48 protein-coding genes, 2 tRNA genes and 1 other annotated feature (2 of these 51 cut by a window edge) are annotated in these 57671 nt (G+C 40.0%); of the genes, 24 read left to right on the forward strand and 26 right to left on the reverse strand.

Features of this window, described 5'->3' with window-relative positions; genetic code table 11:
- From BDD30_RS01145 to BDD30_RS01155, 3 genes are all read right to left on the reverse strand, one after another.
- A protein-coding gene (locus tag BDD30_RS01145) for a Tc toxin subunit A-related protein (protein ID WP_015834195.1) crosses the window boundary here: on the reverse strand, positions 1-2858 show its 5' portion. The gene continues 1234 nt to the left of window position 1, outside the view; only the first 2858 of its 4092 coding nucleotides appear in the window; the start codon lies at positions 2856-2858; the stop codon falls past the left edge of the window.
- Complete coding sequence (locus BDD30_RS01150; protein ID WP_015834194.1) at positions 2851-6402, reverse strand: Tc toxin subunit A; 3552 nt, start codon at positions 6400-6402, stop codon at positions 2851-2853. Before BDD30_RS01150 ends, BDD30_RS01145 begins: the two co-directional genes overlap by 8 nt.
- A gap of 82 nt (positions 6403-6484) precedes the next feature.
- Positions 6485-8119 carry a glycoside hydrolase family 18 protein gene (locus tag BDD30_RS01155; RefSeq protein WP_041381830.1) on the reverse strand — a complete coding sequence of 545 codons (1635 nt, stop codon included), beginning with the start codon at positions 8117-8119 and terminating at the stop codon, positions 6485-6487.
- 860 nt (positions 8120-8979) lie between these two features.
- Positions 8980-9079 (forward strand) — a sequence feature (Trp leader region).
- A 27-nt stretch (positions 9080-9106) separates the two neighbouring features.
- Between BDD30_RS01155 and BDD30_RS01165 the strand changes: the two genes are divergently transcribed.
- From BDD30_RS01165 to trpA, 6 genes are read left to right on the forward strand one after another with little or no spacing between them, the layout of a single operon-like run.
- Positions 9107-10675 (forward strand): anthranilate synthase component 1, encoded by a 1569-nt coding sequence (locus BDD30_RS01165; protein ID WP_015834192.1) that lies wholly within the window; start codon positions 9107-9109, stop codon positions 10673-10675.
- Entirely contained in the window at positions 10675-11253 is a 579-nt protein-coding gene (locus tag BDD30_RS01170) for a glutamine amidotransferase-related protein (protein ID WP_015834191.1), read from the forward strand. The genes BDD30_RS01165 and BDD30_RS01170 overlap by 1 nt, the downstream gene beginning before the upstream one ends.
- Before the next feature lie 13 nt (positions 11254-11266).
- Positions 11267-12265: an anthranilate phosphoribosyltransferase gene (trpD, locus tag BDD30_RS01175; protein ID WP_015834190.1), complete on the forward strand. Its 999-nt coding sequence runs from the start codon at positions 11267-11269 to the stop codon at positions 12263-12265.
- A 2-nt stretch (positions 12266-12267) separates the two neighbouring features.
- Positions 12268-13629, forward strand: a complete 1362-nt coding sequence (gene trpCF / locus BDD30_RS01180) for a bifunctional indole-3-glycerol-phosphate synthase TrpC/phosphoribosylanthranilate isomerase TrpF (RefSeq protein ID WP_015834189.1) — start codon at positions 12268-12270, stop codon at positions 13627-13629.
- A 42-nt stretch (positions 13630-13671) separates the two neighbouring features.
- Positions 13672-14862 (forward strand): tryptophan synthase subunit beta, encoded by a 1191-nt coding sequence (trpB, locus tag BDD30_RS01185; RefSeq protein ID WP_015834188.1) that lies wholly within the window; start codon positions 13672-13674, stop codon positions 14860-14862.
- Positions 14862-15668, forward strand: a complete 807-nt coding sequence (trpA, locus tag BDD30_RS01190) for a tryptophan synthase subunit alpha (RefSeq protein ID WP_015834187.1) — start codon at positions 14862-14864, stop codon at positions 15666-15668. Before trpB ends, trpA begins: the two co-directional genes overlap by 1 nt.
- A gap of 58 nt (positions 15669-15726) precedes the next feature.
- Here trpA and ompW read toward each other — a convergent pair whose 3' ends face one another.
- Entirely contained in the window at positions 15727-16368 is a 642-nt protein-coding gene (ompW, locus tag BDD30_RS01195; RefSeq protein ID WP_015834186.1) for an outer membrane protein OmpW, read from the reverse strand.
- Positions 16369-16805: 437 nt separating this feature from the next.
- Here ompW and BDD30_RS01200 point away from each other — a divergent pair, with 437 nt between their 5' ends.
- Positions 16806-17570 carry a YciC family protein gene (locus BDD30_RS01200; RefSeq protein ID WP_015834185.1) on the forward strand — a complete coding sequence of 255 codons (765 nt, stop codon included), beginning with the start codon at positions 16806-16808 and terminating at the stop codon, positions 17568-17570.
- Positions 17571-17648: 78 nt separating this feature from the next.
- On the opposite strand, the gene BDD30_RS01205 is transcribed toward BDD30_RS01200, so the two are convergent.
- The 4 genes from BDD30_RS01205 to BDD30_RS01220 all read right to left on the reverse strand — a co-directional run bounded on the left by BDD30_RS01205 (position 17649) and on the right by BDD30_RS01220 (position 21316).
- Positions 17649-18179 carry an Ail/Lom family outer membrane beta-barrel protein gene (locus BDD30_RS01205; protein WP_015834184.1) on the reverse strand — a complete coding sequence of 177 codons (531 nt, stop codon included), beginning with the start codon at positions 18177-18179 and terminating at the stop codon, positions 17649-17651.
- A gap of 569 nt (positions 18180-18748) precedes the next feature.
- A complete protein-coding gene (locus BDD30_RS01210; RefSeq protein WP_015834183.1) occupies positions 18749-19150 on the reverse strand; it encodes an HVO_A0114 family putative DNA-binding protein in 402 nt (133 codons plus the stop codon).
- Between the two features lie 4 nt (positions 19151-19154).
- Positions 19155-19520, reverse strand: a complete 366-nt coding sequence (locus tag BDD30_RS01215; RefSeq protein ID WP_015834182.1) for a toxin-antitoxin system TumE family protein — start codon at positions 19518-19520, stop codon at positions 19155-19157.
- Between the two features lie 83 nt (positions 19521-19603).
- Positions 19604-21316 carry a SulP family inorganic anion transporter gene (locus tag BDD30_RS01220; protein WP_015834181.1) on the reverse strand — a complete coding sequence of 571 codons (1713 nt, stop codon included), beginning with the start codon at positions 21314-21316 and terminating at the stop codon, positions 19604-19606.
- Between the two features lie 225 nt (positions 21317-21541).
- Here BDD30_RS01220 and BDD30_RS01225 point away from each other — a divergent pair, with 225 nt between their 5' ends.
- Both BDD30_RS01225 and yciA read left to right on the forward strand, forming a co-directional pair.
- A complete protein-coding gene (locus tag BDD30_RS01225; RefSeq protein WP_015834180.1) occupies positions 21542-22078 on the forward strand; it encodes a septation protein A in 537 nt (178 codons plus the stop codon).
- 77 nt (positions 22079-22155) lie between these two features.
- Positions 22156-22587, forward strand: a complete 432-nt coding sequence (yciA, locus tag BDD30_RS01230; protein ID WP_015834179.1) for an acyl-CoA thioester hydrolase YciA — start codon at positions 22156-22158, stop codon at positions 22585-22587.
- A gap of 193 nt (positions 22588-22780) precedes the next feature.
- Here yciA and tonB read toward each other — a convergent pair whose 3' ends face one another.
- A complete protein-coding gene (gene tonB, locus BDD30_RS01235; protein ID WP_015834178.1) occupies positions 22781-23470 on the reverse strand; it encodes a TonB system transport protein TonB in 690 nt (229 codons plus the stop codon).
- 110 nt (positions 23471-23580) lie between these two features.
- On the reverse strand, positions 23581-23754 hold the full coding sequence (locus BDD30_RS22980) for a YciY family protein (RefSeq protein WP_015834177.1): 174 nt from the start codon (positions 23752-23754) through the stop codon (positions 23581-23583).
- A 248-nt stretch (positions 23755-24002) separates the two neighbouring features.
- Here BDD30_RS22980 and cls point away from each other — a divergent pair, with 248 nt between their 5' ends.
- Both cls and BDD30_RS01245 read left to right on the forward strand, forming a co-directional pair.
- Entirely contained in the window at positions 24003-25463 is a 1461-nt protein-coding gene (gene cls / locus BDD30_RS01240) for a cardiolipin synthase (protein WP_041381827.1), read from the forward strand.
- 112 nt (positions 25464-25575) lie between these two features.
- Entirely contained in the window at positions 25576-25905 is a 330-nt protein-coding gene (locus BDD30_RS01245; RefSeq protein WP_015834175.1) for an HI1450 family dsDNA-mimic protein, read from the forward strand.
- A gap of 282 nt (positions 25906-26187) precedes the next feature.
- Here the strand turns inward: BDD30_RS01245 and oppF are convergent, their stop codons facing one another.
- The 7 genes from oppF to BDD30_RS01280 all read right to left on the reverse strand — a co-directional run bounded on the left by oppF (position 26188) and on the right by BDD30_RS01280 (position 34745).
- Positions 26188-27189: a murein tripeptide/oligopeptide ABC transporter ATP binding protein OppF gene (gene oppF, locus BDD30_RS01250; protein ID WP_015834174.1), complete on the reverse strand. Its 1002-nt coding sequence runs from the start codon at positions 27187-27189 to the stop codon at positions 26188-26190.
- Entirely contained in the window at positions 27186-28184 is a 999-nt protein-coding gene (gene oppD / locus BDD30_RS01255; RefSeq protein WP_015834173.1) for an ABC transporter ATP-binding protein, read from the reverse strand. The genes oppF and oppD overlap by 4 nt, the downstream gene beginning before the upstream one ends.
- 9 nt (positions 28185-28193) lie before the next feature.
- Positions 28194-29102 carry an oligopeptide ABC transporter permease OppC gene (oppC, locus tag BDD30_RS01260; protein WP_015834172.1) on the reverse strand — a complete coding sequence of 303 codons (909 nt, stop codon included), beginning with the start codon at positions 29100-29102 and terminating at the stop codon, positions 28194-28196.
- 16 nt (positions 29103-29118) lie between these two features.
- Entirely contained in the window at positions 29119-30039 is a 921-nt protein-coding gene (gene oppB, locus BDD30_RS01265) for an oligopeptide ABC transporter permease OppB (RefSeq protein ID WP_015834171.1), read from the reverse strand.
- Positions 30040-30123: 84 nt separating this feature from the next.
- Positions 30124-31764 carry an oligopeptide ABC transporter substrate-binding protein OppA gene (oppA, locus tag BDD30_RS01270; RefSeq protein ID WP_015834170.1) on the reverse strand — a complete coding sequence of 547 codons (1641 nt, stop codon included), beginning with the start codon at positions 31762-31764 and terminating at the stop codon, positions 30124-30126.
- A 132-nt stretch (positions 31765-31896) separates the two neighbouring features.
- Positions 31897-33534 (reverse strand): ABC transporter substrate-binding protein, encoded by a 1638-nt coding sequence (locus tag BDD30_RS01275; protein ID WP_015834169.1) that lies wholly within the window; start codon positions 33532-33534, stop codon positions 31897-31899.
- Positions 33535-34100: 566 nt separating this feature from the next.
- Entirely contained in the window at positions 34101-34745 is a 645-nt protein-coding gene (locus tag BDD30_RS01280) for a YchE family NAAT transporter (protein WP_015834168.1), read from the reverse strand.
- Positions 34746-35152: 407 nt separating this feature from the next.
- Here BDD30_RS01280 and adhE point away from each other — a divergent pair, with 407 nt between their 5' ends.
- Positions 35153-37813, forward strand: a complete 2661-nt coding sequence (gene adhE / locus BDD30_RS01285) for a bifunctional acetaldehyde-CoA/alcohol dehydrogenase (RefSeq protein WP_015834167.1) — start codon at positions 35153-35155, stop codon at positions 37811-37813.
- Between the two features lie 132 nt (positions 37814-37945).
- On the opposite strand, the gene BDD30_RS01290 is transcribed toward adhE, so the two are convergent.
- Positions 37946-38551 (reverse strand): thymidine kinase, encoded by a 606-nt coding sequence (locus BDD30_RS01290; RefSeq protein ID WP_015834166.1) that lies wholly within the window; start codon positions 38549-38551, stop codon positions 37946-37948.
- Between the two features lie 646 nt (positions 38552-39197).
- Here BDD30_RS01290 and hns point away from each other — a divergent pair.
- On the forward strand, positions 39198-39602 hold the full coding sequence (gene hns / locus BDD30_RS01295; RefSeq protein ID WP_015834165.1) for a histone-like nucleoid-structuring protein H-NS: 405 nt from the start codon (positions 39198-39200) through the stop codon (positions 39600-39602).
- A gap of 299 nt (positions 39603-39901) precedes the next feature.
- Here hns and BDD30_RS01300 read toward each other — a convergent pair whose 3' ends face one another.
- The 4 genes from BDD30_RS01300 to rssB form a co-directional block, all read right to left on the reverse strand.
- Complete coding sequence (locus tag BDD30_RS01300) at positions 39902-40915, reverse strand: NAD-dependent epimerase (protein WP_015834164.1); 1014 nt, start codon at positions 40913-40915, stop codon at positions 39902-39904.
- Between the two features lie 4 nt (positions 40916-40919).
- Positions 40920-42266, reverse strand: coding sequence for a UDP-glucose dehydrogenase family protein (locus BDD30_RS01305; RefSeq protein WP_015834163.1), 1347 nt, complete (start codon positions 42264-42266; stop codon positions 40920-40922).
- 23 nt (positions 42267-42289) lie between these two features.
- Positions 42290-43213 carry a UTP--glucose-1-phosphate uridylyltransferase GalU gene (galU, locus tag BDD30_RS01310; protein WP_041381825.1) on the reverse strand — a complete coding sequence of 308 codons (924 nt, stop codon included), beginning with the start codon at positions 43211-43213 and terminating at the stop codon, positions 42290-42292.
- A gap of 414 nt (positions 43214-43627) precedes the next feature.
- On the reverse strand, positions 43628-44653 hold the full coding sequence (rssB, locus tag BDD30_RS01315) for a two-component system response regulator RssB (RefSeq protein ID WP_015834161.1): 1026 nt from the start codon (positions 44651-44653) through the stop codon (positions 43628-43630).
- A 157-nt stretch (positions 44654-44810) separates the two neighbouring features.
- Between rssB and BDD30_RS01320 the strand changes: the two genes are divergently transcribed.
- The 11 genes from BDD30_RS01320 to BDD30_RS01370 all read left to right on the forward strand — a co-directional run bounded on the left by BDD30_RS01320 (position 44811) and on the right by BDD30_RS01370 (position 54035).
- Positions 44811-45272, forward strand: coding sequence for a YchJ family protein (locus tag BDD30_RS01320; RefSeq protein ID WP_015834160.1), 462 nt, complete (start codon positions 44811-44813; stop codon positions 45270-45272).
- A gap of 59 nt (positions 45273-45331) precedes the next feature.
- Complete coding sequence (purU, locus tag BDD30_RS01325) at positions 45332-46180, forward strand: formyltetrahydrofolate deformylase (protein ID WP_015834159.1); 849 nt, start codon at positions 45332-45334, stop codon at positions 46178-46180.
- A 146-nt stretch (positions 46181-46326) separates the two neighbouring features.
- Positions 46327-46486: transfer RNA gene (locus tag BDD30_RS01330), tRNA-Tyr, on the forward strand.
- A gap of 149 nt (positions 46487-46635) precedes the next feature.
- Positions 46636-46720, forward strand: a tRNA-Tyr gene (locus tag BDD30_RS01335).
- Positions 46721-47099: 379 nt separating this feature from the next.
- The gene (ltnD, locus tag BDD30_RS01340; protein WP_015834156.1) at positions 47100-48005 is read left to right on the forward strand and encodes an L-threonate dehydrogenase; all 906 of its coding nucleotides are present in this window, start codon (positions 47100-47102) and stop codon (positions 48003-48005) included.
- The gene (otnK, locus tag BDD30_RS01345; RefSeq protein ID WP_015834155.1) at positions 48005-49282 is read left to right on the forward strand and encodes a 3-oxo-tetronate kinase; all 1278 of its coding nucleotides are present in this window, start codon (positions 48005-48007) and stop codon (positions 49280-49282) included. The genes ltnD and otnK overlap by 1 nt, the downstream gene beginning before the upstream one ends.
- Positions 49275-49913, forward strand: a complete 639-nt coding sequence (otnC, locus tag BDD30_RS01350) for a 3-oxo-tetronate 4-phosphate decarboxylase (RefSeq protein WP_015834154.1) — start codon at positions 49275-49277, stop codon at positions 49911-49913. The genes otnK and otnC overlap by 8 nt, the downstream gene beginning before the upstream one ends.
- A 16-nt stretch (positions 49914-49929) precedes the next feature.
- Positions 49930-50709: a 2-oxo-tetronate isomerase gene (gene otnI / locus BDD30_RS01355; protein WP_015834153.1), complete on the forward strand. Its 780-nt coding sequence runs from the start codon at positions 49930-49932 to the stop codon at positions 50707-50709.
- Positions 50710-50720: 11 nt separating this feature from the next.
- A complete protein-coding gene (locus tag BDD30_RS01360; protein ID WP_015834152.1) occupies positions 50721-51548 on the forward strand; it encodes a DeoR/GlpR family DNA-binding transcription regulator in 828 nt (275 codons plus the stop codon).
- A 133-nt stretch (positions 51549-51681) separates the two neighbouring features.
- Positions 51682-52647, forward strand: a complete 966-nt coding sequence (denD, locus tag BDD30_RS01365; RefSeq protein ID WP_015834151.1) for a D-erythronate dehydrogenase — start codon at positions 51682-51684, stop codon at positions 52645-52647.
- 2 nt (positions 52648-52649) lie between these two features.
- Complete coding sequence (locus BDD30_RS01370) at positions 52650-54035, forward strand: GntP family permease (RefSeq protein ID WP_015834150.1); 1386 nt, start codon at positions 52650-52652, stop codon at positions 54033-54035.
- A gap of 597 nt (positions 54036-54632) precedes the next feature.
- Here the strand turns inward: BDD30_RS01370 and BDD30_RS01385 are convergent.
- The 4 genes from BDD30_RS01385 to BDD30_RS01400 form a co-directional block, all read right to left on the reverse strand.
- Entirely contained in the window at positions 54633-55070 is a 438-nt protein-coding gene (locus BDD30_RS01385) for a DUF1240 domain-containing protein (protein ID WP_121302533.1), read from the reverse strand.
- On the reverse strand, positions 55063-55959 hold the full coding sequence (locus tag BDD30_RS01390) for a hypothetical protein (RefSeq protein WP_015834148.1): 897 nt from the start codon (positions 55957-55959) through the stop codon (positions 55063-55065). The genes BDD30_RS01385 and BDD30_RS01390 overlap by 8 nt, the downstream gene beginning before the upstream one ends.
- A gap of 496 nt (positions 55960-56455) precedes the next feature.
- Positions 56456-57439, reverse strand: coding sequence for a hypothetical protein (locus tag BDD30_RS01395; RefSeq protein ID WP_015834147.1), 984 nt, complete (start codon positions 57437-57439; stop codon positions 56456-56458).
- A gap of 84 nt (positions 57440-57523) precedes the next feature.
- On the reverse strand, positions 57524-57671 hold the end of the coding sequence (locus tag BDD30_RS01400) for a cycle-inhibiting factor (protein WP_015834146.1). It continues 752 nt past the right edge of the window; the window shows 148 of its 900 coding nt (coding positions 753-900); the start codon falls outside the window, past its right edge; the stop codon is at positions 57524-57526.

Consider the following 57671-nt stretch of genomic DNA (forward strand, 5'->3'; position numbering starts at 1 on the left):
TGCTGTTCGGTTGACGAAATATTTTCATCATAAAGGCTTTTATAATGCTCATACCGTTCCTGGGCAGACTGTTTGCTAACTTGAAGAGCATCAAGGCTGGCTTGATTAATATTGATATCCTGCTGCTGAAGGTCAACAGCAAAACGGTAAAGATCATTGTTCTGAATCATCTGGAATGACTCAAAACTCAGATTGTCTTTACGCTCCAACAGGCTTAACAACGTGCTACCAAATTGAATCAAAGTCTCAACACCGGATTTTGCTCGCGCCAACATAGGTTCAAAACGATAATTTGGCACTCTGAAATTCATTCGGCTGGCATTTCTGGCCGTAACGACTCGTTGGTAACGCTGATTCATTAACCCACGAGGAGAAATTTTTGAATCATAAAGATCCATAGAAATTTCTTTACCGTCTAGCGTTAAATTATGTCGTAAATTATAAATCCGACTTTCTATTCTGTCCCACAGGGCCGTCAATTCTTCATTAATAGGTTTCATGAAGATGTCATTATCAAGCGCACTGATCGTTTTATCATGAGTCACTGGAACATAAGGCAAAGGCTCGCTTATCATCTCCAAGCCACGTATAACACTATTTTTCTTATATGACGCATCATCAAGCATTATTGGTTGCCAAAAACTTGCTAACTGAAGATCAGGACGCGCTCCCAACAGCGAATTTGCCGTTGCATAGCTTAAACGTGCCAATGTTCTTGCCGTAGGCTGTAGCTTCCGGTATTCCATATCGCCTTGGTCAATAATGTTTTTAACGTAAAAATTAAAAATAGCCTTGCGATAATGAATAGGTTCGCTGGCAGAAATTGCATCAGGATCAGCCGGTTTTATCAGACTACGTAATTCTTTTGGTGCATCAATTATCGGACGGCTATTCCAATAACGCGGTTTATCTTGTGTTAAAGCGGGTTCATCATGACTTTCAAAAGGATTAAAAATAAATTTAATCCAACGGCTGGCTTCCTCATAACGCTGCTCCACATTAAAGCGCCAGGCCACCATAAATGGCATATGAAAAAATAATTCCCAGAAATAAATACCATTTGCACCTTTAAGGTCGATTGGTTTTGAATCGCTACCTGTAATAGGTTCTTCATGAATATTTTGGGTTTCCCAGCTAAGAACTTTATCCAGTTTCTGATTCGCCTTACTAATTAGCTCCTTTGCAAAAAGGGTATTTAAACGAATCGCCTTATCAGAATACCAACTTCCTGATTGTTCCTTTTTTTGTTTTTCTTTAGGAAATTGCAAGTACTGAGTTTGTTTGGTTTGTTTGATTTGAATTTTATCACGAACCAGCTTACCTATACTTAATTTGGTCTTAATTCTACCCGCAACATCTGTTCCAGTTTCTGATGGCAAACTAAAACCAGTAACAACCGTCACATCACTCCTATCACACCGATTCAATGTAACACTTAACTTTGGATCATAATCTTCCGGGGTAAGCAATTTATAATTCAACCAACAGCGTTCACCATGACTATCCTCCAGCCAAATACAATATAGGATATTCTTACTTCTGCTGAAATCATATTGAAACGTTGAAGTGGATGTAAGATACATATTTAATGACCCTTCAACATAAGAAGCATCCAATTTAAAATCGTCTATCTTACCCAAACTACCTTCAAATGTTGGCGGTTCAGCGATCGGCCACTGCATATTATTATTAACCGGGTAAAGAACCAGTTGTTTATATTCCTCTGGTCCACCATTCAAAGGCTCCCGGAAATAAAACCAGACTAAAGCGGCCCCATATGAATCAAGATCGGACAGGCTTGAGTTGGATTTAGGCAAATCAGTTGCCGCCATTAACAGATTGTCACAAACATAAGCGAAGACTTCATCATAATCATATGGCTTGCCTTGATCCGTCCCTTGCAAACGAACGAATGCAATCAGTGCTAAACGTTCAACGTCTCCTGTACGATCAAGAATCGCAATCAACTCTTGCATGGGATGATCAAGTAAATCTTCTCGGACCGTCGTGCCGGTACTCCAGGTACCATCAAATGCCAAATGGGCCAAATTAAGTTTGGTACGATATTTAATGCTATTATCTTTATCTTGTTTTTCTTCAGAAACTTCAAACCAACTAATATATAATCGACTATTCAGAATAATTGGACGAATAATACCGTTACGCGCATTTTCTAAAGGAACATTAATCAGCTTCCACTCACTCCAAGCGGTAGGATACAGTTCATCAGTTTGACCATTACGTTGTTTCGTATCGACAATCCGCCAAAAATAACGATATGGCTGAGTGCGAGTCTTAGCAATGAAATAGATTTTATCATTAGCAATATCAATACCATCTTCGTAGCCAGCAATAACTTCTAAATTACTGACCTCTTCAAAGTTATTCAGATATCCCAATATTGCTTTCTGAGCAACATCATCCGTAAGCTTGCCTTGATTTAATGCACTTTCAAGTTGGAAGAAGAATTCCGTTTTTGTTAAACGTAATGTAGGATCAACATAGACTTCTGGATAAATAGCTAATTGTTGATTTGCGGACCAATAACCATAACGATTAGCAAATTCCTGCCAATTATCTGCATCTTCCTGAGTCATAGATAAACCTGACTCTAAATTCAAAACAATGCGGTTAATATATTGTTGTACCGACTGGGTAACATGTGCAACACGAGCTGTCTTTACTTTAGAAGAAACCTGAGTGTCTAATAACAGAAAATCATATAAATCATCAACATTTTTAATTTTCTCACTCTGGGATTGAAAATCTGTATCATGCGGAACAATCTGACCAAGATAATAATCAACTAATGCATCACGCAAGTTTTCTTGTAATTTTGCTTCAATTGAATTAGACATTCTCATTATCTCCTTGTGCTTCTAATGCAGCCATTACAGCTTCACCAATGCTTTGGAAAGATTCAAAATCTGAATTAACGACGAGTGCACCAGCACCTAATAAAGGCTCAACGGACAAATTAGTTTTTACAGAAAGTTGTTGTAATCGTCGTATCCAATCTATTTGAGATAAAGTCATGGCGCGTTTTTCCTTTAATCCGCCTCTATCACAAGCAAGATAAATTTCATCAGTATCCCAACCTAAAATTTCAGCCAGTAATTGCGCGCATTTATAACTATTATCACTCTCCTCTTTTTTTGATGAGGTTTCGCTATTAGCAAAAGTAAAATATTCCTGGATCTTATCTTCATTTTGTTCCGCATTGTCCAATAAATCTTGATAACGACTCAGTAGGAAAATTTCATCTAACGACAATGATATTATCGCATTTTTATTTATAGCTAAACCCAACCATTCAGGATTTGTCAGCCGCAATAATAGGAGATTATTATTTATGCCTAATGCGTTAATTAACTGAGTATACATTAACAAACTATAGGTGAGGTCCAGAAATTCTTCTTTAATATCCTCAATTTTTCCTGGAGAATTATCTAATATCATTTTTAGCATTGAATAAACACTACTTCCCAACCAACGAAGTTGTAGCGGGACAATATCTCTTGATACACCGTATTCACCCGCAATAGCGCTAGACAATAGATTTTCTTGTGCGGTTTTAACTTGTAAAATAATCTGCAAGATAATATTAATTTGATTATTATCTGCTTCTATCTTCTTCTCATTTAAAATATCTTCTATCTTTTTCCTCAGAGATTCTTCGTCTGTCTTCCCCCATGCCAATGGAATATCTTTGATTAACCCATTATTCCGATCAAAAACACCGTTTTCATCTGATAAAATCGTCCACCAATTTATATCATTTATTTCTTGCCGATTAAAATCGGATTCTTTTAAACACACATTATCGGTAAGACCGTCAGAAATACCTTTATAAAAAGTTAGCATTCCATTTGTTGGAACAACTGGAATCTGAGTTCGACCTAATAATAAGGAAAGCTTTATTGGTGTCAGTTTTGTTTTAGTCAACCAAGAAGTGAGAACTTCCATTTGAGCAATAATATTGAGAATATCATTTTTCTGGTCAGAATTTTCTCCAAGCGTCGGTATCTTAGCCAAATATGTACTTTCACCTGTTAGAATATCTGCCAGGATCAACCCATCTTCCGCCGAAAAACCAAATAATCGTGGAATAGTTACCAGTCGATAAAGTCTAGACGCCACATCAAGATTACGAATTAATTTACCAGCTGCCAATTTATCCGGAGAAAGTCCCAGCGCACCCTCAACCACAGGGGCAATAACTTGAAATGTGGATAAGGGAATTGATAATCCCGCACACAATTGTTTGACCGTTTTCGCACCATTACCCTGATTTTCCGTATAACTAAATTCACTGCCATCCAAAATCAAAGGCTGATCAAAAAGTTTAGACCGATTAAAAACTTGGTCAAAAAAAGGAATATTATTACTGATAGAGAATGGAGTAATCTGATAAATCCATCCAGCAAACATTTCTGGTAACACTTTATATTGTGTGCGCAAGTGCCGGAATAAACCCAATGCTCTTAACGTATTATCAGTAATAGCCAGTTCTGTATTTTTTGATTCAGCTTTTATTACTGAAGTTATTAATAAATCAAGTTGATGATAGGGTAATTCTAACCAACGCTGTAAGCGAATAAAACGATTCATACGATCATAACGAAAATTAGAAACTGCGCTTATTTCGCGTCCATAATCGGTTCTTACAATTCCTAGTGCGTCCAATTGCCCAGCATTTATATACACACCACCATAATGATAAGGGGCTGGAAAGTTTTCTAACGTTTGCCCACTAGTGTAGATAGGGTTAGAAAATACCACATTTGGCGAAACTAAAGGCCGAAAATCACCGCTACTTAACAGATGTTCGAGATTGGTTACTTTTGATCCTGTTTGTTGACCAAAAGATAGAATCTCTTTTAATTTCACACTTTCAGCCGCAGAAAGACCATAATTATCCTGGAAAAATTGTTCAGCTTCTGGCAACAATTTTGCTTGTTCAGTGCCTTGTTTAGCAATAGCAAAATGGTAAGTCATGGTCAGGAAATTAATGCCTGCAATATCTACCGATGTATTCGAACTCCCTTTTGGCATCGCCGCATAAACTGTCATTTCACCAAAGAAAGGACCATTATCCAAATTACCTATTGCACTATTATCACTTTCTACATAAGTTAACTTTAATTGCCGGCTAAATGGAGGTGAATTATCAAATGGTTCCATCCTCGCTTTTATGCGGTTATAAGTCAGAATATTTTCGCCCCGAAGTTTAACTTTAATTGTCTCCTTATCTTTATTTTCGCAGGTAATGATAATCTCATCATAGGCTTTGTCCACATTATCACTCAACAATGTTGGACCCATAATGTTTTCACCTGCACGAATAATATAAGCATGTTTTGAAATATCATGTTCAGGCAATATTTCCGTGGTACTTGTGCTTAAATAGCCCTTAATCAATTGCTCCCGCGACAGAAAATTTTGGGCAAACGGGCTTTTCTCTGTCAGTAAAATCATTTGTTCTTTACTCAATTGAGTATAAGCAAGCAAAATCTGGTCACGTTTCTCAGTTAAAATATGCCAGGGAAACTGTTGATCCACTTGCTGAATTAGCGTACCCAATTCAGTTTCTTTTTCAGCTAATCCTTTGTTTATTTGTTGAGAAGGTAGATTATAGGGTAATGTGAATGGGAAACGGGTTTCTCCCAATACCTGATTAACCGGTTTTGCTGCCTGGCCTGTCTGATCAATATATTTCCTGGCACTCTCCGACAAAACATCATTTACAATTGATATTGCGGTAATTTCTTTGTAAAGATTATCGCTATTGAGCATTAAATAAGGAATGTCTGCCCGCCTTTGCTCCAATCCTACTGCATTATTAGAACCATCTAGCTCTATTTGTTTTACAAATTTATAAAGATCAAGCAGATAATTTACTGGACTGTCAAGGGACTCAATTGCATCTGGCTGACAGAAATTATCCCAAGGCTCAGGAAATAAACTGCTGTAATCAGGTAATTTTTCTTCCTCATCAGTATTCTCATTGCTATAAGAAAAATATCTTGCCTGATGACTCGCTTTTTTTAATGTTGCTCCATCATAATCTCTCAATTGCTTTTGACGATAATTCTGCACCAATTGATTAGCCGCACTCATTGCTTTATCAAAAATCACCTCTGCGTAACCAGATAAAGACTCATTATGACGTTTAATAAATCGCTGCTTTGGCACTTCAATAATATCAAAAATCGAGTGATAACCTAGACGCTGAAGAGTATTTACTAATGTGACGGTAGAGTTATTATTTTTCTGTTCTGAGTTTAACAACATATAACCTGACCGCGGTTTTGACGATTTTACTTCTGCTGCCGCAGCCAATAATGGTGATACTTTTATTACATTCTGTTTTTCACTAGAAAGGCTTTTATATTTATCCATTGTATTATTCCAACCTAATTAATCGGAAACACTTGAATAGAACAGCTATAGATACTATAACCGCTTCAGATAGTGAGATTTTTTAAAAAAATAAATTCAATTTACATGCTTCACACTGTTTCTCTTTGGGTTTATCGTAAGAAGGGAGTTCACCTTCAAAATAAAATGGCTTCATTTCAATAACTTTTTTAATGACCTTACGACCTAATCCCTCATGAGCCGCGTTAGTTAACAGACCATTATCTTGATCACCACTCCAAATAAATAAACCACCCAAACCATTTTCTTTAACATAACGGCCCTTTTCTCTTACTGAGCGTGGCGTATCTAATGACATAAACACTTTCAGCTCTTTATTGTAAATATAATCAGCTTTAGCAATCTGATCATGAAAAACTTCAAAACCATTACGGCCTATTTGATTCTCATAATCAATATAATTATAAATAATATCCGTCCATTCAATTACGCTGTGTTCGAAACTCCCTACTGTGGATGTTCCATCAGTATATTTCCCAACAAGTTGTTCATTATCTTTACTCTCTAATTCCGCAGTTCTGGCATTACGTGTATAGCCAGAATAACCAATATAAATTAATTTTCTATCAACGCCTAAATCAATAAGATATTTAACTGCATCATCGACTGAATATTTAGAATATTCATCATCCTTATTGCGGTAAAGATTAGTATGATGAGAAAGTTTTCCATCGCCCAATGTAAAGAAATCATAAGTCATTAAGTTAATTTCATTGACACCCGCGGCGATCAATTCTGGAATATGTGCTGCTTCCATTTTTGCTTTATCAGCAGAAGCTGCAATACTAATTCCTTTTAAATTACTGATATTCGCATTCTTTAAATCCTTAATAAGCTCAATAAAATACTTATAATCATCTTTATCAAATTGATTACCTTCCCCCGCAGAACCGGGATATTCCCAATCAAGATCAAGATGAGTTAACATGTCGAATTTGCTGTATAAATCTTTAATCCCCTCAACAAACCGTTGGCGCAGTTTCTCATCACGGCAAACTTTATAAAAAGCACCACTCATTGACCAACCGCCAACGCTGACAGAAATCTCCAGATCCGGATTTTCTTCTTTGAGTAAACGTAATCCTCCTAATACCCCTTGTGCTTTATCTTGATGATATAAATCTACAGGATCACCCGCCCATTTAGTAAAACCACAATTAAGATAAGCTGCAACATCAGCCCAGGGATCAATTGGAATAGGTTTTCCTTCGTGATTCTCAAGAATATCTTGTTCATCTTTCCCCATTTTCCATCCATTTTCACCCGAAGCAGCGATAATAGTTGTTTTCTTCTCTCCGGGATCACCAATAATACCTGCAAAACTAAAAATAATTCTTTTAAACGGCTTTCCTTCCTTTTTATCACCTTTAAAGCGCATTAAATCAGCACCTCTGCCCCCCTTTATTTTAAAAGAATCATCATTTATCGGTGCTAAGCGTTCATCATAGATTGACCAATCAGATAAATAACAGAGAACGTTAAAATCATCCTTTTCCTCGTAAGTATTAAAGACCGTTTTAGCCAGTCTTGTCGGGGTATATGATAATGTGCTATCGGCTGTTTTAGGATCAAAACCGTTTAATCGATAAGTTTTTTGCGCCGCCCCCTCTCCCGCATCTTCATGTGGATCAGTTTCATATACCAATTGACTATCTGTTTTCGATTCATTTTTACTCATATCATACTCCACTAACAGTACACGTGTTTAAATATCAGAAAGTTAAATCATGGCAATCTATGCCAGAATAGGTAGAGTTCTATAAGTATTCAGATCAAAAAACCATTCCCATGGAATACCCACAACGTATTGAATATAAAGAATTAAATAGTTTAACTACATAAGAAAATGAATTTTAAATAACACAATATGTTAGAGCCTTGAATACTACTTCTCACAGTAATATCTGTTAAACCTCTTTTTTTCATATACAGAAATAAAAATTAATTATCTATTCCCCTCTTTTGCCTATTGACTAAAGAAAAAGCTAACTCATCATGCTGCTTAACTCAGATTTACTTCAGATAAATTCTGCTTTTCGGGAAATAAAATTTATATATATGATATTATTAAATATGCGCCATATACCCTTCATCTTTCAAGTTGCTGCTTTGTTGGCTGCGTTCACTCACCCCAGTCACATAGTTATCTATGCTCCTGGGGATTCGTTCACTTGCCGTCGCGCTGCAACTCGAAATCTATTGGGTATAGTTATATTTTTAAAATAACAATGTCAGTTATTTGTAACAGTAAAACAATAATTTTATAAAAATTAATACAATTGAATACTTCCTATTACCTACTATTTACCTACTATGATAAGTATTCGTACATAACATCAAACCACCGGAATAAGAGTTAGGATTCTGATAGCCAATTACCCTCACCCAACGAGCCGACAATAATATAATAATATTTTTTCATCCCTCCCTCTTGACATATCATGATCGATCCAGTTTACTAGTACGCAAGTTAAGACGAGGTTGTCTTATATACCCAATACTAAAGAGGCACTGAAAATGACTGTATTTATGATGTCTATCCGTTGGTGGCACAACTTCCCATGCAGGGCGGTATGGTCACGCACATAAATCAACAGTGCCAAACAACCAAAACCCGCTACAAGGCGGGTTTTTTGTATGCGTAATTCATTATCAGGACAAAGAAATGACGGATAAACAACCAGAACTCATCATCATTGAGCAGGAAACTGCTTATCAACCCGATCCAGCGCTACTATTCAATCAACTCTGCGGTGAGCGCCCAGCAACGTTATTACTGGAATCTGCGGAAATTAATAGTAAAAAAAGCCTGAAAAGCCTACTCATCATCGATAGTGCCTTGCGGGTCAGTGCCAACGGTAATACGGTCACTTTTGATGCTCTGACAGAAAATGGCCGAAATTTATTACCTTTTCTCGCCAAAAAATTTACCAAAAACGTTCAAACCGAAATTAAACACAATTCTCTTCAACTGATTTTCCCTAAGACTAACCACGCTATGATGGATGAAGATAATCGACTGAAAGTTATATCAGTATTTGATGCATTACGTGCCCTACTTTCTCTGATGGAAGTGCCACAACAATACAACGCAGAAGCGGTATTCGTTGGCGGTCTTTTTTCTTACGATCTGGTGGCCGGATTTGAACCGTTACCAAAAGTAAAAACGGTCCAGCGCTGTCCTGATTTTTGCTTTTATTTGGCAGAAACTTTACTGGTGATCGACCACCAAAATAAAAATACTCGTCTGCAAATCAGTCTTTTTAGTGATTCTCTAGAAGAAAATCAACGCCTTAAACAACGCTTGAAAACACTGACAGAACTGCTTACCGAACCCGCTCAACCCATAAAACAAATCGCTGTACCTGCAATGAAAGTTTCGTGCAATCAGGATGACAAAACATATGCAGAAATAGTCGCACGATTACAACAAGCTATCCATCAAGGAGATATTTTTCAGGTAGTTCCATCGCGACGCTTTTCTCTACCATGTCCTGCACCACTTAATGCTTACCAAAAACTTAAATATCGTAATCCAAGCCCTTACCTGTTTTTCATGCAGGACAAAGACTTTTGCCTGTTTGGTGCCTCTCCTGAAAGCGCACTTAAATATGATGCATCCAACCGCCAGATTGAAATTTATCCTATCGCTGGCACACGTCCCCGTGGACGCAATGCTGCCGGAGAATTAGATGCAGATCTGGACTGCCGGACAGAACTCGAGATGCGTACAGATCACAAAGAATTAGCGGAGCATTTGATGTTAGTTGATTTAGCTCGCAATGATTTGGCCCGTATTTGTGAACCTGGTAGCCGCTATGTCGCCGACCTGACAAAAGTAGATCGCTATTCTTTTGTTATGCATATGGTTTCCCGCGTCGTGGGAACACTACGCCATGATCTGGATATTTTTCATGCTTATCAAGCTTGTATGAATATGGGAACGCTCACCGGTGCACCGAAAGTACGAGCTATGCAACTGATTGCCGATTATGAAAATGAGCGTCGCGGCAGCTATGGCGGCGCAGTCGGCTATTTCACCAGCAAAGGTGATATGGATACTTGCATCGTTATCCGCTCTGCCTACGTGGAAGATGGCATAGCTACCGTGCAAGCTGGCGCTGGTGTAGTACTGGATTCGGTACCTTTAGCAGAAGCTGAAGAGACTCGTAATAAAGCAAGAGCCGTCATTCGTGCAATTGCTGAAGCTCATCAAGCCGAGGAGATTTTCTAATGGCCAATATTCTTCTGCTCGATAACGTGGATTCATTCACCTATAACCTCGTCGATCAATTACGCAGCAATAATCATCAGGTTGTTATCTATCGTAATACCGTTGCCACCGAAATCATTATGGAACAGTTCAGAATACTGCCATCTCCGTTACTAATGCTTTCACCAGGACCTGGTAAACCATCCGATGCGGGCTGCATGCCTCAGTTACTTCAGCAAATAATCGGCAAAATTCCAGTGATTGGCATCTGTCTTGGACATCAGGCAATTATTGAAGCATATGGCGGAGAGATTTGCGCCGCTGATGAAATCCTACACGGCAAAACCTCTCTGGCAGAACATGATAATCAGGCCATGTTTACTAATCTGGAAAATCCTTTGCCCGTTGCCCGTTATCACTCCCTGATGGGTAGCAGAATTCCATCTGAATTGACCATTTCAGCCCGTTGTGGCAACACCATTATGGCTGTTCGCCACGACAAACATAAGGTTTGTGGATTTCAGTTCCATCCAGAATCTATTCTTACAACACATGGGGCCAGATTACTTGAACAAACTCTGACCTGGGCGCTGAATTAAAAGAGGGATGAAAATGCAGCCTATTTTTGACAAATTATTCAGTGCACAGATACTGACACAACAAGAAAGCAAACAACTATTTTCCGCTATAATCCAAGGAAAATTAAGCGAATCACAACTCGCCGCTGTACTTATCAGCATGAAATTACGGGGTGAACAGCCACAAGAAATTGCAGGTGCCGCTCAAGCATTATTAGAAAATGCCCTGCCATTTCCACGGCCAGACTATATTTTTTGCGATATTGTTGGAACAGGTGGTGACGGTACGAACAGTATCAATATATCGACAGCCAGTGCATTTGTCGCAGCAGCTTGTGATCTCAAAGTTGCCAAGCATGGCAACCGCAGTGTTTCCAGCCGTTCAGGTTCATCTGATTTGCTGGCCGCATTTGGTATAGCACTTGATGTCAGTGCAGAATGTGCACGCACTGCTCTGGATGAAATCGGCGTCTGTTTTCTGTTTGCTCCGCAATATCACATTGGATTCCGCCACGCGATGCCGGTACGTCAGCAACTAAAAACCCGGACCTTATTCAATGTATTAGGTCCTCTGATTAACCCAGCACGCCCGCCGTTGGCATTAATTGGTGTTTACCACCCCGAACTGGTTGCACCTATTGCCCGCACCTTGCAAGTTCTGGGTTATCAACGAGCAGCCGTTGTTCACAGTGGTGGAATGGATGAAGTTGCCCTACATGCACCCACAAAAGTGGCGGAACTTAACGGTGACGAAATCACCTGTTACCAATTAAATGCTGAAGATTTTGGTTTACAAAATCATCCAATGGATGCATTAAAAGGAGGTTCACCGGAAGATAACCGCGAAATGCTCAGTCTATTGTTACAGGGTCGAGGTCAGAAAGCACATGCTGATGCCGTTGCCGCTAACGTTGCCCTGTTGATGAAAATTCATGGACAGGAAAATTTACGTCATAACACACAACAAGCTCTTGAAACTATCCATAGTGGCCGAGCTTATGAACGAGTCACTGCACTCGCAGCAAGGAGTTAACAATGCAAGCCACCGTTTTACAGAAAATTGTTAATGATAAAGCCGAATATCTTATTGAACGTAAGCAACAACAACCGCTGAAAAGTTTTATTGATTCCATTGCCACCAGCAACCGTAGTTTTTATCGGGCGCTGAGCAATGAACAGACTGTTTTTATTTTAGAATGCAAAAAAGCTTCTCCTTCAAAAGGGCTTATTCGCCAAGATTTTGATCCAATCCAAATAGCAAAAACTTATCATCCTTATGCTGCCGCCATCTCCGTATTAACTGATGAAAAATATTTTCAGGGTAGCTACGATTACCTTCGACTGGTGAGTGATGCTGTTTCTCAACCAGTATTGTGCAAAGATTTTATTATCGATCCTTATCAAATTTATCTCGCTCGTTATTATCAGGCAGATGCGGTTTTACTGATGCTTTCCATCCTTGATGATGAACAATATATTACGCTGTCTGAACTTGCGCACAGCCTGAATATGGGCGTACTGACTGAAGTCAGCTCTGAAGAAGAACGTTGTAGAGCTATTACACTAAAAGCCAAAGTAATTGGTATCAATAATCGTGATCTGAGAGATCTTTCTATCGATTTAAACCGTACCAAACAACTTGCACCACAGTTACCGGCAGGAACCATTGTTATCAGCGAGTCAGGCATCCACCAGCATCAACAAATTCGTGAACTTAGCCACTTTGCCAATGGTTTTCTGATTGGTAGTGCTTTGATGGCCCAACCCAATCTAGATTTAGCATTACGTCAACTCATTCTAGGTGAAAATAAAGTCTGTGGGTTAACTCGTCCACAAGATGCTAAAGCTGCATTACAGGCGGGTGCTATTTATGGTGGTTTGATATTTGCTGAACATTCACCTCGTAAGATTAATATCCAACAAGCCCAACAAATCATCAATGCAGCAAACCTCAAATATGTAGGGGTATTTCAAAATCAATCATCGGCATTCATCAGTCATACCGCCCATACCCTTTCTCTGGCAGCAGTACAATTGCATGGTGCTGAAGGCGAAATTTATATTCAAGAACTCCGAAAAATATTGCCTGAAAATTGCCAAATATGGAAAGCAATTGATATGTCAAAAGGCACATTCCACACCAAAACAGAAAATATTGATCGTTATTTACTTGATAATGGCAAAGGTGGAACGGGTAAAAGTTTCGATTGGCAATTACTTGAAAAAAAATCACTCGACAATGTCATGCTAGCCGGTGGATTAAATGAAGAAAATTGCCAGCAAGCAGCAAAATATGGCTGTCTCGGACTTGATTTTAACTCCGGTGTCGAAAGCTCGCCCGGTATCAAAAGCAGTCATAAATTGAATAAAGTTTTTCAACGTTTGCGCTGTTACTAAGTAGCAACAATTTTCTGATTAATTACATGGACAAATAGAATAATGAGTAAACTAAACCCCTATTTTGGCGATTTCGGCGGACAATTTGTGCCGCAGATCCTTATTCCAGCTCTTAATCAATTAGAAGCAGCATTTATTGCTGCTCAACAAGATCCTGACTTCCAACAAGAGTTTCAGAACCTCCTGAAAAACTATGCGGGCAGACCCACTGCATTAACTTTATGCCGTAATCTGACCAAAGGTACTAAAACCCGCCTTTATCTGAAACGTGAAGATTTATTACATGGCGGCGCTCATAAAACCAATCAAGTACTTGGCCAAGCGTTACTGGCCAAACGTATGGGTAAAGATGAAATTATTGCAGAAACCGGTGCCGGCCAGCATGGCGTAGCAACCGCCCTTGCCTGCGCACTTTTAAATATGAAATGCCGTATTTATATGGGGGCTAAAGATGTGGAGCGCCAATCCCCTAATGTCTTCCGCATGCGTCTGATGGGAGCCAAGGTTATCCCGGTTTACAGCGGCTCTGCAACTCTGAAAGATGCCTGTAATGAAGCACTGCGCGACTGGTCTGGTAGCTATGACAAGGCTCACTATTTATTAGGTACTGCCGCAGGCCCGCATCCCTATCCCACGATGGTTAGGGAGTTCCAACGTATGATTGGTGAAGAAGCTAAGTCCCAAATCTTAGCAAAAGAGGGACGTTTGCCCGATGCCGTGTTGGCCTGTGTTGGTGGTGGTTCAAATGCCATTGGCATGTTTGCGGAATTTATTCCAGAAACCTCAGTACAGCTGATTGGTGTTGAACCCGCCGGACACGGTATTGAAACAGGTAAACATGGCGCCCCGCTGAAACATGGCAAGCTAGGTATCTATTTTGGTATGAAATCACCAATGATGCAGACAAATGAAGGCCAAATTGAAGAATCTTATTCTATTTCAGCAGGCTTGGATTTCCCTTCAGTGGGTCCTCAACATGCTTATTTAAATAGTATCGGGCGAGCTGACTATGTTTCTATTACTGACGATGAAGCATTAGAAGCATTCAAAACGCTTTCTCGCGAGGAAGGCATTATTCCAGCTCTCGAATCCTCACATGCACTGGCTTATGCTTTGAAAATGATCCATCAAGCTCCAGATAAAGAACAATTATTAATCGTTAATTTATCCGGCCGTGGTGATAAAGACATATTTACTGTTCATGATATTTTAAAATCAAGGGGGGAAATCTAATGGAACGTTACAAGCAACTATTTAAAAAGCTGGAAAACCTTAAACAAGGTGCTTTTATCCCCTTTGTCACACTAGGCGATCCAAATCCGGAATTATCGCTGAAAATTATTGATACACTCATTGCAAGTGGCGCTGATGCACTTGAATTGGGGATTCCTTTTTCTGATCCGCTGGCTGATGGCCCGACAATTCAAAATGCCAATCTACGTGCTTTTTCCTCAAATGTCACCCCAACCCTTTGTTTTGAACTACTCTCCAAGATTCGAGCGAAATACCCTGATATTCCAATTGGTTTATTAATGTACGCAAATCTGGTTTTTCATAATGGGATAGATGCGTTTTATCAACGCTGCAAAGATGCAGATATCGACTCTGTATTAGTTGCAGATGTTCCTATATCAGAATCACGGCCATTCCGTACCGCAGCGATAAAACATGGAATCGCACCTATTCTTATTTGCCCACCCAATGCAGAAGATGAATTATTACGTGAAATCGCTTCCCATAGCAGAGGATATACCTATCTATTATCCAGGCCTGGGGTTACCGGTACAGAAAGACGCGCCGAACAGCCTTTAAATCATTTGGTCAATAAGTTGAGAGAATATCACGCTGCCCCCCCATTACAAGGATTTGGTATTTCAGAGCCTGAGCAGGTAAAAGAAGCACTAGCAAACGGAGCGGCTGGAGTCATTTCTGGATCTGCAATAGTCAAAATTATTGAAGAATATCTTTCTCAGCCAGAAATAATGCAGAAAAAACTGACTGAATTTGTCTCAAAAATGAAATCTGCAACTCAAGTTTAGAGAAAAAATGGGGCAAGATTTGCCCCATTTTTTTCATGTCATACAAACTTGATTCTTATCAGAAGTGATAACCAACACCAAACATAAATACCCATGGATCAAGCCGGGTATCAATTTTATATTTCTGATCACCTGCTTTGAATTTTACATCCGTTTCAACGTTTACCCACCATACAGAGGCGTTTAACATCCAGTTCTGATCTAACTCATAATCCAGGCCAACATGTCCCGCAACACCCCAAGAATCTTTTAAATCCAGACTATGTAAGTTGTTATCTCTCACCGCTGAATTACCATTGAATTTTTCATTAAAGAAAGTGGTATAGTTCAAACCGATACCAACATAGGGGCGAAATTGACTTTCTTTAGAACCGAAATAATATTGTGCCATTAATGTCGGCGGCAAATGTTTTACTTTAGCAATATCACCAACACCGGGTAAACTTACCTGATGTTGGAAAGGTGTCCCTGCCAGTAACTCAACACCAATATTATCGGTAATCATATAACTGAAGGTTAAACCCATCTGAGTATTATTATCTGCACTAAAAGAACCCACTCCTAATACATTATCAGAGCCAGTATTAGGTCTTATCGTCGCAGTACCCGTACGGAAAATAAAATCACCTGCTTGATGAGCAAAAGCAAATGATGGTGCTAAAGTTGCCGCTGCTAATACAAATGCAGAAATTTTTTTCATTATTCATCCCATTCCTGTTATTTAAAGTAAACCAAAATATACCCATATATTTGAAATTATGATCCAAGACAGATCACATCTTTTAAATAATTTAAACAAAATCGCATATTTGCAATATTATTATTTCAAAAAGGAATTATTTTAAATTGATGCAAATCAAAGTTTTTTCGTTATTAATCGGTTAGTAACTTTCTGTTTATATATCAATTCCGATATTTTATCTCCCATCTCATTATATTTCCATTATGTTTTAATAAGGTTAATTTTATGTTTATTTTTATATTAAAAATATAATATGAGAGACTTTTTTCTACCATCAACCATCACGGCCAACCATTAATTTATCCGTATCATCTCCTTTCTACTACCCACATTTCCCAATAACAAGGTACAATCAACCACTATGCATTGTTGTTTAACCTGATAGGAGTTGCTTCATGCCAATCACGGCAAATATCCTGTACCGTGACAGTTTTAACTTTTTCAAGAATCAACTGTTAAGTATCCTGACTCTGGCCGTTCTGGCGGCTCTGATGACCACCTTATTGGGGCACCTGTTTGTTCCTGATAGCGAACAGATGAAATTGCTGACAGAAGCAGAATTCACTTTTGCAACCTCAGGCAAGGCAGGTATTCAGGATCTCGTGTCTCAAATGACCCCAGAGCAACAGTCAATGATCATGCGTGCAGGAATCGGAACCATTTTCTCCAACATGGTTGGCAGTGTGCTATTGGTTGGTGGTGTACTGACGCTAGTCGCAGCAGTTTCAGCAGGAAACCGTATTTCTTCATTACAAGCAATTGGTTTATCAGCAAGCCAATTACCGAAATTGTTTCTACTGTTATTGGTATGTACTCTACTGATTCAACTTGGTTTGATGGTAATGCTGATACCAGGAATTATTTTGTCTGTTACTCTAGCTTTATCACCCGTTATTATGACCGTTGAACGTAGTGGTATTTTTGCCTCTATGAAAGCAAGCTGGAAGCTGGCATTTGCCAATATTCGTTTACTGATTCCAGCAATTCTATTATGGCTGACTGCAAAGCTCTTAATAGTGTTTATTATTGACCGTCTGACATTCATTCATAATGAAATGGCAGGAATCACGCTTGGCGTGTTGAATAACTTGATCTCCTCCATCCTGCTTATCTACTTGTTCCGCTTATATATGCTAGTTTCTTCTTTACAGCAAAAATAAATATAAATTCCCTGTCACAAGACAGGGAATCTTTTCAAAATAGTGCTAACCAGGTTAAATATAAATTAGCAAATTTTATTAGAATCGATAACCAACACCCACTACCCAAGTACCTACTTTCAAATCACCCAGTTTTGAATATTCATAAGATGCATCGATAGCCAGATTTGGAATAGGGTTAAACTGTAATCCTGCGCCATAGCTAACAGATGTCTTCTCCTTTTTACGGCTGCCGGACGCAAAAACATCTTCCTTTCCATGTACATGTGCAGCACCAACCAGACCGTATACACTCACATATTCATTAAAGCGGTATGAAGGGCCAGCCATCAAGGAATAATAATCCATATCAAGTTTAGTGGGTTTTGGATCACCATATTTGAAATCGTAACCCGTATATGTGGCCGAGCCAATAACACTGAAATGATCATCCAGCTCATAACGATATTTTAAGTTAAAACCTTTTGTGTCTTTATTAGATTTATTACCATCATACTTCACATGTCCCTGAGCATAGCCGCCAGAAATAGTACTCTCACCCGCATTTGCTGTAAATGCGAATACAGATAAACCAACTGCCACCACTGAGGCTACCAATGTTTTTTTCATTGAAAATCCCTAATATTGTATAAAATATAAAAATAACTAATCGCCAATCGCGAGCCGGTATTGTTTACTAACAATTAACAGGAAACAACCTAATTCTATTTATTGTTAATTTCCCGTTTAACAAAGAAAAATATTATGACTGTGGCAATTTCAGCAAAAAACCTTATTTCTTTATTATAGACAATTGATTTATCAGCGGGCCAACTCGCTAAATGATTTCTGCAACGACTTATATAATAAGATAGTAGAATTAATTATTGACGTGTTGAATTAATCTAATCTCCACATGCTCCTGAACTACCTATCCCAGTTATATATACCCTTCATCCTTCAAGTTGCTGCTTTGTTGGCTGCTTTCACTCACCCCAGTCACATAGTTATCTATGCTCTTGGGGATTCATTCACTTGCCGCCGCGCTGCAACTCGAAATCTATTGGGTATATGCTAATTGCCTCTTCACAGCAAAAATAAATATAAAACCACTGCTCAAGCAAACCCCATAGTGATAAAAACTATGAGGCTGCTAGGTCATAACATAAATTGGGTTCAACTGTATGGGATCGACTGCTTTACGCTGCTATATTTTTAGCTCCACAAGATGACATAACTTTTTCGACGATTTCTTGCTCAATTTTTATCTCGAAGTCAGTAAACAGCGCTTTTGGTTTTACATTTCTGCCATTTTTTTCCAGGGCCACAAAACCGTGTCGATTCAGTGTCTTTAATGTAGCTGACAAGTTACTTGGTTGCCTTCCTGACAGCTTAGCCAACTCTGCGATTGTCTCCGGTTTCTGTTCATTTATCAGACGTAAAAGAACAATATTATCACTGCTAAGTACTTGGGCTAGAGCAATCATAGAGGTAAACCAAATCTTAGGTTCACCAGGCTGAACGACATATTCACCTTTGACTATAGCCAGTGTGCGCTTGCGTATAAGCTCTTCATTCATTACACCAATGAGTGCTTTCATGGTATTACCCTCTTTTTTCGCGTTCAGCGATAATTTCATCAACTTTAGTAAAAAAATCCTCAATTAACTGATATGCAGAAGTAAATTCATATGGGACACCTTTATCTATAGAGTTTCTATGAATATGGTCATGCACCAATCGCCCCCGGTATTGACTTTTTCTTGATGGCATAATTGCGTGCGCATTATCCATACCAAATACTCGTGTATTGTATTTGTCATGCAACGTTAAGTTATAACGGATACCATGTGGAATGACATTCGTTGGTTGGACAGTCCACACCTCAATTTTCCACCAATAACCATCATCTCTATTGACTCGCTGACCATGCAACCCAAGTAAGACATCCAAACCTGAATCAGATTGCATTACTAAAACCTCCTTGTTTGCTATGAGCTAATCATATGTTTTTATCCGATGAACTTCAAGTTCAGTGAACAATCATTGAATTACTATTTTTTGATGTAATTAGAGTACCACTCCGGCTTACTTTGAATCATTCGTACCGCAAAATAGAGATCGGGCACCACAATGAGATCATCATCGCTACTTTTCAGTTTATTCTGTTTTATCCAGCGGGTAAGTTCGGTCCGACGGCCAGCAAGCACCAGCGTGACACCTTTCACTTTCAATTCAGTAATCAATTCATCAATAGCCGCAAATACACTGACATCGTCATAGGTAAAACTAACCGCGGCATCAACAACCAGCCAACCTGGACGTTTTTGCACGCGGTCAACATGTTGTAACACCCGCTTTTTAAAGTAACTGACATTAAAATAAGTCAATGGGGAGTTAAACCGGTACAGCATCACACCATCTATCGGTTTAATCTCATTACCTTGATTAATTGAATGGATCATCCCTTGTTCATTAACACCCAAAAGCTGATCTGTCGGACGGAATATAATTCGCAAAAACTGCAATAAACCAAGTAGAACAGCAAAACCTACACCATTAATCAAACCAACCACCAGTACTGCAATCAATGTAAAAAGTGACAAAGTAAATGCCTGACGATTTCGTTTCCTCAGTGACCAAATTGCCCGCAAACTCAACAACGACGATGCCGAATAAATTAGCACCACACCAAGAGATGACAATGGAATATAAGTCAGGAAATCTGCCAGAAACAGCAAAATCAATAAAATAACAGAAGCCGCAATAACAGAAACCAATTGAGTTTTCCCACCAATAGCATCATTAACCGCAGTACGGCTGCTGGCGGCACTAACCGCAAACCCCTGCGATAAAGCAGAGGCAATGTTCGCAATGCCCAACGCCCTAAGTTCAGAATCCGCATCGATCTGATAACCGTTTTTATTAGCAAAGCTACGGGCGGTCATCATAAAACTAACAAAACTGATAACAGCAAGGTTCAGAGATGGAATAACCAACTCACGCATAATTCCAGGTTGAAAATCCGGCATTGGTACAACGGGTAACCCGCCATCACTAACACTACCAACAATTTGGATACCATATTTTTCAAGCCCAAATTGCCAGCTTATATAAGTCGTTAATACCATAGCCAACAAAGGCCCCGGCCAGGCAGGACGAAAGAAACGTACCGTCAATAAAATCAACACCGTTACAACAGACATTGCTAACGTCGGTAAATGAGTATTCATTAATTTAGCAGGTAGTACGAACACCCTTTCAATCAGCCCAACCGGTACACTTGAAAAACCAAAAACTTTAGCTAACTGATCAACAATGATTGTCAATGCAACTCCATTCATTAATCCTTTAAGTATTGGCCTTGAAAGAAAATCAACAAATGTTCCCAATCGAAAATGACTGGCGATAATACACCATATCCCGGTCATTAAAGTCATCGCAATCGTAAGCTGCCACCGCACATCTTCATTATTAAAAGCCAGTGGCGCCACTGCGGCGGCAATGACAGCACAAGTTGCCGCATCCGGTCCGACAATCAATTGTCTTGAAGTGCCAAATAGGGCATAAGCGAACATAGGTAAAATACATGCATAAAGACCTATAATTGCACTTATCTCCATTAATTCAGCATAAGCAATAGCAACAGGCAGAGCGACAGCGGCCACAGAAAGCCCAGCCCTTAGATCATAACCAAACCATTCCTTACGATAATGAGAGAAATTGCCCAACCCTGGCATCCAACGCTGTAGCCTTTTCCACCGCATCTGGTGTATGCCCTCTTATTTTTCAATGGGTTTTAGCTATAATGCTGTGTTATATGTTTACTGACAACAGGAAGTTAATTACGGCGCCCTTTATGGTAAAATTGTGCGAAACGGATCGATAAAGTTCTTTTTTTATTGATAACTAAAGTCATACTGTCGCCGCTTGGTACACCTAATCACCAACATCGGGTACAGTCAGATATCAGAATTACGATAGGTTCAAACATGAAACAACTTTTAGACTTTTTACCTTTAGTCGTGTTTTTTGTTGTATACAAAATGTATGACATTTTTTACGCTTCCGGGGCTCTAATTGCCGCAACGGGTTTAGCTGTAGCGATTACTTATTTCATCTACCGAAAAGTAGAAAAATCTTCTCTGATCACGTTTATTATGGTTGCTGTTTTCGGCACCTTAACATTGGCTTTCCACAGTGACCTATTTATCAAATGGAAAGTCACAGCAATCTATGGTTTATTTGCATTAGCTTTGCTTGGCAGCCAATGGTTCATGAAAAAACCACTTATTCAGAAAATGCTAGGAAAAGAATTAATTTTACCGGATCTTGTCTGGAATAAATTAAATATGGCATGGGCACTGTTCTTCATTGCCTGTGCTCTGGCTAATATTTATGTCGCATTCTGGTTACCACAAGATGTCTGGGTTAACTTCAAAGTATTTGGTCTAACTGCCCTGACCCTAGTTTTCACCGTGCTCAGTGTAGTATATATTTACCGCTACCTGCCACGCGAACAGAAGTAACCATATTCAAATGAATACCTGTCTTCTGTAATCTATAGGCAGGTATTGTTTTTTCATCAAATAAAGTAAAGTTTTCAATGACACAACAACAATTACCCAACGGAGAGTTAGTACTCCGCACACTGGCTATGCCTGCCGATACCAACGCAAATGGAGACATTTTTGGCGGTTGGTTAATGTCACAAATGGATATTGGAGGCGCAATTCTAGCAAAAGAAATTGCAGAAGGCCGTGTTGTCACTGTCAGAGTAAATGGTATTACTTTCCTAAAACCTGTCGCGGTTGGTGATGTAGTATGCTGTTATGCACATTGCCTCAAAACCGGCAACAGTTCGATTACCATTAATATCGAAGTTTGGGTGAAGAAAGTAGCATCTGAACCTGTAGGTCAACGCTATCGTGCAACCGAAGCCATATTCACTTATGTTGCTGTTAATGAGGATAATACTCCACGCCGTTTACCAGAAGGTAAAACCCAATTCCAACTAACCAGCAGCACTTGCGAATAAACTTGGTCTTGATGTGGATAAAAAAGAGCATCTTAACAATGCTCCTTTTTATCTATACCCGTCATCTTTCAAGTTGCCTCTTTGTTGGCTGCACTCTCTCACCCCGGTCACATAGTTATCTATGCTCCCGGGGATTCGCTCCCTTGCCGTCGCGATGCATCTTGAAATCCTAGGGTATATATTCCTCCAATCGTCAGGATTGAGTTACACCGGTGACTTTAAATTCTACCGTTGTGATATAACCAACAGCGGGTATTTTTTCATAGCGCCATTTTCTCATTGCTTTTTTTACTTCCCGGTCAAAAACATTTGGGGGATTGGCTCCAATCACTTCTATATTTTTTACCCTACCGTCTTCATCAATATCATATTTGACTTTAACATAACCTTCAGTACCCAATGCCACAGCCCTAGATGGGTAAACAGGTAAGGATTTACTTAATGCTTTTGGCCCTTTCTGCGGCTTAATCGCCGTATCACTCTGATTATTATCAGTACGGTTAGCCAGCGCATTCTGATTGAACAATGGTTTTTCCGGTTGCTCAGCTTTCCTTTCAACGGGTTCAGATTGTTTTTTAACAATTTTCTTCTTGACTTCTGGCTTCCTCTTCTTCACCTCTGGTTTTGGAATCACTGGCTCTGGGACAGGCTCTGGCTCTGGCGGCTCCTCTGGTTCTAATACAGGTTCAGGTGCAGCGGGTTCAGATACAGAAGTTTCTTCAGCGGCTAACTGAATCATGGCTACAGACATAAGTGCGGCATCAGGTTGCTTTTCCGGTATCATCGTACAGAAAAGTGCGGCGGCAACAGAAATATGTAAACAAACTGATAACAATATTGGCCAATGTATCCAACGCATAAGAAAGTTTTTGATTAGCAGCATAATAGTCAATCCTCGAATAACTGCTAGTTTAAATGCAAATAGCAATCATATTCAATAAAGATTGTAGGTGAGCGTGAATATAAGGCCAAAAATATTATTTTTTAATGCATTCATTCACTATACTGAACAAATAATAAAGCATGACGTTGTTTATAACCATTTAATTTACGCAGTGAATGAATTCGCAAATTACGCCTTGATTGCCCCACCAAGCGACGGCGATGACTATGGGAATTTTGGCGTAACATCCGCCATCTCCCTACTTCATTCCTACTATGTCTCATAAAGTATACCTGTAAAAATATAATCACGCTCATTATAAGCCTTTAAGAATAATATCCAAGGCATATATAGATAGTACTTTTTATATCAATAATGCGAAATGACTAATATCAAGTATGATGCTTGCAGTATACTTGCTGATTTTTTGGTAAATTCATCGGATTAATAGATCGTTTATATCCCGTACCTTAGGGAAAACGAGTTAAACGCCACCAAAGATGTCTGAACAAAACAGGATTGATTGCCGAACATGACAACCTTTTATTCCGTCCTAAGTTGGCTCGCTATTTTCTTCTATTGGCTGATCATTGCTAGTATCACCTTACGTATTTTGATAAAACGCCGACCTGTAACTTCCGCAATGACCTGGCTGTTGATTATTTATATCCTGCCTTTAGTTGGAATTATCGCTTACCTGTCGTTCGGTGAGCTGCATTTGGGGAAACGTAGAGTTGAACAGGCAAAAGCTATGTGGCCATCAACCGCCACATGGCTTGAAGAATTGCGTAAATCTCGTCATATCTTTGCTACAGAAAACAGCGAAGTAGCAACACCTTTATTCCAGCTTTGTGAGCGTCGGCAAGGACTTGAAGGTGTTAAAGGTAACAAGATCCAACTGCTGACAACCTATGACACTTCACTAAAAACCATAATCAAAGACATTGATAATGCCAAACATAACATTGAGATGATGTTTTATATCTGGCAATCCGGCGGCTTAGTTGAACAAGTCACTGACGCCCTTATGGCCGCTGCACGCCGGGGAGTAAGATGCCGTGTCATGGTAGATTCAGCCGGGAGTTGGTTATATTGCCGCAGTCAATACCCAGATATCATGCGTCAAGCAGGAATTGAATTTGTTGAAGCTTTGCAGGTTAATATTTTCCGTTTATTTTTACGCCGGATGGATCTGCGCCAACACCGCAAAATCATCTTGATTGACGATTATATTTCTTACACTGGCAGCATGAATATGGTAGATCCACGCTTCTTTAAACAAAATGCCGGTGTTGGGCAATGGATCGATATCATGGTAAGAATGGAAGGACCTGTCACTACGACTATGGGTGTTATTTACGCCTGTGATTGGGAAATGGAAACCGGTCAGCGTATCTTCCCGCCATCACCAGATAACAATATTATGCCATTTGAGCAGGCCAGTGGGCACACCACTCAGATTATTGCATCCGGCCCAGGATTCCCCGAAGAGTTAATTCAACAGTCTTTAATGACTGCTATTTTCTCTGCTCGTAAGCAACTGATTCTCACTACCCCTTATTTCGTTCCCAGCGATGATCTAATGAATGCTATCTGTACCGCGGCCTTACGAGGCGTAGAAGTCATTATCATCGTTCCCCGCAGAAATAATTTTTTCCTTGTTCGCTGGGCAAGTCGGGCATTCTTTTCTGAACTGTTAAATGCAGGAGTTAAGATTTACCAGTTTGAAGATGGTTTATTACATGCCAAAAGTGTTTTGGTTGACGGCCAGCTTAGTATGGTTGGTTCAGTTAATCTCGATATGCGTAGCCTGTGGCTAAATTTTGAAATTACCGTGGTTATTGATGACGAAAATTTTGGTAATGACCTCACTCTGGTGCAATACAATTATATTTCTCGTTCCACACTGTTGGAAATCAACGAATGGGAACAGCGTCCTCTGTGGAATCGAATTATTGAACGTATTTGTTACTTCTTCAGTCCATTACTGTGACCAAGACCCTCGTCTTGTAAAGACGGGGGTACCAATCAACGCTTCATCATGCTTTAATTTCTTCACCATGACTCACGAATAAAACAATATGGACAACAGACCCCTGCAAACTATGGACTTAGATCTCAATAACCGTATGACGGAAGATGAAACACTTGAGAAGGCATATGATATCTTTCTTGAGTTAGCCTCCTCCCATCTTGATCCCGCTGATATTCTGTTATTTAGCTTACAATTCGAAGTACGTGGAGGTGCCGAACTATTAAATCCTTCTGATGAATGGCTTGACCATGTGGATTTCGATCTAAACCCTGATTTTTTTGCCGAAGTTATTATCGGGCTAGCAGAATCTGAAGATGCTGAGATCAACGATGTTTTTGCCCGTATCCTTATTTGCCGGGAAAAATCTCACCAAATTTGCCATATTTTGTGGAAAGAATAAGAAAACAAAGTCATCTTTTGATCTGACGTAACACCTCAAAAAACGAGAGTTACCGGTTTTAACATTAGGTTTGGACGCCTGACATAACACCGAAAAGTAACTCTCATATTTATGACTTACAAAATGCTTCAATATATACCCGTCATCTTTCAAGTTGCCTCTTTGTTGGCTGCACTCACTCACCCCGGTCACAGAGTTATCTATGCTCCCGGGGATTCGCTCCCTTGCCGTCGCGAAGCATCTTGAAATCCATAGGCTATAATGTAACAACGTGACCAACAATCACAATGGATCAACCTTCAAACAAGATACCGCATGGCGGAAACTTCCCTCCATTAAGGGTCGAGTTTTAGCACATTCAGGATCTGCCATCGGGCAACGTGTACGAAAAACACATCCTGATGGCGGATTGATGGGTGACGGTAACTCTCCTTCCAACAATTCAATGTGTTTATTTCGTTCTTTATCCGGATCAGGTACCGGTACCGCTGACATCAATGCCTTGGTATAGGGGTGCTGTGGATTATGATAAACCTCATCATAAGTTCCCAATTCCACCGCATGTCCAAGATACATCACCAACACACGATCAGATATGTGTTTAACTACAGCAAGATCATGAGCAATAAAAATCAGCGACAGTCCCATTTCACGCTGTAATTTCTGTAACAAGTTAACTACCTGAGCTTGAATGGATACATCAAGTGCGGAGACCGGTTCATCACAAATCACCAGTTTAGGTTCAAGGATAAGTGCCCGTGCAATCCCGATACGCTGACACTGACCACCAGAAAATTCATGTGGGTAACGATTTATCAGATTCGGTAATAACCCAACCTTCATCATCATTGCTTTTACCCGCTCTTTAATTTCCGCTCCTTTCATCTTAGGGTGATAAGTACGCAATGGCTCAGCGATAATATCGCCAATCGTCATTCGCGGGTTTAAAGATGCTAATGGGTCCTGGAATATCATTTGGATATCACTGCGAATATCTCGCCATTGCTTATCATTCATATCCAGCAGGCTTTTTCCCAACCAGGTTACCGAACCACCGGAAGATTTGACCAATCCGATAATTGCACGGGCAAAAGTCGATTTACCGCAACCAGATTCACCAACTACACCAAGAGTTTCACCTTCGTATAGCCTCAATGTGACACCGTCAACCGCTTTCAAGGTTTTTATTGGTTGCCAGAACCACTGTTTGCCATCTTTGATATCAAAGTGAACTTTTAGATCTGCTACTTCCAACAGCACGCGTCTTTCTTCAATCGAATTCATACCAATTCTCCCGGTGCTTTAAAACAAGCTCGCAAACGCCCGTTGCCAAAGTTTTCTAATTTCGGCTCACAATCCACGCAATGACTTACTGAAAACTGGCAGCGTGGCTGGAACGGACACCCTTTCGGTAACCGCAATAAATTGGGCGGATTCCCCGGGATTGTTGTCAATGATTCTTCATTACCATCAAGACGAGGAACAGCGCCAAGAAGACCAATAGAATAAGGATGAGTTGGTTGATAAAACACGTCACGGGCTGAACCATATTCCATCGTTCGCCCTGCATACATGACCAGCACTTTGTCACAAATACCTGCAACAACGCCCAAATCATGGGTAATCATAATAATCGCAGTATTAAATTCCTGTTTTAGTTCATTCAGCAGGGTCATAATTTGTGCCTGAACCGTTACATCAAGTGCGGTTGTCGGTTCGTCAGCAATAAGTAATTTTGGTCGGCATAACAATGCCATTGCGATCATTACACGTTGACGCATACCACCAGAAAATTCATGAGGATACATACTCATACGCTTACGCGCTTCCGGCATTTTAACCGCATCCAACATCCGAATTGACTCAAGATATGCTTCACTTTTACTCATATGTTTATGCAACATCAATACTTCCGTCAGCTGGTCACTGACGCGCATATAGGGATTGAGAGAAGTCATTGGGTCCTGAAATATCATCGATATTTCTTCCGCCCTCATGCGGTTTAGTTCTTTCTCTTGCAGATTAAGAATTTCCCTGCCATTAAAAATAGCAGAACCGCCGGTTTTCCCGTTTCTGGCAAGCAATCCCATCAGAGCAAAAGCGGTTTGTGATTTCCCAGAACCAGATTCTCCTACGATCCCCAGTGTTTCCCCGGCTCGTAAATCAAAATTTAACTTATTCACTGCGGTAACATCCCCTTCCGGGGTGCTAAAAGTCACGTTCAAATCTTTAACAACCAACAACGGCTCAGAACTATTCTGGTTTTCAACGCTGTTCATGTTACCTCCTTAACGATCTTTCGGATCGAGGGCATCACGCAAGCCATCGCCGATAAAGTTAAAACAAAACAGTGTCACCACCAGAAAACCGGCAGGAAACAACAGCAACCACGGGGAAACTTCCATCGAATTCGCACCATCACTTAACAATGCCCCCCAACTGCTTAATGGCTCTTGAGTTCCCAACCCCAGAAAACTAAGAAACGATTCAAACAGGATCATGCTTGGTACTAATAAAGATGCATAAACCACCACCACCCCCAATACATTAGGGACGATATGGCGCAATACGATGTGGCGGGTTGATACACCACATACCAGCGCCGCTTCGATAAACTCTTTACGTCTCAAGCTCAGCGTCTGACCACGGACAATACGTGCCATATCTAGCCATGACACCATGCCGATAGCGACAAATATCAATAAAATATTCTGCCCAAAGAAAGTCACCAACAGGATCACAAAGAACATGAATGGGAACGAGTTAAGAATTTCCAACAAACGCATCATTATTGAGTCTATTTTTCCACCCATATAGCCGGATAATGATCCATATAAGGTTCCAACGATAACCGCAACCAACGCTGCCGCAATTCCAACCATCAATGAAATACGACCACCAATGGCAACACGTACCAGCAAATCACGACCGGAGGAATCCGTACCGAAATAGTGGCCTGATTCAGAATCAGGTGGCATAGACATCATAGCCCAATCAGTATCATCATAAGTGAACTGTGCCAACATCGGTGCCAGAATCACAAACAAAGTAATCAAAGATAACAGACACAAACTGGCAATCGCTGCCCGGTTGTGAATAAAACGACGTCGTGCATCCTGCCATAAACTACGACCTTCAATTTCCAGTTGCTCAGAGAAATTTTCCAGAGCTTCGCTGTTTTGTTTATTTACTATCATTTTGCGCGCTCCAGTCTTAATAACGAATCTTCGGATCAATAACGGCATACAACACATCAACAATTGCATTGAACAGAATGGTCAAGCCACCAACCAAAATAGTCAGGCTTAATACCAATGAATAGTCACGGTTCAATGCTCCATTAACAAACAACTGCCCTATTCCCGGCAAACCGAAGATCGTTTCAATGACCATCGAGCCAGTGATAATGCCGACAAAAGCAGGTCCCATATAAGAGATAACCGGTAACAATGCAGGCTTTAAAGCATGACGAAAAATAATGGTGCGCAATGGCAACCCTTTGGCACGCGCAGTACGGATAAAGTTAGAGTGCAATACTTCTATCATTGAACTGCGAGTAATACGGGAAATACTGGCAATATAAGCTAAAGACAATGCCACCATTGGCAATATCATGTACTTCGGTGCTCCGCCATTCCAGCCACCTCCCGGCAACCATTTCAGATGAATGGCAAACCCCAGCACCAGTAACGGTGCCACAACAAAGCTTGGGATAACAACCCCCGTCATGGCGAAACCCATAACTGTATAATCCCACTTTGTATTCTGATTAAGTGCAGCAATAACCCCAGCACTGACCCCCAAAACAACCGCCATTATAAATGCTGCGGCACCTAACCTGGCAGATACCGGAAATGCCACGGCTACCAGATCATTAACGGTATAATCCTTATATTTAAAAGAAGGACCAAAATCCCCCTTAGTAAGTTGGATTAAGTAATCAAAATATTGTTTATAAATTGGATCATTCAGATGGTATTTCGCTTCGATGTTTGCCAGTACTTCTGGTGGTAATTTTCGTTCACCGGTAAATGGACTGCCTGGTGCCAACCGCATCATGAAAAACGAAATAGTAATAAGAATCAAAAGTGTCGGGATCGCCTCTAAACAACGGCGTAAAATAAACTTAAGCATTGCCCGTTCCTATATGTTGGCCCTGAACCCTGGCCTTAAAATAATTTAACACTAGGCAGCCATTTCCAGGCTGCCCTACAACCATTAGTGTTTGATAATATAAAGCTCTTTGGTGCGTAAATTATCCAAAGGATCTTTCCCTGTATAGCCGCCAATATAAGGCTTCACTAACCGGGTATTCACATAGTAGTAAAGGGGAACAATGGCCGAATCTTTATCTAGCTGCTCTTCTGCTTTCTGGTAGACGACCGCACGCTCATCGTCAGTTTTTACTTGTAGGGATTCTTTCATCAGTTTATCAAATTCACTGCTCTTATAATGAGAAGTGTTATTACTGCTATAAGAAAGCATTGAATTCAGGAATGAAGAAGGTTCGTTATAATCGGCACACCAGCCAGCACGGGCTACGTCATAATTGCCCTGATGTCGGGTATCAAGAAAAGTTTTCCACTCCTGGTTTTCCAAACGAACATCAGCACCTAAATTCTTCTTCCAAATAGAAGCTACTGCAATTGCCATTTTTTTATGCAAATCAGAGGTGTTGTAAAGCAAATTAAATTTCAATGGATTATCTTTAGTATAACCTGCTTCAGCCAGTAATTTTTTAGCTTCCTGATTGCGTTGTTCCTGACTCCAATCAGCAAACCACACTGGTTTTATCTCTTTAAAACCATCAGTAAACGGAGGTGTATAACCGGAAGCAGGGATATCACCCTGTGCTTTTACTTTATTGGTCACAATATCGCGATCCATAGACAATTTCAGTGCAGTACGAACGCGGGGATCATTAAATGGGGGTTTTTCGTTATTAATTTCGTAGTAATAAGTACATAAATGAGGGTTAATACGTAACTCGTTCGGGATCTCTTTTTTCAGCTTCTGAAATAATTCAATCGGTAAGTTGGTATAAGTCATATCAATTTCGCCACTGCGATAACGGTTTACATCCGTAACCTCTGACGAAATTGGCAGGAAAGTGACCTGATCAATAACGGTATTTTTATTATCCCAATATGTCGGGCTACGCTCCATCACAATACGTTCGTTGACTATCCAATTTTTCAGTTTATAGGCACCATTACCGACAAAATTCTGCGGCTGAGTCCATTTTTCACCATATTTTTCCACTGTTGCTTTATGAACAGGGGACATCGGTGAATGAGCCAAAAGTTTTGGCATATAGGGAACCGCTTCGCTCAATGTCAGCTGTAATGTATGATCATCTAACGCCTTTACACCCAGAGTATCTGGTTTCTTTTTACCACTGATGATGTCATCAATATTCATGATATGAGCATACTGGAGAAAACTTGCATAGGGAGAAGCAGTATTGGGATCAGCCAGACGTTGCCAACTATAAACAAAATCCTGAGCAGTGACAGGATCACCATTAGACCACTTAGCATCTTTACGAAGATGGAATGTCCAGACGGTGAAATCTTTATTTTCCCAACTGACCGCAGAACCTGGCAAAATTTCACCATTTGGGCCAACAACAGTAATACCTTCAAACAGATCACGGGCCAAATGTGATTCTGGCACCCCTTCAATCTTATGCGGGTCCAGCGATTGTGGTTCAGAACCGTTATTACGGACTAAAACCTGTTTATCCGCTAATTGAACACCATCAGGCACTTTTGCAGCAAAGACATGACTTATCATTACCATACTCAGTGCAGCGCTAATGCTGGCAGTAAGTAATTTCTTTTTAGTTGTGTTTATCATCTTTTTCTACTCCAATTTTACATCGCCAAACTTTTATAAGTCGACGGCCCGGTAAAGGACGGATTATCACCTGCATTCAAAAGGAACGATTTTGTTTGCAGGACCAGTAACTCTTTTGAGTAAAACTAGTATCTAGTTTTTTATCATATACAGTCGCTTAATATCCATATAATCTAATGGGTCTTTCCCTGAAAACCCTCCCACTGATGGGCTAACAAGCCGCACGCTCACCCGGTAATAAACAGGAATCAATACCGAATCTTTATCGAGTTGAAACTCAGCCTGCTGGTATAATTTCTTACGCTCAACAACATCTTTGGCGATTAATGCTTGCTCCAGATAGCTATCGAAATTTTTATTCTGATAGAAAGTGGTGTTATTACTGCTGTCTGAGAGCAGCATATTTAAAAATGCAGTAGGTTCATTGTAATCAGCACACCAGGTCGCCCTGCCCACCTGATAATTCCCCTGATGGCGGTTTTCGAGAGAAGTTTTCCATTCCTGGTTTTGTAAAATCACATCGGCTCCCAGATTCTTTTTCCACATGGAAGCTGCGGCAATAGCCTGTTGTTTATTTTGATCAGATGTGTTGTATAACAACGTAAACTTCAGCGGATTTGCTTGATTAAAACCAGCCTGTTTCAGCAATTCTCTGGCATGTTTATTACGCTGTTCCTGTGTCCAGTTAGCCCATTCTGGTTTAGAAAAATCGCCACCACCAATAAACGTTGGAGTAAAACCATAAGCGGGTATTTGCCCCTGCCCCATAATTTTTCCCGCAATAATATCTCTGTCGAGGCTTAACTTGACTGCCTCACGGACTCTCACGTCAGTAAACGGTGGTTTTTTATTGTTAATTTCGTAATAAAACGTACAAAGATAAGGACTAACGCGCACTTGATCAGGGATATCTTTCTTCATTTTCTGATACAGGTTAGGAGGAATGGCGCTGTTGGTTATATTTATTTCTCCACTACGATAACGGTTAACACCGCTAGTTTCCGACTGAAGAGGCAAAAGAGTAGCCTGTTCAATAATTGTCTTCTCGTTATTCCAATATTGTGGGTTACGCTCAAGCACTATCCGCTCATTCACCACCCATTTTTTCAACAAATATGCCCCATTTCCCACATAATTTTCTGGCAGTGTCCATTTATTGCCAAACTTCTCGACAATATCCTTTTTCACAGGCTTCATTGCTGTATGACTGAGCATATTGACAAAATAAGGCACCGGATGCGTCAGAATAACTTGTAAACGATGGTCATCTAGCGCTTTAACGCCCAACTGGTCGGGAGATTTTTTACCCTTCAGAACATCATCAATGTTTTCAATGTACGCATATTTAAGATAACTGGCATAAGGTGACCCCACATTTGGATCAGCCAATCGTTGCCAGCTATACTCAAAATCGTGTGCAGTGACAGGCGTTCCATCACTCCATTTAGCATCATCACGCAGATAAAAAGTCCATACCGTGTAACCTTGATTTTCCCAATGGCTTGCAACTGCCGGAATGATTTCCCCTTCCGGACCTGTACTCACCAATCCTTCCAATAGATTAAGAATAATGTTGGTTTCCGGTACACCTTCGACTTTATGTGGATCAAGAGAGGCAACTTCCACGCCATTATCCACAGTAATCTGCTGTTTATCGGCAAGCTCCACCCCCTCTGGTACTTCAGCAGCGAACACAGCCACAACAGGAAATGCTAATAATAAAAATATACTGGAAACAAACTTATATAATTTTAATTGTTTGATCTTCATTTCTTTCCTCCAGTCTGGTGAATCTTCTCATTCACTCCGCATATATCCCATCAAGGCAGCGTCTTCACGTTATTCATCCCAAAGTAAAAATACTCACGGATTAAATATTAAAGACTGCTTATCATATCAATTGTTAAAATATTCCTTTCATATTACAAAAATCAGCCTTACAAACAGCTTATTACAACCTATTACGTTAATTAACAAAAGATCCCAAATTACACAACAATACATTGATATATCAAGGTTTTTATACCATATGATTAACTAAAACAGGATATAAAGGTCACCCCAAAATGAAAATAAACATAATTTTAACAAATTGCAATCAATGCAAATTAAAAACCTACATTCATCACAAAACAATGGTGGAAGCAACCAGTTACACATTGCATAAACAGACAAGAATAATTTAAAAAATATCGGATCATTTGTATAAAATTCAGCAACTACCGATAAAAAAAGCGAGAAAAGACGATAAAACAAACTTTATAATAAAAATGATAAGAATATTATAATTTATAATTTGACTAGAAAAAAATTCACATCTTTTCTCGTAAATCGTATCAGATTAACCCCGGGAATAATGCCCTAATCCCTGTCACAATCAGTTCGATTCCCAAAGACATCAACAGTAACCCCATAATACGGGTGATAACGTTAATTCCCGTCTGTCCAAGGTATTTGACCACTAAAGGAGCAGCCCGGAATAATAACCAGCAACAAAAAGCAAACAATGCGCTGGTTAGCACAAATCCAATAAAATTCTGCCATCCCTGGTAGCGAGAACTCCAAACAATACAAGAGCTTATTGCACCAGGTCCTGCCATTAGTGGCAATGCCAATGGCACAACTCCCACACTCTCTCTAATAGCTGTTTCTGATTTTTCCTGCTTATTTTGCTTGTCTTCCCCAAGCTTACCGTTAATCATCGACATAGCGATGGTTACAACAAGAATTCCCCCAGCAATGCGAAAAGAATCAATGGAAATACCAAACATATGCAGAATCGAATCCCCTAACAGCAAAGCTGTCCATAAAATGATGGCAACAGAAATATTGGCTACAAAATTTGTTCTATTACGCGCAGATTGAGTCTGGTAGTGAGTCATGCTAATAAAAACTGGCAAGATACCAACGGGATTGACTAGCGCAAACAATCCAACAAAAAACTTAATGTAACCAGCAAAATCCAGCAGTAAGTCACTCACAAATACCTCCTCTTAAGTTACGCAGTGCTAATAAACATGTTTCCATACAGGCATTCACTAGAAAATCATAGAAAACTTTATTTTTTCTTTACCTTATACCGACAAAGTTTCCGTTGCTATCGGTTATAACGAATTTTTTATTAATAATTTCTTATATGAAAAATTGCCCAATCGATATTTTCATTAAGTTAAAAACTCAATTTTATTAATTCTTTTGCCATTCAACTCATATTATCACGCGCTAACGCTGAAAGGTGTCAGCTTTACATTTGTGTGATTAAGATCAATATATATTTAATACCGAATGGTAATCTGTAGCTATCATAAAATCACCAGACTAAATAATCTGGAAAATATTTGTTCAATTAATATTAAAAATTTTTAATATTTATCAGGAGTCGTTTTTTATGGCTGTAACTAATGCTACTGAACTGAATGAAATGGTTGCCCGAGTTAAAAAAGCGCAACGTGAATTTGCTAATTTCTCTCAGGAACAAGTTGACAAAATCTTCCGAGCTGCCGCTCTTGCAGCAGCCGATGCGCGTATTCCTTTAGCAAAATTAGCCGTGGCAGAATCCGGTATGGGGATTGTCGAAGACAAAGTAATTAAAAATCACTTTGCTTCCGAATACATCTACAACGCATATAAAGATGATAAAACTTGTGGCATTTTGGCTGAAGATAAAACATTCGGCACTATCACTATTGCTGAACCTATAGGTTTAATCTGCGGCATCGTGCCAACCACTAACCCAACATCTACGGCTATTTTTAAAGCTCTAATCAGTCTGAAAACTCGTAACGGTATTATTTTCTCACCGCACCCACGAGCTAAAAAAGCAACCAACAAAGCCGCTGAATTGGTTCTACGTGCTGCGATCGAGGCCGGTGCCCCAGAAGATATTATTGGCTGGATTGATGAACCCTCTGTTGAACTTTCCAATGCACTGATGCACCACCAAGATATTAACCTCATTCTGGCTACCGGCGGCCCGGGTATGGTAAAAGCGGCATATAGCTCTGGTAAGCCCGCAATCGGCGTTGGCGCGGGTAACACCCCCGTTGTAATTGATGAATCCGCGGATATTAAACGGGCTGTTGCATCTATTCTAATGTCCAAAACTTTCGACAACGGCGTTATTTGCGCTTCAGAGCAATCTGTTATCGTAGTGGATTCTGTCTATGAACAGGTGCGTGAACGATTCTTTACTCACGGCAGTTATCTGTTACAAGGCAAAGAGCTGAAAGCTGTTCAGGATATTATCCTGAAAGACGGTAACCTGAACGCAGCAATTGTTGGTCAGCCCGCAACTAAAATTGCCAAAATGGCAGGTCTCAATGTTCCTGAAAAAACCAAGATCCTGATTGGGGAAGTCAGCCAGATTGATGAAACTGAACCTTTTGCTCACGAAAAACTTTCTCCACTGCTCGCTATGTATCGTGGTAACAGCTTTGAAGATGCAGTAGAAAAAGCAGAAAAACTGGTTGAAATGGGTGGTATTGGTCACACTTCCTGCCTGTATACCGATCAAGATAATCAAGCAGCAAGAATCAAGTATTTTGGCGACAAAATGAAAACAGCTCGTATCCTGGTGAATACACCCGCATCACAAGGTGGTATCGGTGATCTTTACAACTTCAAACTTGCTCCATCTCTGACACTCGGTTGTGGTTCCTGGGGTGGAAACTCCATCTCCGAAAACGTGGGACCAAAACATCTCATCAACACCAAAACCGTGGCGAAGAGAGCAGAAAATATGTTATGGCATAAACTTCCAAAATCAATTTACTTCCGTCGTGGTTCCCTGCCTATCGCACTTGGGGAAGTCGCAACCGATGGTGCAAAACGGGCCTTTATCGTAACAGACCGTTTCTTATTCAATAATGGCTATGCTGATCAAGTCACTGACGTGCTGAAATCCCACGGGATAGAAACAGAAGTTTTCTTTGAAGTTGAAGCCGACCCGACATTGAGCATCGTTCGTAAAGGTGCAGAACAAATGCACTCATTTAAACCGGATATCATTGTCGCACTAGGGGGGGGTTCTCCAATGGATGCCGCCAAAATTATGTGGGTAATGTATGAACACCCTGAAACACACTTCGAAGAATTAGCTCTACGGTTTATGGATATCCGTAAGCGCATCTACAAATTCCCGAAAATGGGCATCAAAGCTAAAATGATAGCAATTACCACAACTTCTGGCACCGGATCTGAAGTGACACCATTTGCCGTTGTCACCGATGATACAACCGGTCAAAAATATCCATTGGCTGACTATGCACTGACTCCAGATATGGCTATCGTTGATGCTAATCTAGTCATGGATTTACCAAAATCACTGTGTGCTTTTGGTGGCCTGGATGCAATCACCCATTCTCTGGAAGCTTATGTATCTGTGCTGGCAAACGAATACTCTGACGGACAAGCTCTCCAAGCACTGAAACTACTAAAAGAATTCCTCCCAGCCAGCTATCACGAAGGTGCAACTAACCCTATTGCTCGTGAACGGGTTCATAATGCTGCAACCATTGCTGGCATTGCATTTGCTAACGCCTTTCTGGGAGTATGTCACTCTATGGCGCATAAGCTGGGTTCTGAGTTCCATATTCCACACGGCCTTGCTAACGCACTACTGATTTGTAACGTTATCCGTTATAACGCTAACGATAACCCAACTAAACAGACTGCATTCAGCCAATATGACCGCCCACAGGCCCGTCGTCGCTATGCTGAAATTGCAGATCATCTTGGCTTATCTGCTACCGGGGACCGTACTGCAACAAAAATTGAAAAACTGCTAGCATGGCTAGAAGAACTGAAATCTGGACTGGATATCCCAACCTCTATCCGCGCTGCCGGTATTCAAGAAGCAGACTTTTTGGCGAAAATCGATAAGTTGTCTGAAGATGCTTTTGACGACCAATGCACCGGCGCTAACCCTCGCTATCCTCTGATTTCTGAGCTGAAACAATTATTGCTAGATTCATACTATGGCCGCGAATTCACAGAAACAATTGCAACACCGGAAGAGACTAAACCAACAATAAATCCTGATAAAAACTAACCGTTAACTAATTTAATACCACTTAAAGGGTGCTGATATCAGTACCCTTTAACTCATTCCATAAAACAGCCAACTCAATCCTAATAAAAGTCCCTCAAACTGCCCATGGAAACTTTAAAAAAAAATTATCAACTACATGTTATCTCTTCGCTCTTCCTTAGCTTCATTAATAGCATCCGTATAGTGTTTACGGCAAACAGACACATATTTTTCATTGCCTCCGATATCAACCTGATCACCATCACAAATGACCACACCTTCATTATCAAAACGTAATACCCGACTTGCTTTGCGTCCACAATGGCAAATAGTTTTCAGCTCAACTAACTTATCAGCCCATGCCAGAAGATACTGACTACCACTGAAAAGTTCTCCTCTAAAATCAGTTCTCAACCCATAACAAAGGACAGGAATATCATCGTAGTCAGTCACCTTACATAACTGTTCTACCTGCTCTTTTGTAAGAAACTGACATTCATCAACCAGCACACAATGCACTGTTTCCTGTTTATTTTCATTTCTGATTAATTCGCCTATATCTGTCTGTTGGCTAAACAGAAATGCATCGGCAGATAATCCAAGACGAGAACTGATTTTTCCTTTTCCAAACCGAGTATCAATTTCCGCGGTAAAAATCAGCGTTCTCATCCCTCTCTCATTATAGTTATAAGAAGATTGCAACAGAGATGTCGATTTTCCGGCGTTCATTGCGGAGTAATAAAAATAAAGTTGAGCCATAGGCCCTGTCCCTTAACAAAATTTATAAAGCCATATAGTCAGATGAGTTTACCATAAACTCTAGTAGTGATTATCCATCTCAGTAAGCTACACCGGTTGATATCGTGAAATATTTAGCTTAGTGGTGTCTAAATCATTCATGATCATCATTACATCAAATGGGCAATTAAGACTCACTTGCGTGACAAATGCTCATGTTTAAATTAAGCAAATGAAAGCTTGATTGATTTGTTGCATATTGTATACAAATTAATAAGCTGCGTGATTTACTGTCAGAAAATGACAACAGAAAATCAAGGATAACTCATGGATTAGTCATAAGTTTTTTTTAAACTTACTATTATTCTTCCTTAGCAGGTATGATAAGAAACAGTTAAAATTACTTACCGATTTAGTATATAACTGGTTTATAAATTAGAGAGATAATCATGTCCCCTCTTTGTTAAAGGTACCCTGAACATGTTATTGGCGAATGACAATCGAAATAGCTGTATAAAAAGCGCTATATAACTTTTGTAAAGAAATTACGTTTAAAAAAAAGAGCTATTTTATCGGAATATGAGAAATTGACTATTGCAGAAAATAAAATAGCATTCTATTATTATATCCACATCAGCCATCATCATTATAATTTGAGACCAGGACAATGAGCGATTTAAAAACCCTAAATAACATCCGTACCCTACGAGCTCAAGCAAGAGAATGTGACCTCGAGTTCTTAGAAGAAATACTTGAAAAACTGACCGTCGTTGTTGAAGAACGTCGTGAAGAAGAAAGTCAGGTACAAGCTGAATTAGAAGAACGCACACGTAAATTGGAAGAAGTTCGTAAAATGATTCTTGAGCAAGGAATTGATCCAAGCGAATTGCTTCAAACAATGAGTGCTGGCAAATCTGCTGGTAAAACAAAACGTGCTGCACGTCCAGCTAAATATCAATATGTTGATACAAACGGTGAAACTAAAACCTGGACTGGCCAGGGACGTACACCTGCTGTCATCAAAAAAGCAATTGAAGAGGAAGGTAAAACCCTGGAAAGTTTCCTGCTCTAACTCACTGTTTTTTAATTGATTTAATTTAAAACACCCCTTTTGGAATACAGGGGTGTTTTTATTATTGGACAATTTAAATAACAAAAGAATTAACGACTATCATATGAACTTGTTTGAGTCTCATTGACAAGGACTTAATCGAATTGTGTGTTTTTGTATCATTCCTTTGTGATAAAGCAAAGCTAGTTGTAACTTAGCTAATGCCAAGGCAAATTAATAATCAAACAAGCACAACTATTTACTTCCTTCGCTAACTGTCGTTGATTCAATAGAAAAGGAGCCAACTGGCTCCTTTTTTCTTATTTAGATTTATGATAAAAACTCAAATACCACTCGACAAACTGCTTTACACCATGCCTCACCGATGTATTGGGTGAAAATCCTATTTTTTGAAAAATGTCACTTGAATCAGCACAGGTCGACAGAACATCACCATCTTGCATGGGCATAAAATTTTTCTTGGCTTGAATGCCTAATGACTCTTCTATCGCTTCAATAAAATCACCTAATCTAGTCGGTTGACCATTACCAATATTATAAATACAGTAAGGTGCAGAACTGGCAGATATTTGCCCATCCTCAACTACCCAGCTCTCATTCGGCGCGGGAATAATGCCTTGTAATCTGACTATTGATTCAACGATATCATCTATATAAGTAAAATCTCTAACCATATTTCCATGGTTATAAACATCTATAGGCTGTCCTGATAACATCGCCTTAGTGAACTTAAATAAAGCCATATCAGGACGACCCCATGGGCCATATACTGTGAAAAAACGCAACCCTGTCGTTGGCAACTGATAAAGATGAGAATAGCTGTGAGACATTAATTCATCTGATTTTTTAGTTGCCGCATATAACGAAATGGGATGATCGACAGAATCGTTTGTAGAGAACGGTTGCTTTCTATTTAACCCATAAACTGAGCTGGAAGAGGAATATAATAAATGTTCAACATTATTGTGACGACAAGCTTCAAGTATATTGATATGCCCTATTATATTCGAATCAATGTAAGCCATCGGATTCTGCAATGAATAGCGAACACCAGCCTGAGCCCCCAGATGGATAACCCGCTGAAATTGATGCCGCTCAAAAAGAGCAGGAATGGCTATTCTGTCAGCTAAATCCAGTTTTTCAAATTTAAAACCTGAGCTATCAAATAATAGATCTAACCGAGCTTGCTTAAGATTCACATCATAATAATCATTAAGGTTGTCGAGACCGACAACCTCATGCCCCATTTGCAATAATCTCTGGCTCACATGAAAACCAATAAAACCAGCAGCGCCTGTCACTAAGAATTTCATCGTATTACTCAGATAACCGGTTAATGGATGCCCCACGACCAATCCCATAATAAATAAAACCACGGGATTGCAGGCGCTCAGGATCATAGAGATTTCGGCCATCAAAGATAACCGGAGTTTTAAGAGATGCTTTGATTACATCAAAATCTGGTGCACGGAAACTTTGCCATTCAGTACAGATAATCAGGGCATCTGCCCCCTTAAGGGCCGCCTCTTTAGTACCCATTAATGACAAATCATCACGTTGACCATAAATACGCTGGGCTTCCTGCATAGCTTCGGGATCATAAGCCTGTATTTTAGCGCCGGCTTGCCACAATGTTTCCATCAAAACACGACTTGATGCTTCACGCATATCATCGGTATTCGGCTTGAAAGATAGCCCCCAAACAGCAAATGTTTTACCGGATAAGTCTTCACCAAAGTGACGTTTTACAAAAGAAGGTAACTTACTCTTTTGCAGTTCATTCACTTGTTCCACAGCATGAAGAATTCTAGGCTGATAACCAATTTGCTCCGCGGTACGAATTAACGCCTGCACATCTTTTGGAAAACATGAGCCACCATAACCACAGCCAGGATAAATAAAATGATAGCCAATACGAGAATCAGAACCAATTCCTTGACGGACATGCTCAATATCAGCCCCTAGCATTTCAGCTAAGTTAGAGATCTCATTCATAAAGCTAATTTTTGTTGCCAACATACAGTTAGCAGCATATTTCGTCAATTCAGCGCTACGAATATCCATCACAATCATACGATCATGATTACGATTAAATGGCTCATACAATTCACGAATCAGGTCAATGACTCTTTCATTATCACACCCGATAATAATTCGCTCAGGACGCATACAATCTGCAACAGCGGCGCCTTCTTTCAGGAATTCCGGATTAGAAACCACATCAAATGGAATATCAAGATTGCGCTGCCGCAGACTCTCATTGACAACAGCGTTAACTTTATCGGCAGTACCAACAGGAACCGTGGATTTATCGATAATAACTTTGTAACTCTCCATGTATTCCGCGATAGTACGGGCAACAGCGGTTACATATTTCAAATCTGCTGAACCATCCTCATCGGGAGGAGTTCCTACAGCAATAAACTGTAATTTACCGTGTGCAACACCGGCCTTTGCATCGGTACTAAAATTCAGCCGTCCTTCTTCATAATTCTTCTTAACCAGAGGTGTCAAACCAGGTTCAAAAATAGGGATTTGACCATTTTTCAAGTTCTCAACTTTATTTGCATCTACATCAATACAAAGTACATCATGCCCTACTTCAGCTAAAACCGTAGCCTGTACCAAGCCAACATAACCAATACCAAATACCGTAACTTTCATATGATACCTAAATTTCCGTAAAATTATTCTTTAGTCTGATTCTGTAAAGCCACTCGCCCTAACCAATCAGTAAACTCTGAACCTAACTCATAATGTTTCATGCCATACCGGACAAACGCCTGCATATAGCCAAGCTTATTGCCACAATCATGGCTTAAACCCTGCAAGTGGTATGCTTCTACGGATTCCTCTTCCATTAACATAGCAATTGCATCGGTAAGTTGAATTTCATCACCAGCCCCTGGTGCTGTTTTTGCCAATAACGGCCAAATTCTTTCAGACAACACATAACGGCCAACAATAGAAAGGTTTGATGGTGCTTCTTCCGGTTTAGGTTTTTCAACTACACGTTTAATGGGTTTACTATCACCAGGTTGCAGACTTTCTCCCAAGCAATCGACAATACCATAACTGGAAACTTCTTCATGAGGCACAGGCTCTACTAATATCTGGCTGATCCCAGTTTCATTATAACGAGCCAACATCTCACTCAGATTATATTTAGTTAGGTCAGTACTGTACTCGTCAAGAATAACGTCAGGGAGTATCACAGCAAAAGGCTCATCACCAATTAAAGGCTTTGCACATAACACTGCATGCCCTAACCCTTTAGCAATTCCCTGCCGGGTTTGCATAATGGTGACATGGCTTGGACAAATAGACTGAACTTCATCCAATAACTGACGTTTCACCCTTTTTTCAAGGATTGCTTCTAGCTCAAAACTGGTATCAAAATGGTTCTCAATTGAATTTTTCGATGAATGAGTAACCAAGATAATTTCATTAATGCCAGCGGCAATACATTCATTCACAACATACTGAATAAGAGGCTTATCCACTAAAGGTAGCATCTCTTTAGGAATCGCTTTCGTAGCCGGTAACATCCTGGTTCCTAATCCCGCGACGGGAATAACGGCTTTTTTAACTATTTTGTTTACTAATGGCATTAATCTTATCTCCTGATGTTTTTGGCTGAAACAAATCCGTCTTCAACTCAAAATCAGCGCTAACTCTTTCAGAACCTATTCCAATAAGACATTATTACCTTTTGCCAATAAATTATGGACACAGACGGAGTGCAGCAACCAAGGCATATACACATAGTACGTCACTTCACTCGTTCTTTTTGGACTACACGAAGCACCCCCAAAAGCTAATGCTTTTATCTAAGCACTATCAAATCCACTTTTTACTACAAAGAACAGCCAATAAATATAGCCTAATGAGATAGTTTCTAAGCGTAATGGGCTGAGTATACCAGCTAATTCTATCCGATAAACAGCACCATTCTGTTTAATTACATCACCGTGACATGATGTTTAATATTTGCTTTTTTAAGCAAAATGTCACTTTGGTAATATTCATTTGGAATACATTGAAGAAAGCATCAATTTTATTTGACTATCTGTATTCCAAATCCGGCATTGCCATTCAGTACTATGAGAACAGACCTGGTTCGAACAAATCGTTCGCAACGTTCCAAGAGGAACACCACTATCTAATTGAATTTGACGATTACCTGATTTAATACTGGCATGTAACCCTGCGGAAGTAAGCAAAACCGTTTTATTAACGGTATGATAATACCCGAGCAACAATGGAAATTGCCCTTGCAGCCCTGCATTCCCCAACAAGTTATTAATCCTGTTCAAAATACCGGCCATACTGGGTAAACGCCGAGAATGATGGATGATATGTTCTTGTAATAAACTGTTAAATACAACTCTTAGTAATAATGCTGAAATTACGCCATACTCTTTTGAACGGCTAATATCCAGACAATAAAAAGCTAATTCATTGTCGGACAACGCAGCCATATCGAGAATGAGCCCTGGTTTATCAATCATATTTAATTTTCGGTAATTGACCCTACAGTGGGCAATCACCTGTGAAACTGGGGGTTGTAACTGCTTAAGCATATTTAATGCTTCATCTGAATTATGTTTTAACGTTAACCAATCTTTATTCAAATTATTCTGTTCAATCGCACCGGACATAAAGACCATGGGATGCAAATAGGCCAACACTACCTTTTTTATCTCATTCAGATCTGAAACGGGTTTTAATAAAACATCTTTCGCCCCTAAACGAAGTACTTCATCAATTTCTGCCATCTTGTTAGTTGCTGAAATAATGATAACTGGAATACTCACGCCTTCATTAGTCAATTTTGCAACAAATTCAATACCATTCATAACAGGCATATCTAAATCACATAAAATAAGTTCAATATGCGCTTCACTTCCCAACATCTGTAATGCAACAGCCCCATTAGATGCAACCAACACCTTAGCGCCCAACATCCGCAAATACCCTGCTAGCAAAGAACTAAAAACGGGTTCATCTTCCACAATCAAAATCTCTTTGCCTGCCAATGCTTTTTCCATAAACGCACTCCCTTACCTTTATATTGCGACTTTCACCTTTTCTTAGGTACTATCAATTATATTAGTTCAATTAAGTGACTATCATTTGTTCTCTTACGTTTCTTTTCAATAGAAAACTCACAAAATGATATTTCACCCTTAAGCGATTGGAGTTATTTTGACAGAGTTATGCCCTTGTGGTAGCGGAATAAACTTTACAGATTGTTGTTCTCCTTATCTGCAAAACATAAAATTTGCTGCCAATGCTGAATCATTGATGCGCTCTAGATACAGTGCTTACGTAAAACATAACGCTGATTATCTTATCACCAGTTGGCATCCTGACTGCCAAGCGGAAAAATGGCGTTTGGATATAGAACACAGTTTTATTGCGACTCAGTGGCTTGGATTAAATATAATTGCGACTGAAAAAGGCAAAGATGACAACGAAGCTTATGTTGAATTTTCAGCTTGCTTTCTTGATCAGAAAGCTCAAGATAAACAACTTATCCATGAGCGCTCACGTTTTCTTCGCATAGACCAACATTGGTACTATATTGATGGGGTAAAGCCCCAAACTGGTCGTAATAGTCCCTGCCCATGCGGTTCAGGTAAAAAATACAAAAAATGTTGTGGCTAAAAACCACAGACAAAAACCAGACAAATGAAACGAAAAAGATTTAAGGAACCATCCCATTCATGCCACACCAAAATATACAAAAGAAAATTCTGCGCACTATTTGCCCTGATGCGAAAGGATTAATCGCTAAAATTACCAACATCTGCTACAAACACCAATTGAATATAGTTCAGAATAATGAATTCGTCGATCATTGCACTGGCCGTTTTTTCATGCGCACTGAGCTTGAAGGAATTTTCAACGATGAAACATTTCTGGCTGATTTAGATGATGCCCTTCCGGCTGGTTCTCAACGGGAATTAAACCCTGCTGGGCGGAGACGTATTGTTATTATGGTGACAAAAGAAGCGCATTGTCTTGGTGATTTGCTCATGAAAAGCGCTTACGACGGGCTTGATGTTGAAATTGCCGCAGTTATTGGCAATCACGCAACATTACAATCATTGGTTGAACAATTTGGTATTCCTTTCCATTTAGTCAGTCACGAAGGTTTAACTCGTGAACAACACGACGAAAAACTAATTGCACAGATCGATCAATACAAACCTGATTACGTGGTATTGGCTAAATACATGCGGGTACTGACACCAGAATTCGTTCAACATTATCCAAATCAGATCATAAACATTCACCACTCCTTCTTACCTGCATTTATAGGAGCACGTCCTTATCATCAGGCTTATGAGAGAGGCGTAAAAATCATAGGGGCAACAGCTCACTACGTGAATGATAATCTGGATGAAGGTCCAATTATTACTCAGAATGTCATTAACATAGACCATACATACACAGCTGAAGACATGATGAGAGCTGGCCGAGATGTTGAAAAAAACGTACTAAGTCATGCTTTATATTGGGTTCTTGCACAGCGTGTTTTTGTTTATGGGAACCGTACTATCATTCTGTGACAACAGACTACTTATTTGCTCACAGCAGGCGCAACAAGGATAAAAAAACAGCATACGCTAACTTATTTTCAAAATAGGCTTTACAGCGGCGACTCATTTGATGTGATTCTTCCCGCTGTAATCAACAGTGATATACTTCAAAACTTGGTGGGGTTCCCGAGCGGCCACAGGGAGCAGACTGTAAATCTGCCGTCACAGATTTCGAAGGTTCGAGTTGAGCACAGCGAAACAACAATGCGTCGCTTGCGACGCGTTGGCCCGCCAGGGCGAGGAACGCAGTGACGAGTCATCCTTCCCCTGCCACCAGCAAACAGACTACTTATTTGTTCACAGCAGACGCAACAAGGATAAAAAAACAGCATACGGTAACTTATTTTTAAATATATACTTTACAGCAGCGGCTCATTTGATATGATTCCGCCCGCTGTAAGCCACAGTGATACATTTCAAAACTTGGTGGGGTTCCCGAGCGGCCAAAGGGAGCAGACTGTAAATCTGCCGTCACAGACTTCGAAGGTTCGAATCCTTCCCCCACCACCATCGTTGAATATTTACTCAGACATCCCAAGAAAACTAACAGCAACATATTCCCCATTTGGGGGAAGGTCGAGAACCTTCGCCAAAATTCGAGTTAAGCACAGCGAAACCCAAAAAACCATATTTGAACCTACGTACTTTTAAATCGATTGTGCTTACCCCCAACCTTAACGTACCCACAATCATATTTTTTATCACATCTTTATGTGAAATTTAACACCCCAAAAAAACCACACAAAAACATTACAAATCATATGATTATAAGAAAAATCAGTTTCAAGAATGGGGTATACGAATGTGATAGCTGTCATGTATTTGTGAAATTATGTGTGAAACAATTATAAAAAATAACAAATTATAACAGCAACACCAGGGAACCATTATGAACCAATCAATACAAAAAATAGCGGTTATAGGATTGGGCACTATGGGCATGGGAATCGCTCGTTCACTAATACGCGCGGGCATTCCCACATACGGCTTCGATTTAAATCCAAAAGCCTGTGATCAACTTCTGCAAGAGGGGGCTAGAGTTGCTGCAAACAATGCAGCAGATTGGGCATCAGAACTGGATATCATTTTACTTGTTGTGGTCAATGGTGCTCAGATAGAAAACATACTATTCGATGGAGAAACACCACTGGTCAGCCAGCTAAAAACGGGGACAATCATTGTACTTCACAGTACTGTTGCCGCAGAACAAGCCAAAGACTTCGCCCACCGTCTTAGCCAATACAATATCAAAATGCTGGATGCCCCCATTTCTGGTGGCGCACTAAAAGCTCAACAAGGTCAACTTACCGTTATGGCTTCTGGTGAGCCCGCATTATTTGAACAATTAAAACCCATATTTAATGCCACCACAGAGCGCCTTTATCGTATCGGAGATGAAATCGGCCTGGGTTCCACCGTTAAAACCATCCATCAGTTGCTTGCAGGAGTGCATATCGCTGTTGCAGCAGAAAGTATGGCGTTAGCCGCAAAAGCAGGAATTTCTTTAGATCTAATGTATGATATTGTCACACATGCTGCTGGTAACTCCTGGATGTTTGAAAACCGTGTTCCTCATATTCTAGCGGGAGATTACACACCAAAATCCTCCGTAGATATTTTCATCAAAGATTTGGGATTAGTGTTGGAAACAGGTAAGGCGTTGAGATTCCCATTACCACTATCAGCTACCGCACATCAAATGTTCCTGGCTGCCAGTAATGAAGGTTTGGGTCAATGGGATGACAGTGCAGTGATCAAAACTTTTAAAGGTATCACTTTACCGGAGAAAGAGTAATGACCATTAAATTGGGTGTTATTGCCGATGACTTTACCGGCGCAACCGATATCGCAAGTTTTATGGTACAAAGCGGTTGGCGGGTTGTTCAGTTACTGGTTACACCTGATGAAAATACAGATGTTCCACAGGATATTGATGCCATTGTTATCAGCCTGAAAAGCCGCTCTTGCCCGGTAGATGAAGCGGTGAACAACTCACTGAAATCCTGCCGCTGGTTACGCCAAAAGGCAAGTTGTCAGCAAATATTCTTCAAATACTGCTCAACGTTTGATTCCACCAATACCGGCAATATCGGGCCGGTAACGGACGCTCTGATGGGTGAACTAAACGCAGATATCACGCTGATCTGTCCTGCACTACCCGTTAATGGGCGTACAGTTGTACATGGACATCTGTTTGTTAACGGGCAACTGCTCAATGAAAGTGGTATGCAACACCATCCGGTAACACCAATGAAAGACGCCAACCTACTACGTCTGATGGAACAACAAGCTCAAGGAAAAGCGGGTCTGGTCGATTTGGCATGTGTTCATCAGGGAGAACAGGCAATCCGCAAGCAGCTGAATAACTTACAACAACAAGGCATTCGCTACGCAGCGGTAGATGCCATGTCCATGAATGATCTGTTGCCTATTGCCAGCGCTGTGTCAGAACTGACATTAGTCACCGGTGGTTCCGGCCTTGGTGCCGCACTTGCCAGTACAAATACCGGAAAATCATTGGCACCATTTCAATCGGCAGGGGCCACTCCATCTGCTCAAAATAGACGTACCGTGATCCTCTCCGGCAGTTGCTCCGTAATGACCAACAAACAAGTTGCTCAGTATCAGCAGCTAGCGCCTGCCAAATCTCTGGATATTGGGTTATGCCTCCACGATCCACAATATGCTGGCCAACTGGTGGAATGGATTATTCAGCAATCAGAAAGCGACCTTGCACCAATGTTATATTCAACCCAACTTCCGGAAACATTACAGAAAATCCAACAACAATATGGGGCAACTACTGCCAGTGGAGCAATAGAAAATACATTCGCCAGCGTGGTAAAAAGCTTGCAACAACGAGGGTTCAATACCTTTATCATTGCCGGTGGTGAAACCGCCGGCAAAGTAGTACAAAGTTTGGATATCCAACAATTCAGTATCGGAGCACCTATTGCCCCAGGAGTGCCTTGGGTACGTGACCTGCAACACAATCATTGGCTGGCATTAAAATCAGGCAACTTCGGTGATATTAATTTTTTCCTGCATGCTCAGGAGATGTTTCATGAGTGAACAAGCACTACGAACAGAATTAGTAGAATGGGCTCGTTCCATGTTTTACCGGGGTTACAGCAGTGGCGGTGCAGGTAATATCAGTGCCAAACTGGATGATGGCACGATTATCATCACGCCAACCAACTCCAGTTTTGGCGACTTGCAAGCTGACCGCCTGAGCAAATTAGATATAGAGGGTAACTGGCTATCTGGCGACAAACCCACGAAAGAAGTTTCCATGCATCTGGCAATGTATCACAATCGTCTTGAATGCCGTGCAGTGGTACACCTCCACTCACCTTGGTTAACCGCGCTTTCCTGCCTGCCAAATCTGAACAGTAGTAACTGTCTGCCACCGATTACACCTTACTATGTGATGCGAGTCGGTAAACTTCCTCTGGTCAAATATCTACCCCCAGGCGATGAGAAAATCGGTGAGGAAATTGCGAAGCTGGCCGCAAAACACAACGCAATTCTGCTTTCGAACCACGGACCTGTTGTCGGCGGCAAAACTTTACGGCAAGCTTTTTTCAACGCAGAAGAATTGGAAGATACGGCCCGGTTGTATCTGACATTATTGCCACACGGTTTCACTACCTTAAATAAAGAGCAAGTGCAACAACTTGAAACTCGTTATCCCAAAAACTGAATAAAAGGAATTCATCATGGCTGAATTTGCGGCAAACCTAAGCACGATGTTTAACGACGTTCCTTTTAAAGAACGTTTTGCCCGCGCAGCCAAAGCTGGATTTAAAGGCGTTGAATATCTGTTTCCTTATGAAGAAACAGCTGAAGACCTTGCTGCCCTGTTACAACAACATCAATTAACACAGGTTCTGTTCAACATGCCTGCCGGAAATTGGGCGGCGAATGAAAGAGGAATAACCGCTATTCCTGGCCGTGAAAAAGAATTTGCCGAAGATGTACAAACCGCTCTGAAATATGCATTGGCTCTGAACTGTAAGCAAATTCATGCTATGGCAGGAAAACTGAATGAACAATTTACACCAGAACAACAACGTGAGTGTTATATCAGAAATATTCAACATTCCGCTGATGTGATGGCGGAACATAACATTAACATATTAATTGAACCGATTAATAATCGTGATATGCCGGGTTATTTTCTGACAACTCAGCATCAGGCTGAAATATTGCTTAAAGACATTGACCGTCAAAATGTTTTTATTCAGCTAGATCTTTATCACTGCCAGATTATGGAAGGCGATTTACTCCGTACTATTGAACGTTTATGGGGAAAATTCAGTCACATTCAGATTGCCTCCGTGCCAGAACGCCATGAACCTGATAGCGGCGAAGTCAATTATCCATGGTTGTTTAATAAGCTGGATGAAATGGGCTATCAAGGCTGGCTAGGCTGTGAATACTATCCCATCGGCTACACTGAAGATGGTCTGGGCTGGTTAATCAAGGCACAGAAATAACAGGAGAAAATATGCTGCCATCAGAGCGCAGAGACTTTATTTATCGCTATGTACATGAGTATCGTACAATTTCCATCAGCGCACTGGTTGAACTGATGAACGTTTCGCATATGACAGTACGGCGGGATATCCGCACTCTGGAAGAGGAAGGAAAAGTTATCAGTATCAGTGGCGGTGTGCAACTCAGTGATGCTCTACGCCAAGAATTACCCTGGAATGAAAAAGCCCAGCTTAATCATCGACATAAACGAGAAATTGGTCAATATGCGGTATCCATGGTTGAAGATGGACAGGTTGTTTATCTTGATGCCGGCACTACGACATTTGAGATTGGCAGAATATTGGCTGAGCGTTTTCACCTCACCATCATTACTAATGATTTTTCCATTACCCAATACCTGATGAACAAACCTCAGTTGAACCTGTTCCATACCGGGGGACAAGTCGATAAGCGAAATCATTCTTGTGTTGGCCGCACCGCAGCTATGCTACTTCGCAGCTTGAATATAGACATTGCTTTTATTAGCACCAGTTCATGGGATCTGGAGCATGGTGTCTCTACACCGCATGAAGAAAAAGTATTAGTCAAACAAGCAGTACTAGAAACTGCCCGCCGCCGGGTTTTAGTTTCTGACAGCAGTAAATATGGCAAATACGGCATGTTTCGTGTCTGCCCGCTGTCGAGTTTGGATGATATTGTCTGTGATAGCCAACTTTCTCCCAAAGTGCAGCAACAATTACAAGAGCACAACCTGATATTACACACCGTCAATATAGACCCAATGGATTTCAAGATGCATCGCGACAGCAAGGGAGCGAATCCCCGGGAGCATAGATAACTCTGTGACCGGGGCGAGTGAGTGCAGCCAACAAAGAGGCAACTTGAAAGATAACAGGTACATAAGAACAAAAAATCTACCTTACACGCAAAATAGCTCAGAGTTATTGAGCTATTAAACAAGGAGAGTCGCAATGAAAGTGATAATCACTGGTGCCGCAGGTTTTCTGGGCCAGCAACTTGCCAGTGCTCTGCTTACAAATAACCAAGAATTAAACATCGAGCAACTAATATTGACCGATATTCACCCCCCTATTTCACCGGTTAATGATCCCCGAGTTCAGTGTCTGGCACTGGATCTGACTCAGCCAGATGCTGCGGAAAAGCTGATTGATGAAGATAGTACCGTACTATTCCATTTAGCTGCGATTGTCAGTAGTCACGCTGAAAATGATTTTGATCTCGGTTTGCAAGTTAACTTTGATGTTACTCGTCATTTATTGAACGCTGCCCGAGCCAAAAATCCAGAATTGAAATTTATTTTTACCAGCTCCCTTGCCGTATTTGGTGGAGAATTACCAGCAACCATCACAGATCAATGTGCGGTTAATCCTCAATCATCCTACGGCACACAGAAAGCCATGTGTGAATTGATGATTAATGACTATTCCCGTAAAGGATTCGTGGATGGCCGAGTACTCCGACTGCCAACAATCAGTATTCGTCCCGGAAAACCAAACAAAGCAGCATCCTCCTTTGCTAGCAGCATCATACGTGAACCCCTACATGGTGAAATCGGCGTTTGCCCAGTTTCCCACAATCTCACCTTATGGCTTTCCAGCCCTGAAACCGTGATCCGCAACTTTATTCATGCGGCTCAAATTCCAGCTGAAAAATTTGGCAGGTCCCGCACAGTTAATTTACCGGGTATCAGTGTGACGATTCAGGCCATGATTGATGCGCTGGCAGAAGTTGCCGGGCAAAAAGCGGTGGATCTTATCCGCTTCGAACCAGACGAAAACATTAACCGTATTGTTGCCAGTTGGCCGGGTAACTTTGACATCAGTCGTAGTCTGTCGCTGGGTTTCTATACTGATGGGGCTTTCAGTGATGCGATACGTGCTTTCATCACCAGTAACATGTTCCAAAATGGAGGCTAAGTATGGAACTCTACATTCCGGTCGTTGGTCTGGGTATAGCCGTATTTGCTCTAATCTTTCTTGTGCTACGTACCCGTGTTCACGCTTTGCTGGCAATGTTGATTGCCGCTGCAATCGCTGGAATTTCTGGTGGTTTAACCGCAGCTAATACTATCGATGTCATCACTAAAGGCTTCGGTTCTACCCTTGGCAGTATTGGTATTGTTATCGGTTTAGGTGTCATGATGGGGAGAGTGCTGGAAGTTTCTGGCGCTGCTGAACAGATAGCTTACAGCTTTATTAGGTGGCTGGGTAAAAAACGCGAAGAGTGGGCTTTAGCGATCACCGGTTATATCGTCAGTATTCCGATTTTTGTCGATTCTGCTTTCGTTATCCTCTACCCACTCGCTAAGGCATTGGCAAAAAAAGGGAAACGTAATCTACTGACTCTCGGTGTAGCCCTGGCTGGTGGATTGGTTGTTACCCATCACGCAGTCCCGCCCACACCTGGGCCATTGGGTGTCGCGGGTATCTTTGGCGTAGATATCGGCGCGATGATGCTAGCGGGAATGGTGCTGGCAGTTCCTTGCGTTATTGGTATTGTGTTCTATGCCAAATGGTTGGCAATAAAATATCCAGAATTTCAGCCAGTTGATGAAGCAGAACAAACTCAGGATCTGCAAGCAATCCATCAGCGCTATATGGAAGAAAAGGCAAACAAATCATTACCTGCCCTATCTCTGTCCTTGTTACCGATTATCGTTCCTATCGTTTTAATCTTCATTAAAGCGATTAATGGACTGTTACTCAGTACTGAAACCTTTATTGGACAAGAAAACAATTTCTATTTTCAATCACTTGATTTCCTTGGTGCTCCGGTTATTGCCTTATCAATCAGCGTATTGTTAGCCGTTTATACTTTAATGCCAAAAGTCAATAAGCACGAAGTGATTAATCGACTAGAAGAAGGTTTACAGGCTGCCGGTATTATTTTATTAGTGACAGGAGCTGGCGGTGCGTTAGGCGCAGTACTACGTGAAAGTGGCACCGGCACTATTCTGGCACAACATATAGCAAACCTACCTCTGACACCCGTGATGATTCCATTTATCATTGCAACACTGGTCCGTTTAATTCAAGGCTCCGGTACCGTGGCAATGATTACCGCAGCTTCCATTTCTGCCCCGATCATTAGTCAGATTCCGGGGATCAATATGCTGGTTGCCGCACAAGCAGCAACTATGGGGTCGCTATTCTTTGGTTATTTTAATGATAGCCTATTTTGGGTAGTTAACCGGATGATAGGAATTAAAGATGTGAAACAACAGATGATTGTCTGGTCAGTACCAACCTCTATTGCATGGGCAATTGGTTTATGCGGTGTCATCATCCTGGATCTGGTGCTATAAACACAAAATCATCAATAAAAATGGTGATTTGAATCACCATTTTTACATTCAACTTTAATGCAAGTAACAAACAATATTTTAGATTTCTATTTCTTGATTTATATCACTATTGTAAATTTTACTTATGTATTAGGTTACATACTTAACTTACTTAACCTGAACTCTGGATAAAAAATAGAACTAAAAACCTAATTCAAATGAATCTCTAAATGGTAATTTTATTTTTTACAGAACAAGTCAAACTGGACAATTGAATTGTTTTATGAAGTTAAAATAATTGAAGCCACTATTACTGATATTTCCTGTGTATATCCACATTCTATAAATAATTTCGATGCCATGCCATATGAAAGGGTTTTGCTAAATTACAAATCAATTTCATGGAATCATATAACAGCAGGAACATCACACAGAGCCTATTAATAAAATAAGCTCCATAAGTCTCATCTAATAAGCATAGCAAATGCCATACCCAATAAATTTCGAGTTGCAGCGCGGTGGCAAGTGAACGAATCCCCAGGAGCATAGATAACTATGTGACTGGGGTGAGTGAAAGCAGCCAACAAAGCAGCAACTTGAAGGATGAAGAGTATATGCTTATTTACATAGTGATATGTCTTTTGCATACTTATTAGTTGCCATCCATGATGATTTATCACATAGAAAATAATTTTCATTTTTCAGTTCAAAATCAACATAAAAAGAAAAAAACAAAGCAAAAACAAATCCAAATATCGCTATAAAGGTAACCAGCCCTCCAATTTTATTACTACTTAAATTTATCTTTTTTTTATTACTTAAAAACACCTTGTTATTATTTAAAAGAGACTTAAATAACAATATGGATATATACATACACAATGGGCTACACCAAATAAACCAAGCACTTATGGTTGAAGATGTAATAATATCGCTTCTAGTTAAAAACCCTCGATAATCGATTGTCGACGCTAACACACCAATAACCGAAGCACTCATAAATATTAATGCAGAAATAAATATTTTTACTCTAGATGGAGTGTTTTTATTACCCACGATAATCCCTTCCCCAAGCATTGAAAATTTGATCGGGATGATAAGTACTTATAGGAGTTTTTGCCTTATGTTCTTTTAATCTCTTAATTATAGTTTCACTAATTTTAAATTCATCATCTAACCACATTAACCCCCAAACAACAAGCGCCCCAATTATGAAAACGCCGATAGCTATAGCAGTAGTACTAAGAGCAGCAGTAACAACAAACGAAGTTGCTGCTGCAACTGTTGTTTTTGCTATTATAGTTGCGACAATCATCTTCGCCATATCCATCGATAAATTAACAAAAAAGTTAGTTAAATCATATTCACTCTTAAACATCAATTCAACAGATCTATATGCAGCAGAATATATAACACCAAACCTAGCTCCTTTAACAATACTACCTTCCATAGCCACAGAACCTATCCCAACTTCCATTATTTTTTTATTATTAATAAGATATCTTGTAGCATTCAAATATTTTCTAATACCTGGACAATCAGTTAGTTTTATATATCTTTCTCCATTCTTCCCCAAATATTCTATAGCTTTTATCCCATTACCTTTAAGTTCATTTATTATATGCGTAAAAATTCCAATATTTATAGGCTTGAAATTTTTTGCCACTTTAAAAACCCCAGGTGTATCTTTTATATTCCCTGAGAAATTTGACAAAACATCAGTTACTGGAAATACAGTACCATTTAGAAGTGATTTAATATCACACCCTAATTCTTTCAAAAAAATAATAGCTTCATTTTCATCTAATAAGGCGTAGTAATCTACATTTTCTTTTAGTTGCTTTTCAAGATCTTTATAATTGATATAATCCATTTGTTTTTTGAAATTCTTTTCATAATCAAAATCATCTTCAACCCATGTTCTTAATCGTGGATCATATTTCACTTTATAACTCCATTTATATTTACTATTAATGAGCACCTCATATATTATCGAACTCAGCTATTTTTTCTTTAGTTTTCCTGAACTTTTGTGAACTTGATCAAGTTTCCTTGTTAAGGACTCGACACTCTGTTTTAAATAATATCGTTATAAAGAATACCTGCTATGAGCATCGTCCATTTCTCATGACGACGCTTATAAGGCGCTAGCTAAAAGGGAAACGTAATCTGCTGACTCTCAGGGTAGCAGTTGCTGGCAGCGACTTGCTATAAACACAAAATCATCAATAACATTTATCATCCAGCCTCTTTAACCTAAGAGGCTGGACAACAGTGTACTGATAACCCTATAATTTTTGCAGGATTTTATTTCTTAAGGGCAAAAAGCATTGGTGTCATGAAAAATTGTACTTTCTTATTAACATAGAAAATTTAAATGTCTTTAATTACGGTCTCCTGAAAATCCGCAAGATAAATTTCTCCTTATGGCTAGCTCTTAACTATTTCTTAATAAAGTTTATTTTACTATCGTACCCTTTCCTATGAGCATGACGAATTTCAGAGAAAGTTATTGGTTCAGCATATTCACTTGCCCCCTCTTTCCTTCTATTACCATGCTTCCATGGTTTATTTGACCTTATTTGATCGGTAGTTAATTCTTCTCCATTAAATCCAACGATAACAAATCTGAAATCAGGTGATGCTAGTTGTTCTATAAACCAACTCATTCCTAGTTTACTCGTTTGTCTGAAGAATGCAGTTGCTATAATATCTTTTAGCCATGTTTGCTCTTCTCCTGATAAGTTTTTTGTAACATCAACAGCATTTTTGGCTGAAGCAAATTTCATTAATATTTTTCTCTGTTTTGGGATAGTTAAATTGCTACCATTACTGTTTTTTAAAATGAATTCATCTAATTTCTTGTATTCATCTTCACCGGGAGATTTACTAAAAAAACTTTTCTTTTTTGGGATAAGATTATTTATCTTACTTTGAATATCTAATTTTTCCTTATTTTCCATCATATAAAAACCCCATGATCTAGTATAAGCACGTTGCTGTTCTTTGGCTTCCTCTTTAACATTAGGATCGGCAGATTTCATATTTACCCCCATAGCATCAAAATATTTTAGTGAGTGATTTTGTATATTTTTTTCGTTCAATTCAGGAAGCCTATTTTCCTTAAGATCTTGGGAAATTCTGAAGTAATCAGATAAACTTAATTCCCCCATGATTCCAAGTCCTGCATTATATTCATCGATGGTAACAGGGTTCTTATTATCAGCAAATGCTTTTTGCATCTCCGGTCCGCGATGTTGACTAAAACCATATATAACCGCATGCTCGATATCTTTATTATCTCGTTTATGTTGAGGTATATTTAACTCAAGATTATCAGTTTGTCTGTTATTACTTGATCTTGTTAAATCAACAGAACTCCGTTCTGTCCGGATAAGATCTTCTTTATGACCGATTATTGGCATAATATTATTACCTCAGAATTTTAATTAACTGTTGACTGCGTTCACTTTCCGCCGCGCTGCAATTTAAAATCTATCGGGTATCAATCAAACTAATTTAGTTTTTAATTTTTCAATATTACTAATGAAATCATTGAGATCATATTCTCTTAAATAAACATCTACCGCTTTATCTTTTTTAATTTTTCCTAACTTTACATTAGCTATATCTTTATTTATATCAAAAATTTCCGCT

The organism is Photorhabdus asymbiotica, assembly GCF_003634575.1.
In the GTDB taxonomy this organism is placed as follows: Bacteria; Pseudomonadota; Gammaproteobacteria; order Enterobacterales; family Enterobacteriaceae; genus Photorhabdus; species Photorhabdus asymbiotica.

Excerpts from the sequence above, each read along its gene's own strand:
- BDD30_RS01370 (WP_015834150.1), top strand. The coding sequence starts at position 52,650 with ATGGAACTCTACATTCCGGTCGTTGGTCTGGGTATAGCCGTATTTGCT.
- trpCF (WP_015834189.1), top strand. The coding sequence starts at position 12,268 with ATGCAAGCCACCGTTTTACAGAAAATTGTTAATGATAAAGCCGAATAT.
- rssB (WP_015834161.1), bottom strand. The coding sequence starts at position 44,653 with ATGGAAAAAGCATTGGCAGGCAAAGAGATTTTGATTGTGGAAGATGAA.
- galU (WP_041381825.1), bottom strand. The coding sequence starts at position 43,213 with ATGCCATTAGTAAACAAAATAGTTAAAAAAGCCGTTATTCCCGTCGCG.
- BDD30_RS01215 (WP_015834182.1), bottom strand. The coding sequence starts at position 19,520 with ATGCAATCTGATTCAGGTTTGGATGTCTTACTTGGGTTGCATGGTCAG.
- trpA (WP_015834187.1), top strand. The coding sequence starts at position 14,862 with ATGGAACGTTACAAGCAACTATTTAAAAAGCTGGAAAACCTTAAACAA.
- adhE (WP_015834167.1), top strand. The coding sequence starts at position 35,153 with ATGGCTGTAACTAATGCTACTGAACTGAATGAAATGGTTGCCCGAGTT.
- BDD30_RS01275 (WP_015834169.1), bottom strand. The coding sequence starts at position 33,534 with ATGAAGATCAAACAATTAAAATTATATAAGTTTGTTTCCAGTATATTT.
- ltnD (WP_015834156.1), top strand. The coding sequence starts at position 47,100 with ATGAACCAATCAATACAAAAAATAGCGGTTATAGGATTGGGCACTATG.
- BDD30_RS01305 (WP_015834163.1), bottom strand. The coding sequence starts at position 42,266 with ATGAAAGTTACGGTATTTGGTATTGGTTATGTTGGCTTGGTACAGGCT.
- tonB (WP_015834178.1), bottom strand. The coding sequence starts at position 23,470 with ATGCTGCTAATCAAAAACTTTCTTATGCGTTGGATACATTGGCCAATA.
- BDD30_RS01245 (WP_015834175.1), top strand. The coding sequence starts at position 25,576 with ATGGACTTAGATCTCAATAACCGTATGACGGAAGATGAAACACTTGAG.
- BDD30_RS01150 (WP_015834194.1), bottom strand. The coding sequence starts at position 6,402 with ATGGATAAATATAAAAGCCTTTCTAGTGAAAAACAGAATGTAATAAAA.
- cls (WP_041381827.1), top strand. The coding sequence starts at position 24,003 with ATGACAACCTTTTATTCCGTCCTAAGTTGGCTCGCTATTTTCTTCTAT.
- BDD30_RS01300 (WP_015834164.1), bottom strand. The coding sequence starts at position 40,915 with ATGAAATTCTTAGTGACAGGCGCTGCTGGTTTTATTGGTTTTCATGTG.
- trpD (WP_015834190.1), top strand. The coding sequence starts at position 11,267 with ATGCAGCCTATTTTTGACAAATTATTCAGTGCACAGATACTGACACAA.
- purU (WP_015834159.1), top strand. The coding sequence starts at position 45,332 with ATGCCACACCAAAATATACAAAAGAAAATTCTGCGCACTATTTGCCCT.
- oppD (WP_015834173.1), bottom strand. The coding sequence starts at position 28,184 with ATGAACAGCGTTGAAAACCAGAATAGTTCTGAGCCGTTGTTGGTTGTT.
- yciA (WP_015834179.1), top strand. The coding sequence starts at position 22,156 with ATGACACAACAACAATTACCCAACGGAGAGTTAGTACTCCGCACACTG.
- BDD30_RS01225 (WP_015834180.1), top strand. The coding sequence starts at position 21,542 with ATGAAACAACTTTTAGACTTTTTACCTTTAGTCGTGTTTTTTGTTGTA.
- otnC (WP_015834154.1), top strand. The coding sequence starts at position 49,275 with ATGAGTGAACAAGCACTACGAACAGAATTAGTAGAATGGGCTCGTTCC.
- BDD30_RS01360 (WP_015834152.1), top strand. The coding sequence starts at position 50,721 with ATGCTGCCATCAGAGCGCAGAGACTTTATTTATCGCTATGTACATGAG.
- oppC (WP_015834172.1), bottom strand. The coding sequence starts at position 29,102 with ATGATAGTAAATAAACAAAACAGCGAAGCTCTGGAAAATTTCTCTGAG.
- BDD30_RS01155 (WP_041381830.1), bottom strand. The coding sequence starts at position 8,119 with ATGAGTAAAAATGAATCGAAAACAGATAGTCAATTGGTATATGAAACT.
- hns (WP_015834165.1), top strand. The coding sequence starts at position 39,198 with ATGAGCGATTTAAAAACCCTAAATAACATCCGTACCCTACGAGCTCAA.
- otnK (WP_015834155.1), top strand. The coding sequence starts at position 48,005 with ATGACCATTAAATTGGGTGTTATTGCCGATGACTTTACCGGCGCAACC.
- BDD30_RS01170 (WP_015834191.1), top strand. The coding sequence starts at position 10,675 with ATGGCCAATATTCTTCTGCTCGATAACGTGGATTCATTCACCTATAAC.
- BDD30_RS22980 (WP_015834177.1), bottom strand. The coding sequence starts at position 23,754 with ATGAGACATAGTAGGAATGAAGTAGGGAGATGGCGGATGTTACGCCAA.
- oppF (WP_015834174.1), bottom strand. The coding sequence starts at position 27,189 with ATGAATTCGATTGAAGAAAGACGCGTGCTGTTGGAAGTAGCAGATCTA.
- BDD30_RS01165 (WP_015834192.1), top strand. The coding sequence starts at position 9,107 with ATGACGGATAAACAACCAGAACTCATCATCATTGAGCAGGAAACTGCT.
- ompW (WP_015834186.1), bottom strand. The coding sequence starts at position 16,368 with ATGAAAAAAATTTCTGCATTTGTATTAGCAGCGGCAACTTTAGCACCA.
- denD (WP_015834151.1), top strand. The coding sequence starts at position 51,682 with ATGAAAGTGATAATCACTGGTGCCGCAGGTTTTCTGGGCCAGCAACTT.
- oppB (WP_015834171.1), bottom strand. The coding sequence starts at position 30,039 with ATGCTTAAGTTTATTTTACGCCGTTGTTTAGAGGCGATCCCGACACTT.
- BDD30_RS01290 (WP_015834166.1), bottom strand. The coding sequence starts at position 38,551 with ATGGCTCAACTTTATTTTTATTACTCCGCAATGAACGCCGGAAAATCG.
- BDD30_RS01220 (WP_015834181.1), bottom strand. The coding sequence starts at position 21,316 with ATGCGGTGGAAAAGGCTACAGCGTTGGATGCCAGGGTTGGGCAATTTC.
- trpB (WP_015834188.1), top strand. The coding sequence starts at position 13,672 with ATGAGTAAACTAAACCCCTATTTTGGCGATTTCGGCGGACAATTTGTG.
- BDD30_RS01205 (WP_015834184.1), bottom strand. The coding sequence starts at position 18,179 with ATGAAAAAAACATTGGTAGCCTCAGTGGTGGCAGTTGGTTTATCTGTA.
- otnI (WP_015834153.1), top strand. The coding sequence starts at position 49,930 with ATGGCTGAATTTGCGGCAAACCTAAGCACGATGTTTAACGACGTTCCT.
- oppA (WP_015834170.1), bottom strand. The coding sequence starts at position 31,764 with ATGATAAACACAACTAAAAAGAAATTACTTACTGCCAGCATTAGCGCT.
- BDD30_RS01210 (WP_015834183.1), bottom strand. The coding sequence starts at position 19,150 with ATGAAAGCACTCATTGGTGTAATGAATGAAGAGCTTATACGCAAGCGC.
- BDD30_RS01395 (WP_015834147.1), bottom strand. The coding sequence starts at position 57,439 with ATGCCAATAATCGGTCATAAAGAAGATCTTATCCGGACAGAACGGAGT.
- BDD30_RS01200 (WP_015834185.1), top strand. The coding sequence starts at position 16,806 with ATGCCAATCACGGCAAATATCCTGTACCGTGACAGTTTTAACTTTTTC.